General features: G+C 41.4%; 41 protein-coding genes. 25 read left to right on the top strand and 16 right to left on the bottom strand.

The annotated features are described in order from the left end of the window. The first annotated feature begins 228 nt into the window (after positions 1 to 228). Complete coding sequence (locus I8748_RS15440; RefSeq protein WP_198125465.1) at positions 229 to 2,949, top strand: GAF domain-containing sensor histidine kinase; 2,721 nt, start codon at positions 229 to 231, stop codon at positions 2,947 to 2,949. Positions 2,950 to 3,640: 691 nt separating this feature from the next. Next, the gene (locus tag I8748_RS15445; RefSeq protein WP_198125466.1) at positions 3,641 to 4,411 is read left to right on the top strand and encodes a hypothetical protein; all 771 of its coding nucleotides are present in this window, start codon (positions 3,641 to 3,643) and stop codon (positions 4,409 to 4,411) included. 302 nt (positions 4,412 to 4,713) lie between these two features. On the opposite strand, the gene I8748_RS15450 is transcribed toward I8748_RS15445, so the two are convergent. Continuing rightward, on the bottom strand, positions 4,714 to 5,568 hold the full coding sequence (locus I8748_RS15450) for a phosphate/phosphite/phosphonate ABC transporter substrate-binding protein (protein ID WP_198125500.1): 855 nt from the start codon (positions 5,566 to 5,568) through the stop codon (positions 4,714 to 4,716). A 174-nt stretch (positions 5,569 to 5,742) separates the two neighbouring features. On the opposite strand from I8748_RS15450, the gene I8748_RS15455 reads away from it, so the two are divergent. Beyond that, on the top strand, positions 5,743 to 6,645 hold the full coding sequence (locus I8748_RS15455; protein ID WP_198125467.1) for a Tll0287-like domain-containing protein: 903 nt from the start codon (positions 5,743 to 5,745) through the stop codon (positions 6,643 to 6,645). A 32-nt stretch (positions 6,646 to 6,677) separates the two neighbouring features. Continuing rightward, on the top strand, positions 6,678 to 6,899 hold the full coding sequence (locus I8748_RS15460) for a hypothetical protein (RefSeq protein WP_198125468.1): 222 nt from the start codon (positions 6,678 to 6,680) through the stop codon (positions 6,897 to 6,899). Between the two features lie 50 nt (positions 6,900 to 6,949). Here I8748_RS15460 and I8748_RS15465 read toward each other — a convergent pair whose 3' ends face one another. After that, the gene (locus I8748_RS15465; RefSeq protein WP_198125469.1) at positions 6,950 to 8,272 is read right to left on the bottom strand and encodes a serine/threonine-protein kinase; all 1,323 of its coding nucleotides are present in this window, start codon (positions 8,270 to 8,272) and stop codon (positions 6,950 to 6,952) included. Between the two features lie 66 nt (positions 8,273 to 8,338). Further along, positions 8,339 to 8,860 (bottom strand): hypothetical protein, encoded by a 522-nt coding sequence (locus I8748_RS15470; protein WP_198125470.1) that lies wholly within the window; start codon positions 8,858 to 8,860, stop codon positions 8,339 to 8,341. A 625-nt stretch (positions 8,861 to 9,485) separates the two neighbouring features. On the opposite strand from I8748_RS15470, the gene I8748_RS15475 reads away from it, so the two are divergent. Beyond that, complete coding sequence (locus I8748_RS15475) at positions 9,486 to 9,740, top strand: hypothetical protein (protein ID WP_198125471.1); 255 nt, start codon at positions 9,486 to 9,488, stop codon at positions 9,738 to 9,740. Positions 9,741 to 9,743: 3 nt separating this feature from the next. After that, complete coding sequence (mltA, locus tag I8748_RS15480; RefSeq protein ID WP_198125501.1) at positions 9,744 to 10,997, top strand: murein transglycosylase A; 1,254 nt, start codon at positions 9,744 to 9,746, stop codon at positions 10,995 to 10,997. Positions 10,998 to 11,152: 155 nt separating this feature from the next. On the opposite strand, the gene I8748_RS15485 is transcribed toward mltA, so the two are convergent. Beyond that, on the bottom strand, positions 11,153 to 12,022 hold the full coding sequence (locus I8748_RS15485; protein ID WP_198125472.1) for a DUF5895 domain-containing protein: 870 nt from the start codon (positions 12,020 to 12,022) through the stop codon (positions 11,153 to 11,155). 346 nt (positions 12,023 to 12,368) lie between these two features. Here I8748_RS15485 and I8748_RS15490 point away from each other — a divergent pair, with 346 nt between their 5' ends. Continuing rightward, complete coding sequence (locus I8748_RS15490; RefSeq protein ID WP_198125502.1) at positions 12,369 to 12,773, top strand: hypothetical protein; 405 nt, start codon at positions 12,369 to 12,371, stop codon at positions 12,771 to 12,773. A 20-nt stretch (positions 12,774 to 12,793) separates the two neighbouring features. On the opposite strand, the gene I8748_RS15495 is transcribed toward I8748_RS15490, so the two are convergent. Both I8748_RS15495 and I8748_RS15500 read right to left on the bottom strand, forming a co-directional pair. Next, a complete protein-coding gene (locus I8748_RS15495) occupies positions 12,794 to 13,423 on the bottom strand; it encodes a hypothetical protein (protein WP_198125473.1) in 630 nt (209 codons plus the stop codon). Positions 13,424 to 13,697: 274 nt separating this feature from the next. Next, positions 13,698 to 15,491 carry a tyrosinase family protein gene (locus I8748_RS15500; RefSeq protein WP_214662585.1) on the bottom strand — a complete coding sequence of 598 codons (1,794 nt, stop codon included), beginning with the start codon at positions 15,489 to 15,491 and terminating at the stop codon, positions 13,698 to 13,700. Between the two features lie 163 nt (positions 15,492 to 15,654). On the opposite strand from I8748_RS15500, the gene I8748_RS15505 reads away from it, so the two are divergent. Then, positions 15,655 to 15,921 carry a hypothetical protein gene (locus I8748_RS15505; protein ID WP_198125475.1) on the top strand — a complete coding sequence of 89 codons (267 nt, stop codon included), beginning with the start codon at positions 15,655 to 15,657 and terminating at the stop codon, positions 15,919 to 15,921. 183 nt (positions 15,922 to 16,104) lie between these two features. Here the strand turns inward: I8748_RS15505 and I8748_RS15510 are convergent, their stop codons facing one another. Beyond that, positions 16,105 to 18,033: an alpha-amylase family glycosyl hydrolase gene (locus I8748_RS15510; RefSeq protein WP_198125476.1), complete on the bottom strand. Its 1,929-nt coding sequence runs from the start codon at positions 18,031 to 18,033 to the stop codon at positions 16,105 to 16,107. Positions 18,034 to 18,463: 430 nt separating this feature from the next. Between I8748_RS15510 and I8748_RS15515 the strand changes: the two genes are divergently transcribed. Beyond that, positions 18,464 to 19,705, top strand: coding sequence for a hypothetical protein (locus I8748_RS15515; protein ID WP_198125477.1), 1,242 nt, complete (start codon positions 18,464 to 18,466; stop codon positions 19,703 to 19,705). A 152-nt stretch (positions 19,706 to 19,857) separates the two neighbouring features. After that, positions 19,858 to 20,898 (top strand): tellurite resistance TerB family protein, encoded by a 1,041-nt coding sequence (locus I8748_RS15520; RefSeq protein ID WP_198125503.1) that lies wholly within the window; start codon positions 19,858 to 19,860, stop codon positions 20,896 to 20,898. A 201-nt stretch (positions 20,899 to 21,099) separates the two neighbouring features. Here I8748_RS15520 and I8748_RS35705 read toward each other — a convergent pair whose 3' ends face one another. Next, positions 21,100 to 21,234 (bottom strand): hypothetical protein, encoded by a 135-nt coding sequence (locus tag I8748_RS35705; RefSeq protein ID WP_263975743.1) that lies wholly within the window; start codon positions 21,232 to 21,234, stop codon positions 21,100 to 21,102. A gap of 360 nt (positions 21,235 to 21,594) precedes the next feature. Here I8748_RS35705 and I8748_RS15525 point away from each other — a divergent pair, with 360 nt between their 5' ends. Continuing rightward, positions 21,595 to 24,819, top strand: a complete 3,225-nt coding sequence (locus I8748_RS15525) for a glycoside hydrolase family 15 protein (protein ID WP_198125478.1) — start codon at positions 21,595 to 21,597, stop codon at positions 24,817 to 24,819. Positions 24,820 to 25,238: 419 nt separating this feature from the next. Here the strand turns inward: I8748_RS15525 and I8748_RS15530 are convergent, their stop codons facing one another. Beyond that, positions 25,239 to 26,408: a PAS domain S-box protein gene (locus tag I8748_RS15530; protein WP_198125479.1), complete on the bottom strand. Its 1,170-nt coding sequence runs from the start codon at positions 26,406 to 26,408 to the stop codon at positions 25,239 to 25,241. 233 nt (positions 26,409 to 26,641) lie between these two features. Between I8748_RS15530 and I8748_RS35710 the strand changes: the two genes are divergently transcribed. Next, positions 26,642 to 26,770 carry a hypothetical protein gene (locus tag I8748_RS35710; RefSeq protein WP_263975745.1) on the top strand — a complete coding sequence of 43 codons (129 nt, stop codon included), beginning with the start codon at positions 26,642 to 26,644 and terminating at the stop codon, positions 26,768 to 26,770. Positions 26,771 to 26,775: 5 nt separating this feature from the next. Beyond that, a complete protein-coding gene (locus I8748_RS15535) occupies positions 26,776 to 26,985 on the top strand; it encodes a hypothetical protein (RefSeq protein ID WP_198125480.1) in 210 nt (69 codons plus the stop codon). Positions 26,986 to 26,989: 4 nt separating this feature from the next. Here the strand turns inward: I8748_RS15535 and I8748_RS15540 are convergent, their stop codons facing one another. Beyond that, positions 26,990 to 27,304, bottom strand: a complete 315-nt coding sequence (locus tag I8748_RS15540; RefSeq protein ID WP_198125481.1) for a YkvA family protein — start codon at positions 27,302 to 27,304, stop codon at positions 26,990 to 26,992. Between the two features lie 305 nt (positions 27,305 to 27,609). On the opposite strand from I8748_RS15540, the gene I8748_RS15545 reads away from it, so the two are divergent. The 3 genes from I8748_RS15545 (at position 27,610) to I8748_RS15555 (ending at position 30,006) form a co-directional block, all read left to right on the top strand. Further along, the gene (locus I8748_RS15545; protein ID WP_198125482.1) at positions 27,610 to 28,374 is read left to right on the top strand and encodes a MotA/TolQ/ExbB proton channel family protein; all 765 of its coding nucleotides are present in this window, start codon (positions 27,610 to 27,612) and stop codon (positions 28,372 to 28,374) included. 169 nt (positions 28,375 to 28,543) lie between these two features. After that, complete coding sequence (locus I8748_RS15550) at positions 28,544 to 29,239, top strand: ExbD/TolR family protein (protein WP_198125483.1); 696 nt, start codon at positions 28,544 to 28,546, stop codon at positions 29,237 to 29,239. Between the two features lie 401 nt (positions 29,240 to 29,640). Next, a complete protein-coding gene (locus tag I8748_RS15555; protein ID WP_198125484.1) occupies positions 29,641 to 30,006 on the top strand; it encodes a phage holin family protein in 366 nt (121 codons plus the stop codon). A gap of 75 nt (positions 30,007 to 30,081) precedes the next feature. On the opposite strand, the gene psb29 is transcribed toward I8748_RS15555, so the two are convergent. Further along, positions 30,082 to 30,789, bottom strand: coding sequence for a photosystem II biogenesis protein Psp29 (gene psb29 / locus I8748_RS15560; protein WP_198125485.1), 708 nt, complete (start codon positions 30,787 to 30,789; stop codon positions 30,082 to 30,084). 171 nt (positions 30,790 to 30,960) lie between these two features. Between psb29 and I8748_RS15565 the strand changes: the two genes are divergently transcribed. Further along, on the top strand, positions 30,961 to 31,557 hold the full coding sequence (locus I8748_RS15565; protein ID WP_198125486.1) for a chromophore lyase CpcT/CpeT: 597 nt from the start codon (positions 30,961 to 30,963) through the stop codon (positions 31,555 to 31,557). 88 nt (positions 31,558 to 31,645) lie between these two features. Here I8748_RS15565 and I8748_RS15570 read toward each other — a convergent pair whose 3' ends face one another. Continuing rightward, positions 31,646 to 32,014, bottom strand: coding sequence for an STAS domain-containing protein (locus I8748_RS15570; RefSeq protein ID WP_096559774.1), 369 nt, complete (start codon positions 32,012 to 32,014; stop codon positions 31,646 to 31,648). A 407-nt stretch (positions 32,015 to 32,421) separates the two neighbouring features. Beyond that, entirely contained in the window at positions 32,422 to 33,474 is a 1,053-nt protein-coding gene (hemF, locus tag I8748_RS15575; RefSeq protein WP_198125487.1) for an oxygen-dependent coproporphyrinogen oxidase, read from the bottom strand. Positions 33,475 to 34,153: 679 nt separating this feature from the next. Here hemF and I8748_RS15580 point away from each other — a divergent pair. From I8748_RS15580 to I8748_RS15615, 8 genes are all read left to right on the top strand, one after another. After that, on the top strand, positions 34,154 to 34,678 hold the full coding sequence (locus I8748_RS15580; RefSeq protein ID WP_198125488.1) for an SRPBCC family protein: 525 nt from the start codon (positions 34,154 to 34,156) through the stop codon (positions 34,676 to 34,678). Positions 34,679 to 34,996: 318 nt separating this feature from the next. After that, positions 34,997 to 36,067 carry an Mrp/NBP35 family ATP-binding protein gene (locus I8748_RS15585; RefSeq protein WP_198125489.1) on the top strand — a complete coding sequence of 357 codons (1,071 nt, stop codon included), beginning with the start codon at positions 34,997 to 34,999 and terminating at the stop codon, positions 36,065 to 36,067. A gap of 166 nt (positions 36,068 to 36,233) precedes the next feature. Next, entirely contained in the window at positions 36,234 to 37,547 is a 1,314-nt protein-coding gene (gene rodA / locus I8748_RS15590) for a rod shape-determining protein RodA (protein ID WP_198125490.1), read from the top strand. A 277-nt stretch (positions 37,548 to 37,824) separates the two neighbouring features. After that, a complete protein-coding gene (locus I8748_RS15595) occupies positions 37,825 to 38,022 on the top strand; it encodes an NAD(P)H dehydrogenase subunit NdhS (RefSeq protein WP_198125491.1) in 198 nt (65 codons plus the stop codon). A gap of 185 nt (positions 38,023 to 38,207) precedes the next feature. Next, complete coding sequence (locus I8748_RS15600) at positions 38,208 to 38,864, top strand: HAS-barrel domain-containing protein (RefSeq protein ID WP_198125492.1); 657 nt, start codon at positions 38,208 to 38,210, stop codon at positions 38,862 to 38,864. Positions 38,865 to 39,186: 322 nt separating this feature from the next. Beyond that, a complete protein-coding gene (locus I8748_RS15605; RefSeq protein WP_198125493.1) occupies positions 39,187 to 41,322 on the top strand; it encodes a cation:proton antiporter domain-containing protein in 2,136 nt (711 codons plus the stop codon). Positions 41,323 to 41,740: 418 nt separating this feature from the next. Beyond that, complete coding sequence (locus tag I8748_RS15610) at positions 41,741 to 42,691, top strand: UDP-glucuronic acid decarboxylase family protein (protein WP_198125494.1); 951 nt, start codon at positions 41,741 to 41,743, stop codon at positions 42,689 to 42,691. Between the two features lie 155 nt (positions 42,692 to 42,846). Beyond that, positions 42,847 to 44,238, top strand: a complete 1,392-nt coding sequence (locus I8748_RS15615) for a UDP-glucose dehydrogenase family protein (protein ID WP_198125495.1) — start codon at positions 42,847 to 42,849, stop codon at positions 44,236 to 44,238. A 407-nt stretch (positions 44,239 to 44,645) separates the two neighbouring features. Here the strand turns inward: I8748_RS15615 and I8748_RS15620 are convergent, their stop codons facing one another. The 3 genes from I8748_RS15620 to I8748_RS15630 all read right to left on the bottom strand — a co-directional run. Next, entirely contained in the window at positions 44,646 to 45,449 is an 804-nt protein-coding gene (locus tag I8748_RS15620) for a COP23 domain-containing protein (protein WP_198125496.1), read from the bottom strand. 209 nt (positions 45,450 to 45,658) lie between these two features. Next, positions 45,659 to 47,341 carry a M48 family metallopeptidase gene (locus I8748_RS15625; RefSeq protein WP_198125497.1) on the bottom strand — a complete coding sequence of 561 codons (1,683 nt, stop codon included), beginning with the start codon at positions 47,339 to 47,341 and terminating at the stop codon, positions 45,659 to 45,661. Positions 47,342 to 47,444: 103 nt separating this feature from the next. After that, positions 47,445 to 48,171 (bottom strand): RNA-guided endonuclease TnpB family protein (locus I8748_RS15630; RefSeq protein ID WP_198125498.1); only part of this gene is annotated, 727 nt, incomplete at its 5' end.

The raw sequence follows: 48,171 nt of genomic DNA on the forward strand, positions 1-48,171 counted from the left end.
TTCAAAAATTTGTAAAAAAGCATCAGAAATATATAAAAATATTTTGAGTTGTATAATTTGCATAATTTTACCGTATACATTTTTATATTTGAGGATATAAAATTAATTGTTTATTAATAATATTATTAAAATTATTGACTATTAAAAATCTATAGTTACAAGTAGGGTTCGGCATCTAGCAAGGGTTTTGTGTAGAGTTTTATATCTTTATTTTAGGTATACCCGGTAATGGCATATCCAAATAACCCAAGTGGTTCGCCGCAAACCTTCAACCACGAAGGTTTATTGCATCAGATAACAAGCCAAATTAGGCGATCGCTCGAACTACAAGAGATATTAACAGCTACCGTTGCTGAGATTCGCTTATTTTTAGCTACAGACCGAGTGATGATGTATCGGTTTGATGCTGATGGCAGCGGTGAAGTCATTGCCGAATCTATTCATAAACAGTCTCTACCATCACTGTTAGGATTGCATTTCCCAGCAGATGATATTCCTATTGATGTCAGAGAGATGTTTCTGTCGGCGCGACAACGTTCAATAGTGGATGTAGCCAGTGGCAAGATTGGACTATCGCCACTAGAAACAGAAACCAGCAAACCTCTGGCAACAGGAAGTATTCACTATCGGCAGGTAGACCCTTGTCATCTTCAATACTTAACAGCAATGGGCGTACAGTCTTCGCTGGTAGTGCCGATTTTATATGATGACTATACTGGACAATCAGCAAAGCCTCAATTGTGGGGATTATTGGTATCACACCACAGTCAACCGCGCACGATTTTAAAGCGGGAACTGAAAGTAGTGCAACAAGTTGTGGATCAAGTGGCGATCGCGATCGCTCAAAGTAATTTACTCACTGAAGCTCGTGCTAAGCAAGAGCGAGAAGCTACAATTAATCGAGTGAATACACTGTTACATCAACTACCCACAATTCAATTGCAGGAAGGGTTAGAAGAAGTCATTGCTACCTTTGGTGGTATTGGTGGTAGACTTTACGTTGATTACAGTGCAGAAGTTTACACATGGGGCGAACAACCAAAACTGCCCTATGAGTTAGAAAACAGCGTCATCGAACAGCATCCCGTCTGGCAAAAGTGGATAGCTGAATTTAAACCTGGTAATGTTTGGGCAATTACTGACCTCTACAAAGAACCGCGTTTGCGAGTTTTGGCTGGTGCGTTCCAATCTACTCAGATTCGTGGATTGTTGATCATTCCCTTACATTATCATCAAAACTTTATCGGTGTAATCAGTATTTTCCGTGCTGCATTTGACAGCGAAATCTTGTGGGCGGGACACTGTGACCAAAGTCAGCGCCAACAGCTACCCAGGCTTTCCTTTGAGGTATGGCGAGAACAAAGAAAAGGACAAGCACTTGAGTGGAAAAGCGAAGAAATTTCACTAGGAAAAGCTTTTTGCTATCACTTTGCGATCGCAATTCAGCAGCAGCAAATGTACCAACAAGTACAAACGCTGAATGCCAACTTAGAATGTCGGGTACAAGAACAAACCGCTGAATTAGAAAAATCATTACTACTTACCAAGGTACTTAACCAAGTTACCCAGCATATCCGCAGTACATTGGACTTGAAAACCACTTTGCAAACCATCGTCCGGGAAGTCCGTCCCCTGCTAAATTCAGACCGGATGTTGATTTTCCAGGTAACCGGTGAATCTGATGGGGAAGTGATTGTTGAAGAGATTAACGGTGACTGGATGTCGATGTTGGGAATCAAAGCGCCAAAAGATTGTTTTCCCGATGAATATGCTCGTCTATACTTTCGAGGAAGGGTAAGAGCCATTGATGATGTGTCAATGGATTCTTTGAGTGCTTGTCATCGAGAGTTTTTGCAAAGTCTGCAAGTGCAAGCTAATTTAATCGTTCCCATCAACATCAATACGCAACTTTGGGGCTTACTCATTGCCCATCAGTGTGACGCACCTAGAAATTGGCAAGATGCAGAAATTAATTTATTGCAACAACTAGCAGATCAAGCTGCGATCGCTATTCAACAAGCACAACTCTACGAACAAAGCTGTGTTGCCGAAACACAAGCAAAAGCCAAAGCTGCACAATTAGAGCATACCTTACATCAACTCCAAGAAACACAAGCAAAATTAATTCAGTCAGAAAAAATGTCTGGCTTAGGACAGTTAGTAGCGGGTATTGCACATGAAATCAACAATCCCGTTAACTTTATCTACGGCAATCTGTACCACGCGAGCAATTATACAGAACAACTTCTAGAACTGGTGAATCTTTACCAGCTGCACTATCCATACCCGAAAAACGAAATTCGCTCAGCAATCGAAGCGATCGATTTAGACTTTTTGGAAGAAGATTTACCAAAAATCATGTCCTCTATGCAAGTCGGGGCCGATCGCATCCGTTCTATAGTCTTGTCATTACGCAATTTTTCTCGCCTAGATGAAGCTGACAACAAACCCGTTGACCTCCATGAAGGCATAGAAAACACCTTATTAATTTTGCACCATCACCTCAAAGCAAATGCTGATTTGGCTGCCATTGAAGTCATTAAAGACTATGGCAACCTACCACGGGTAGAATGCTACGCTGGACAGATGAATCAAGTATTTATGAATGTTATTAGCAATGCCATTGATGCCCTAGAAAAGCAAAGAACAGTAACAGCAACAAATTCTCTGACTCCACCTCAGATTTGGATTTCTACTAGAGTCTCAACAGACAAATCACGCTTGCTAATTCGCATTGCTGATAATGGTTCGGGAATGACTGAAGAAGTCAGAAAACGAGTTTTCGATCCGTTTTTCACTACCAAGATGGTAGGTAAAGGTACTGGACTAGGATTGGCAATCAGCTACCAGATTGTTGTAGAAAACCACGGTGGAATGATGGAATGTATTTCAGAACCAGGCAAAGGTACAGAATTCTGGATTGAGATTCCTATTAAATTGCAAAGATAGGGAATTGGGAATGGGGAATGGGGAATGGGGAACTCGGGGCCCCCTGTGGGGATAAGGGGCAATGGGGAATAGTAAAGACACTTTTCAAAAGTTAATAATTTTTGAGTTTTTGCTTAATAAAACATCATATATTTGACGCAATTTTTGCCATTGGGCTAAATGTAGGGTGGGCATTGTAATGACTACCTTACTAATAGAATTCAAAGTAAAGTTTAATTGCAAAAATATCCACGTTAATCTATTGGTGCTAATCTAATAATTGAAGCTAATAAAGCTTCCCTGGCAGATGCAACAGCTGAATTTGTAATAAAGAAAGAGGTAAAAGACGCTGTTTGATTTATGTCTGTCTCGCCAAAACACAACAACACCCAACGCGAACGCCGATATTTCCTCAGGTTATGGAAAATCAGGGGGCGCTGTAACTGATTTTCATTACTTGTTTATAGTGATGAAAGGTAAGTACATCCCTGGCTAGTATAAACAAGGAGAGGAAATGTTGAGAGCTAGTAGAAGTTTGGGTGTTGTTGTATTGTAATGGTTGTCATTAGTTCTTTTTCCTTTATCCTTTGTCAAGACGAATGACAAAGGACGATCCGATACTGACTCCTAATCCAAAATCTCAAATCTAAAATCCAAAATAGTATAAGCTTGTAAAAAGTCGAATAGCAACAGAAATTTGAAATAGCGCCTTATGTCAATTATTGCGCTCAGAGCATGGTATCTTCAGGATTATGAACCGATCGCAGAACTGGAAAAACGCCCACCAGACATCCGCCTCAGTAAAAAAAGTCTACTGAGATCGGGATTAAGAGCGGATTTTTTAGAAGACAGCGACGAAGTTAAGCAATCAACTTGGTTTGGGCGCTATCTGGAAGGGGAAAATATAGAATTTTATATTGAAGGTAGTGGTGGCTATTGTGTAGCCAACATTGACTTAATCAGTCATGAAATTTATTTCACTAAGCAAGCGTTGTTGGCTCAGTTAGAACCTATCATTTTTTTATGCTATCAAATTGAGTATGCCCCAGCCAGGGATGCCTTAAAAGAGGGACTAGAAAAAACTTTGGCAGCTTTGAATTTGCGATCGCGCCTACCCTTAACATTAGTAGAATCTTATCGTCCTAGTGATGCTCCTCTACGGCTAAATCGTACGATGATGCGAAAAATTCGTAAGAGTTTGTTGTTTATTGCAGACACTACACCTATTGCTAGTATTACAGGTAAAGAAACTACTCAATTAATTCCGAGCCCAAATGTCTGTGTAGAAATTGGCTATGCGATTCAAAGTAAGCGTTCAGAACAAATTTTGTTAGCGCAGATGCAACGCCCAGACATCGAAGGACAATTTCCTTTTGATTTACCTACACAACAAATTCTGCAATTCAAAGATAGCAAAGAACTAAACAAAATCCTCAAACCAGCCATTGAAAATCAGCTAGCAAGATTCAAATTGTTTTTTTGAAACTCTAGTATTTGGTAATTGGTAATTGGATTCTACTATTACCCATTACCCATTATATTATGTCCGCTTAATTACTTATTAAACCGTAAGAACCCCACCCCACCAAAGCTACGCTTTGTTTCCCCTCCCCGTTCACGGGGAGGGGTTAGGGGTGGGGTGCAATGACTGTGGGAATCATAACTAATTAACCGGACTTGATATTACCCATTACCCATTACCTATTACCAGGTAAACCAACTATATCGTAAGTCATTAGCCGAACTTGATATCAAACACTTTGCTCCTTTCATATTTTTCCATACTCAAAATAAACGAACAGGCTTATTTTGTAACTGGGAAGAAATTAATTTTACCCGCTCAACGACATCAATCATATATTTATAATCTGGTACTTTTCCATTAGGAACATAGCCTACTTCTTGAGCCAAAACCGCAGGAACTTCACTCAAAACTTTGCGGATATATTCTTGACGGTTGCGTTCTACAGTAGATCCAATCAAAACTACACCAGGGGGAACATAGTGAGGATCTGTGTAGAGGATGCGAAACTCTGTTTGGCGTAACTGGGGACTGTAGAGATCCAATTCTGCTTTCGAGATAGCCCCAGCGTCAGCTTTGCCTTCAGCCACTAATTCTAAAATGTTTTTGGGTGTAGGTGCAGATAATATCTCAGCCAGTGTCAACCCATAAAGATTGTAAAGCGGTAAATAATATCCTGTTGCTGAACCTGGTTGACCTAAAGCTACTGTTTTACCTTGTAGCTGTTTTAAGTCTTGAATTGGACTGTCTTTGCGAACGACTAATACTGAGCGCAAATTACTCACACCCACTAAAGGTAATACAGGTATATACTGATAACGAGCGATCGCCACAGCGGCTAATCCTGGCGGTGCAAATACCAATGACCAAGCTTGAGATGATAGGCGTTCAATAGCTTTATTTTCATTGAAAGCAGGCTCTAGCCGAGTGCGTGCTTTTGTTTTTTGCGCCAGAATGTTACTAAATTTAGCAAATTTGTCAATTATTTCTCCACCTCCATCATAATTGATCACACCAATGGTTAACACGCCCTCAGACTTTGGTGTTGATTTGCATCCAGTAACCGTACAACATAGCAGCTGTAAAATAAACAAACGACGTGAAAATTTCCCAGACATCATTAATTATGGTTCAGAAAATTATTTGAATCTCAAAGTTTAACTAGATAGTTATTTGCTGACAAAAATTAACATTTATTGATTTTTTGAGTGGTATTTTTATAGTAGTTATCAGCGACATTTAGATTAATTCAAATCTTAGTTTCCTTTGTATAGTTTGATGAATTCAATAATATGTTAAAAAACTTAAAAATTGGTACTAAATTTAACTTAATTTTGATGCTGGTTTTTCTAGTCAGCATTTTTGTAACTGGTCTAGCCTTATCCAGAGTACTGGAGCAGAGAGCGCAAAATGAAGTGACTTCTCAAGCGCTGATTTTGATCAAAACGATGAACTCTGTTAGAAGTTATACACAAAATCGGATAAATGGTCTGCTAGCACCTAGGTTAGCTACGGAGCCAGCCTTTATTCCAGAAACAGTACCCGCGTTTTCAGCTACAGAAGTATTTGAGTATCTACGTAAAAACCCTGAATACGAAAATTTTCTTTATAAAGAAGCAACTCTTAATCCCACCAATTTGCGGGATAAAGCAGATAATTTTGAAGCTAAACTGGTTGAGCAGTTCCGCCAAAACCCCAAGACTCCAGAAATTTCTGGCTTCCGTGACTTTCCCGACGGTCAGGTATTTTATATTGCCCGACCATTAGCTGTTACACAACAAAGCTGCTTGCAATGCCATTCTACACCTGACCAAGCTCCTAAAAGTCTATTGGCAACTTATGGCACAGAAAATGGTTTTGGTTGGAAACTCAACGATATTATTGCTGCTCAAATAATTTCTGTCCCCTCTGAAGATGTTTTTGCCAATGCCAACCGCACTTGGAAATTGATTATGGGACTTTTAGTGGCGATTTTTGCGATCGTAGTTCTGTTAATTAATTATTTAATCAAGAAAACTGTAATTCAGCGGATTCGGAAAATTGAAAAAATCGCTCAACAAGTCAGCACTGGTGATATGAGCGCTGATTTTGCAGAACAGTCTCACGATGAAATTGGTGGTTTAGCAGCAGCTTTTAATCGGATGAAAGCTAGTTTAGAAATAGCTATGAACCTGCTGAATCAACAAAATCACTAATTTGTCATTTGTCATTTGTTATTCGTAAACTGATGTCATACTTAACTTCATGGCAACCATTGCCATCTAAAATTATCTGCAATGATTGTGCTTTCCATGCCTTAGTAGAAGGAATGATAGAGTGCATTCACCCTGATGAAATTGGGGTTAATTGTTCTACGGTCATTTTCTGCAATTCATTTGAGCCAACACTCAAAATTGATAGTCCTTGTGTAACTTTTGGTAATGATGAAACTGAGACAAATGAGGAATGACGAATGACAAGAGCGCTATCACTAGTTAAAATACTGAATCAACTTGTAAATTAAGCAAGTAAGCGTTGCTGAAATTGCTGAGCTTTTTGGGGATCGGTAATGTGTACTGCTAAAGTTTGCACAAGTTCAGTGCGAGAAATCTGAGGAGAAGTTTTTATAGCTTTTTGCACAAGAAAAGCAGCAATGGGGCCAATTAATTCAGCCAAATCTCTCTCGCATTGACGGATAAAACTGTCATTGATGATTTGGGATGATGATGTAGCCGGTAAATTCACTGGCTGGCTGGCTGGGTTGACTTGAGTTTCTTCTATAAGGAATGTTGTGCGCTTCTTCAACTCAATTTGTTGATGTCCTGGTAGATGATGCGCCAAATTATCTATTATTGTTTGGCTATTGGGCGCTGATGCCGTAACTTTTCTTAATAATGTCCGGGCTACGGGGCCAACAATTTCCAAGAGTATATTTTCTAGGCGGTTGTACTGTTCCTGAGAAAGGATTGTGTTTTGTGAAGGCTGCGTTAGATGTGGTGCTTGAATTACAGGGTTAATAGCAGTATTGATTTGCCGAAGCGCTTCTAGAACATCTGTTGCAGACTGATAGCGTTCTCTAAAGTGATGTAGCACCATTTTAGATAGCACAGTTGCCATCCCAGGACTGACATTTGTCAGATGTTGCCAAACAATTTCTCCTGTTTCTAAATCTTCCTCAAGTTGCCGAGGATGCATCCCCGTGAGTGCTTGGATACAAATAATACCTAGAGAATAAATATCACTGTTGGGACGGGGTTTGCCTCGACCCTGTTCTGTAGACATATATCCTGGCGTACCGATCGCAATTGTAGTAGCCATGTGTCCTAAAGCTGTCAACAGTTGAGATTGGATTTGCTTAACCGCGCCAAAGTCAATTAACACCAGCTTGCTATCTACTTGCCGTCTAATGATATTTTCCGGCTTGATATCTCGATGGATGACATTCTGACTGTGAATAAACTTGAGAACTTCCAAGACCTGGTGCAGAAGTTGCATAACTTGGTCTTCTGTCCACCTTTGACCTGGTAAAAGTTCTGCTGCAAGAGAACGCCCATCAATAAACTCTTGTACCAAGAAAAATTCTTGTTGTTCTTCAAAGTAGGCTAAAAGCCGAGGAATTTGGTCATGATGCCCCAGTTGTTCTAGTATTTCTGCCTCACTGGTAAATAGCCGTCTGGCAGTTTCCAGAAATTCAGGGTTGTGGGTGACAGGCTTCAGGTGCTTAACAACACACTTGGGTGAACCTGGTCGGTGGGTGTCGCGGGCTATATAGGTTTGACCAAATCCTCCTCCACCTAAGACTTGAAGGACTTGGTAACGCCCGTCTAGTAAATTTCCTAACATTGTATGATTTGTGCCTAAGTCCTTATTTTACTAGGTCTTTTCTTATGCTAAAACTTCTCAATTGACTTATTCTGTAGACTTCCAACGCACGTATGGACGAGAAGCAACTAGCTCCTTGTACGTAATTCCAATATACGGTGTCCCATTGACTGACTCATTGACAATAGCTGGGAGATCGACACGAAAATAAACCTTTCCATTTCGCAACTGGAAATTGTAAAAACGAAATTCTTGCAAGCTAGCACTACCGATACAAGATGCGTAAGATTCACGTAGTATTGCTTCATATTCCACAAATCTCTCACCAGATGCTACCAATCTTGCAGAATTTGCAATCGGTCGAGTGTCGGCAACAACAGTGTATTCCCCACCACCTTCAGAGATAAGTGAAATAATCCAAAGCCCAACTGTCTTAGGGCATGTTCCCGCTTGAGATTTGATATCAAGCATGACATTTGGTTTAGATGGTGATAACTCGCTAGTCGTTGTAGTTTCCCTTTGACTTTGAATACAGGCAGTTAATATCCCTAAACTGATGATTGGAAAAACTACGGATAAGGTCAGAAGTTTTAGACTTTTATTGGACATTTTTATAGTTATCTTTAGTATGATAAAATAAACACATTTGGTCTAGCACAGGCAAGAATCCGTCGCTACTGCCATTAACTCTACGACGTAAAGTGATGCTAGCAGCAAAGGCGCGAACAACCTTTTCAAAACCATGAACTCGACAGAGTAGCGAAACCAGTAAATTAATTTAATTGTGTAAATTAGTACCTAAAGACATACGGAATTAACGCTTGGGAAGATACATCCCACTGAGGCTAGTTGCCATACCTAGACAACACCACCAATAGGTAGGATTGTTCGGTGAGGGATCGATTTGGCAAGACTGAACCTCTCTAGTTTTACTGAGTGTCGTTGAACCAAGAATCCCCCAGGATTTATCCGTTGGGAGAACGTCAAATAAGCAAAAGTATTGGCAGAATCAATTGATCAAGAATATACAGATTGATCCAGTTTGGGATTTACTGGGAACCGTCTTTGAGTAAGCAACCGTCATCATATGCGAATCAACAGTTAGGAGCGATCGCTATGAGTTAATAATTTACAACTTTCCCCAAATGCTTTTCTTGCTCCCGTATGCTTACCCTTTTCATTCTGAGGTGACGTGGTTAACATGGGTTGAACCTGTTTCAAATGATTCAATTTTATGCCTAGAACACCGAATGAATACGCTGTATACCTCCTTCTGGAAAGTGGACACCGCGAAGAAGTACGTTTTCCTAATATTCAGGAATTTCAAAAGTGGTATAGCGGCGAACTCGTACCCAAGTCTGCTTCCAATGACTTTATTAGCGTACCGATCAAGAATATACAAGGGGAGTATATGGTTGTACGCCCATCTCGGATTGTGTCAATCCGGGTAGAACCCGTTTTTAGCTCTAGTGTTGAAAGATTCAACTAAATGATGAGAAAAACCCTTGCTTTGGCTTCTTTAAGTCTCGGAATTGCCCTTGTAAACACAATCTGGTCAGCTGTGGCTCAGGTTCCTGTAACAATACCAGTGCCGACCAATTCTGAAATCCCGCCGTCTGTCAAGCCAAGCACTCCTGAAATACAACCGCCGCTTGTACCTGTTAACCTCGGCACTGATTGCGCCTCGCAGTACAGTTGCTTAGGATGGGATGAGCAAATTTGGGGTCAAAGCGGTAAAGTTGGCGATCGCCAGGCGTTATTGGCATCCATTGACAATAGTCTGCGTTACCTCGCAGGAAATAAGGCGGCTGAAGTGTATCAAAACTATCCAGTTCCAGGAATTACACTTGACCGCGTACGTCGCAGCTTAGTACGTTTCCGTCAACTGGTAGTCAGTGCCAAATCTCCGGCACAACTGCAAGCTGCTGTGCGGCGAGAGTTTGTTTTTTACAAATCTGTGGGCAATGATGGCAAGGGTACAGTAAAATTCACTGCATACTACGAGCCTGTTTATACTGCAAGTAGAGTAAAAACTTCAGTATACAAATATCCCCTTTATCGTTTACCGTCAGATTTCGATCAATGGGCGAAACCCCACCCTAAACGAATTGAATTGGAAGGTAAAGATGGTTTGCTAGGCAATAAAAGCCGATTGCATGGTTTAGAAATGCTTTGGTTCCGCGATCGCCTGGATGCATACATGATACACATCCAAGGTTCTGCCCAAATTCAGTTAACTAATGGCAAAAGAACCTCTGTTAGCTACGCAGGTGGAACAGATTACCCCTGGACTAGTATCGGCAAAGAACTGGCGAAAGATGGCAAACTGCCATTAGATGGATTGACAATGCCACGTTTAATTAGTTATTTTCACCAACACCCGCAGGAGTTGAGTAATTATCTACCGCGTTGGGAAAGGTTTGTGTTTTTCAGTGAAAATGGCGCTGGACAAGCTACAGGTAGCCTGAATGTGCCAGTTACACCAGAGCGTTCCATTGCTACAGATAAGTCTCTCATGCCACCGGGAGCATTAGCGCTAATTTATAATTCATTTCCCTATCCTGCTGGTTCCGGTAGATTAGAATCTCGTACTGTTAGCCGCTATGTACTCGATCAAGATACAGGTAGCGCCATCAAAGGGCCAGGACGAGTAGACTATTTCATGGGATCTGGTAAATTAGCAGGCGATCGCGCCGGTATCACAGGCGGCAATGGTTCACTATATTATTTGCTGCTGAAAGAATAAAAAATTGGGAATTGGGAATTGGGAATTGGGAATTGGGAATTGGGAATTGGGAATTGGGAATTGGGAAAAAGAGAATTGGATTCTACTATTAGTCATCACATCTCACCCATTACCCATTACCCATTACCCATTACCCATTACCCAGTCCCCAGTCCCTAGTATGGTGGATAACCAAAATCATCTTCATCAGCGTAAATGTAGGAACTGGAAACGCCAGCCATTGCCATTTTGGATGATTCTACTTTTACGGGTTCCTTACCAAATTCTTTGTATTCTTCAAAAGCCTTGCAGATAATTGCAGATTCTGGGGAATCCGAGGCAATCAGATATTGTGTCAACGTTCCCACTGTGGGATGTTTGAAATCCACAGTTGAAGCTACCAAAGCAATATTCGGTTCAATCCCTCTTTCTTCACACTCAATTATCGGGCAAAAAATCCCGTGCGCGTGGAATAGTGGGCCTTTTGGTGTTAAGGGTTGTTTGCGATATATGGCATAAGCTTTTTCTAGTTCCGCAACAAACCCACTCACAACTTTCCCTTGTTGGTACTCACAGTAACTTTTGCTGAAACTTGCTCCTGCTGCACCATTGAGAGTTAATTGCAGTGGGGATTCATGTAAAAACTTTTTATTTGCTCCTACTAAAAAAATTAGATAGCGAGTAAAGGTTTTAAATTTAAGTTTGTCTGCTAAAAAAGCATCATAATTATCTTTGAGTGTACCCAGTTTCAGACCAGTTTCTCTGTCTTTGACAGACAAAGGGCCTCGACGTACTATGACTAACTGGGGAGTAGTGGTCATAAAAACAGTTTCCACGCCAGAGCTAAATTCATGCTCTACCTGCTGCCAGTTATCATCTGGTTGAAAACCAACAGCTTGGGCATTATCCAGCTTAATCGCCAACCCGTGGGGCTGGATGCCATCTGTGCCATACCGAGGATTAATCATCTGACACCAGGGGATGACTTGAGAAGGCGGTGCATTAAATTTTTCATCCTCAAAGTCGAACTTAGCAGATGCTTTCATCGTTTTAGGCTATCAAAGGTTTTGCTAAACAAGTTTATCAGTATGGGGAAAAAGTGGCACTTCAGTATCAAGAGATGCTTTTCTAGAATAATACTTTTGTACCATCTAATTGGCAGATAACGCACGTTCAGCAAGCAGATTTTAACAATAGCTTAAAAATTATCCAATAGCCATCTTGAGCAGAAAAGCAGGAGTGAATGAATTTGTATCAGTGATTGTGTGAAATGGTATGAGCTGAATTTTTCAGCAGATTTACACAATTTTTAGGTGTAGAGAGTGCGATCGCTCGCTTCAAACCAACTTTTTCGGGATAATAGCTGTATCAAAATCCCGGATGTCAGGCAAAATGGGGCAACTCGAACGACTACTGAAAATGGCAGAAGATGAGCTAACTGAATACAGCACTGATGCCCGCAAAATTGAAAAGCTGCGTCGTAAAATCGGTTTATCTCTATCGGCAGCAGAACAAAAGCAGGTAAAACAAGAATTATTAGCTACTATGCAGTATAGTACAATTACCCAAATTGTTGAAGAGCAAAGACAAGCAGTAGCCTTACCATTTTGGGGAATTGCTGGATTGGGTTTGTTATTCGGAATTTCGTTAAATCAACCCATCGGCTTATTAGCAGCCATTGGTGGGACTGTAGCAGCTTTTAGAATTCAAAAATTGGGATGGCAATTGCAGGCAAAACGTTTATTGCTGCAAACATTAGAAGATATTGAAGCACGAATTTCCCAACCCAATAAGTAATATCGTGATGCAATTTGATATTACAGTTCCCGAAGTGAAAGCCGATCAACAAAAACCTCTGGGCCACCACCTTCATCAGGAAGGAAAGTTAAAGTGAGGTTTGAGATTTTTGTTGGTTGTTCGCCTTTTTTGACCTGCTGAATTAATTCTTCGGTGAGATCAAACTGAAAAGTTTTGCTTTTATCTTTTGGATTTAGCGGCTCAAAGAAATTGAGAGGCCCTATATAGTAAGTATCAACATCAGAGGCCGCCTTGAGATTGGGCAAATTTAGATATACGCTATAGTTGCCAACTGGTCTACCAGTGGAAGAAACTTGAACTTCCAGCACATAACGTTTCTTAGCATTAGTTAAACCAGGAGAATTAGCCCAATCAAGTTGAATAGGAGTAGATAAGGATAAATTTACTTGTGTTGGTGTTGATGGATTATTTATTAACTGTGTTTTCTGTTCTTGAGAAGCAAGAACAGTTGCTAGTAGCTGATTTTGTCTAGGAAGGCCAGATGATGGTTGGGTGTCCACTGGAGCCTCATGAGCGTAATTGATTTGACGGATATTATTCTGGGGTAACTGAGCGTCAACATTACTCGACAGCACTATCCCAAACGTAGTAAATGTTAGCAACACCAGAGCGAAAAGAAGCTTTTTCATAACCGTCCCAAACCTGTGGAAAATTAAGGATTGCTATCTCTTCAATTTTACTTCAGGCAAAATGAGACGGGTATATTAAAGATAAGAGTAGGGGCGTACAGCTGTACACCCCTACAAGATATCTGTTGCATTCTTTTTTCAAATTGGGTATAAGTCGTTTTTTCACCGAATTAAATAGGAATTTTATAGCAATAAGAAAAAAGCGATCGCTCCCTCCTAGAGTTAGACTCAACTAAGAGCGATCGCTTTTTTCATGTAGAGTCAGCTAAACAGCTTACGCTAGTTTGCGTAGTGTCACGCTTTCAACTTTGATATCGTTGGTTTGAGAAGGATTGTCTGAGATAAAATACACATCAAAATCTTCGACTGTACCCTTTTCAATTTCAGACCACTGTGCATTGAGTTCATTAGTAACATCAAAAACAAAGGTTTTGGTTCCTCCATCTGTAGAGTGTGCATCAAAGAAATTGGCAGCACCGATATAGTAATTATCGATGTCACCGATTATTTCAGTGACGGTCTTGGCACGAGGTAAGTTCAAATAAACACTATAGTTACCAATTGGGCGTTTAGTAAAAGATACTGTCACATCCAATACATATTTCCCTTCAGCTAAAGGAGCTTTTGCAGAGATATTTGGTTGATTCGGTTCACTATTAGACCTTAAAGAAGTACCTGGAAGCGCTTGAGTAGCTTCTAGTGGCTTAGTTAATGGCACAGTGATTTTTGTCAATTCATCCAAGTTGTTACCATTCTTTTTAGCACCTACAACAGTCACAGTTGGAGAGGTTCTAATGCCTGTTACCGTTCTCAGTGGTTGCTTAATTAGTGTTTGGCTATCCGGGTCAAGTTTATCGTATTTGTAATCCACATTGTAGACTGCATTAATAATTTCCTGGGAACTGTTGAATTTAACCAGATTCCCATTTTCATCAACAAAAGTATACAGTGGTGCTAGTTCTTGAGGTAGGGGTAAATCCTGGGGTGTAGCTTTGATTTTTGTTGCTTGTGTCCAAGATTCCCAGTAACGGTCGATAGTAGAGTGATGTACCCAAAAGATTGGATCGAAACCAGCAGTGAAAACATCTCTCATCAATCCGCTACCTTCAGGAGAAGGGCCTTGCCAAATAGGATTATATGCTTGACCAACATCACCACCAATGTAAACGTGCATAGCACCGTGAGGCGAACGATCAATTAAATTAGTAAAATCTAAGTCGCCCTCGCCAGAGGGATTATTAAATGTCGTAGATTTATATGCGTTTTTTTTGTCTTTTTCTATCCTTCGTTGTTGTATGCTGTCCACTTTTCCACCTGGACGATTCAGGGAACTCCTTCTCAAATCTGTATAAAGAGAACTATCTGGTGTGACGAAATCTGTCGCTATTGTAGTCTGCTTCGGATTAGTGTATTCCCAATACGGAATTGCAAACTGATCATCTTTAGAGAGTGTGCGAACAATTTTTTCCAAGTAACCAATGTACAGTCGATGCCAAGGTAAGAAGTGCAGGTCATATTCAGCAGTTAGTGGCGAATGGGGAGGCGGATTTTCTTCACCCCCAAAATGGGTGCAGTGTTGCCATGCAGCTATCAGCTTTTCTACCTCAGCTTTCTGCTGTGGATCATTGAATGCAGCTTGTGTATATTTCTGACAGACGGTGTTTTGGTTTTTAAAATTACTAAAATTTGGAACCCAATGGATAGCTCCTTGATAGTACCAACTAGCAGGTTGTTCACATCCATTATCTCGCAGGATTTTGAAGGCTGCTTCCAGTGACTTTAGAGCCTTCTGTCCTTCAGGAGTATTGATACTATACCGAGTATAGAGTGCTTTTGAGGTCTGAGGTTTTGGAGATCGCTTTTTTAAAGCAGTGGATGGGGTTGAAGGAGTTGGTTGAGTTACCTGAGAGGATTGAGCGTAAGCAATGCTTGGCAGTAGCAATGTCCCCATAGTTGTGAAGATTGCTAACATCAAAGCGATCAAAAACTTTTTCATAACTATCCCAAACATTTGATTTGCATGGTAAGTAACAGAGACTACTTCAGATGTCGCTGAAAATGCGCCCATTTAAGGGCTTCTCTGTTTGATTGAAAGTTAAGGCGTTACAAACTTAACAGTTGAAATACATTTTCTCCAAAAAGAAAATGTATTAAGTTAATCAGTAGCATATGGAGAATTTACGCACAGCCACTGAAAATTGACATTTTTCTTAATTAACGACTGAACTGTATTGCGTTATGGATACGCCGAAATAGCAAATGCGAACGCCGAAATAGCAAATGAGTTCGCCGAAATAGCAAATGCGAACGCCGAAATAGCAAATGAGTTCGCCGAAATAGCAAATGCGAACGCCGAAATAGCAAATGAGTTCGCCGAAATAGCAAATGCGAACGCCGAAATAACAAATGCGAACGCCGAAATAGCAAATGCGAACGCCGAAATAGCAAATGCGAACGCCGAAATAGTAAATGCGATCGCCATGATTGCAACAATTTAGCTTGGTCACGCCAGCAAAAAAACCACGCGCCACTTGTGAGCATGGTTTTTTAGTATGGGGAATGGAAAATAGTTATACGAGTTGCATTCAGAGGTAGTGAGGAGAATGAGAGAGATGAGGATGATGAAGGGGATTTTTCTCCCTCATCTCCCCCTACTTCCTCATCTCCCATATCTATTTTTTCTATGACTCTCGTCCCGATGCCCAAGTATCACGCCATTTGACAGTGCCTTCTTTAGCAATCACCCAACGACGAGGTACAGTATTTTCTCGCAGAGGCGATCGCCCTTCGCGCCACATTGCATATTTGTAACTGATTAGCTTCCCTGCACTTTCATTAAAGGGAATCTCTGCAAACCAAGTATTGGTGTTGATGTACTCTAGGGGATAGGCTTTGGTAATATCCCAGTTGCCCAACTCTGGACAATCTCCTGTCACCACAATGATTTCACCAGGTTGAGTCTGCACTCCGTTGAGTTGCGCGCGCACAATCGTTTGCCCTTTAATTCGTTCTCCAACGTGGCTGAAAACAATCACACCCCGCTCTGGAAGTACCAAGTCGTAAATATTGCCGTCTTTGACTTCATACTTATTGCGAGTCACCACACAGGTATGCTCACCATCAGGGAGTTCTGTATGTACTTCTGGGAGAGTCACTTCGCCACCACGATTAAGTGCAACGAAACACAAAGAGTCACGATAGCGGCGCACGTAACAGTAAACGTCGGGTGTTAAGTATTTTTGCCAATGACTACCCATTGAAACAGCGGGATTCAATCGCCGTAACCCAGACAGTAACCTGATGTAACGATAAATTTCTGTATCTGTATCCCACTTGTCCATCATGGGGCGGTTGTATGGATCATTACCGCCGTTGGTGTCGTCATGGAGATATTGTTCAGTTCCGTAATAAATGCAAGGAATCCCGCGACAGGTCATAATTAAAGCGATCGCCACTTTCAACATTGCTGGATCGGGGTTCAGCGATTGGAAGCGGGCCATATCGTGGTTATCGATGAAGGTAATTAACTCTGTTGCGCCGCTGTAGCGATAATCTTCATCAAAAATGTATTGAATTGTGTGGAATCCGTTTTCTGAACCTTGTGCGAGTGCGGCTCTAATTGCTACACATAACCCAAAGTCTAGCAGTGTCATACCCGAATTGTTAGCAAATTCTACCGAGCGATCGTCCCCAGGATGACTATAAATCCATTCCCCAAAAATAAATACATCTGGTTTGTGATTGGTGATATCGCCGGTGAATTCTTGCCAAAACCAAATCGGCATATGCTTAACAGTATCCACCCGCAGTGCATCTACACCCCGGTCTAACCATTGTTTAATTGCTGATTTAATATACTCGCGATATTCACTATTGTTTTCATTGAAGGTTGCAAGACCGGCTAGTTCACAGTTCTGTACTTGCCATTCGTCTTCCCAATTTTGCACTTCACCATAATGGTGATACCAGTGATTGACATCATTATTAAAGTCCGCAATTTTCACGCCATCATCATACAATTCACCTTTACTACCGCTGGTATCAGGAGTGCTATGGTTACAGACAATATCCAGCACTAGCTTCATATTGCGCTTGTGCAATTCTGCAATTAACCGATCAAAAGTTGTATTTTTTGCTTCTTGAGTATTGTTTAAAGAAGGGTCTTCTCCCTGAGCTATAAAGCGAGGATTTATACGTTTAAAATCTTTTGTCCAATAGCCATGTATGGCTGCATTACCAACAAATAACTCTTCAACCTGCTCAAATAAAGGAGTCAACCAAATGGCAGTCACTCCCATGTTTTTGAGATAGTCTAATTTATCGATGATACCTTGCAAGTCGCCACCCCAATACTTACCCCAGTCTTGTCCGGTGGGATCGTACAGTTCTGAGTTAGTACCTTCACTATTATCTGGGTCGCCGTCATAAAAGCGATCGACGACGATGAAATAAATTGTTTCCTGGCGAAATTCAATATCTCTGGTGTAAAGGAACTCTAGATCAATTTCAGTATCTAGCTGTGGTTCTTGTATAAGAGCTTCTACATTTTCCTTTGCAGGATCTACTTTGTATTGATCTGGTGAGAACTGGGATGGAGGAGTTTTTACCATATAAGATGCAAAATTTTATGTAATTTTAGTTTGCACAGCCATGAGTACAGTATGTTGAATTTAGTATGTGTCATGGCATACAACGGCATTGTGCCATCCTTCCCCTGGCAGAACAATCTATCGTTAGCTAGTTTATAGTTCCATCCATAGATATAATTCATTTGCTAGAGGCTAAAAATTAGCAGTTGTATCAGTTGTGATTTGCTATGGCTTTCTATGAGCAACTGTTGAAATATCAACCACGTCTCTATGAACTTGGCACTTGATAAGTCAAATTTTTATGACATTTAGTAATTTATCTTTAAACTAGTGTAATTAGGAGTTGATCTGTAATTGTGTCCAAACTATTTAAAAACAGGTATTGGTGGCAGATAAAGCATTATAACCAAATATTCCAACCAAATTTTTTTGTATGTAACTGGTTATCAGTATGAGCAATCAAGGTATTAATGTCAGATTTCCCACAGGTCACACAGCATTTTTTCTCATTCACGGTGTTGGCGAACAAAAACCTTTTGAAACTATGGACTATTTCGCCCGCAACTTAATCAAATACTTTGATAATCAGAGTTTACCTTTTAAGCTAGAACACTTAATTGCTAGGCGTCAGCTATCATCTGGCTCTATTTGGACAGAAAGCTTTGTGAGAGTTAGTTCTAAAAACACCGAACAAGATTGGTTAATTGATATTCATGAGTACTACTGGGCACCTAATACAGAAAATAAAATTAGCGTACCAGAGCTATTGCAATGGGCAGAGCAAACAATTGATGGAACAAGTAAATTTTACAATCGTAAGGGAAATGAACAGTTATTAAATAGACTTGTAGCTGATAACAAAAGAAAAAGCTTATTTAAATACCGCCTGCGCGAGGTTTCCATCTTGCTGCGTCTATTTAACTTTGTATATCCAGCTTTGCGACTCGCAAGTTGGCTAATTCTATTGTTAATTGGGCCGTTTCTCAAAGGTCGTTTTCTCCAATCAGCCTGGACATTGAGTAAACAAATTATTACTCCGCCTTTGGTTAATTACCTTGGTGATGTTGCAATTTACAGTATTACCGACCCCAAATCACCTTATCAAAAAATTCGCCAGGAAATACTTGCAGAATGCCAAACATTACTGGAAGCAATTATTCAGGATGAGCAAGCAAACTATGACCAAGTAATACTGGCTGGACATTCTCTTGGTAGCTGTATTGCTTATGATACATTGAATCTTCTGTGCATTGAGTCTAGCCTTGCTCAAGATCAGAATAAAAGTTTATTGCTGGATAAGATTAAAGGACTAATTTCCTTTGGTTCACCATTGGACAAAATTGCTTTTTTCTTGCGGGAGACTGCAAACGAGGATCAGTATATTCGACAGCGAATGTTAGAACATCTGAACTCATTCCGTGTCAAACCACAATTTACGTTGCAAAGTCCATACTTGAACCAAAACCCAGTTATATGTAAACTTGAGCAAATTCGTTGGGTTAATTACTACCACTTGAAAGACCCCATTAGCGGACATCTGGATTACTATGAAAACTTAGAGAACATTGAAATGAAATACCAAACATCCTGGGGACTAAAAGGACACCTGGGTTACTGGACTGAACCAAGTTTTTACGAAAGCATCGCCGATCGCTTCTTATATGTCTCAGATTTTGTAACAAAACTATATTAAAGTCAATCAGAGTTAATGCGGTGAACATAAAAAAGGATATTAAATTAGTCGTGTGTTAGCAAACCTTTTGTATGGTAAGTTCACTGCATTGCTCAACTGAACCATTGTTACTGTCAATGTATTATGACTATCCAGCAAAAGAGGTAGCATTTATGACCAATTATGACAAGATTTTTAACTCATCAGAGATTTCACAAGAACCCCTTAGTCCAGAAGAAGCAGTAGCAGCGATCGCAGTTGTCACCGCTATTGCTGATTCTAGCGTTGAAGAGGCCGATCCAGAAATTTTAGCTAGTATCCTTTGGGAATTTGAAATCTTTGAAGAATATTCAGAAGATGAACTCACAGAAATAGTTGATAGACTCATCGGTATTGCAGAAGACGAAGGACTTGGTGCTTTATTTAATGCTGCAAGTAAAGCCTTATCTGAAGATCTGGTGCTGGACGGTTTTGCCGCCGGGATTATCGTGTTAATAGATGAAGAAGAACTAGTTATCCCTAAACAGAAACAGCCTTATATCAAAAAGTTACAACAAGCTTTGGAACTTGAGGATGAAGAAGCCCATGAAATCATACAGGAGGTAATTGCTGCCTTTCAAGAAGCAGAAGACTTTGAAGACGATGACACACTAGGAGTAGAAGACTATAGCGAAGGCGTGTATGAGTCACCTTTAGGAAATTTCACCGTCCCGATTCCAGTTGATCCTCAGCAGGGGGGTAAAGTTCAAAGTCAAGAAGGGGTAGTTGGCTTTTCTGATGACTTCGGCACTTTGCTGAGAATCGATTATTACGCTATACCTCCAGAACAGTTGGAAGAATTGGAATCTATCGAACTGGAAGAATACTTTCATTCAATTTTAGTAGACAAATATGTACCACAGGCAATTTTAGCCAACGTGCCAAATGCTGAAGTTAAATATACTGAATATTTACAAGATACGCTGGGAGGGGCTTACTTTGTGTTAGTTGATATGCCTAAGGGGTCAACAATTTCCCAGCAAGAAAATAACGGAACTTCTAATAGATTGGATGCCTACCGAGGGCTTCTCGGTTTTATCAATGCAGAGTTTTTGTATATAGTTAGTAGCCAGCGTAGCTTTTTCAAAGACGAACCACCAGGTTCTCTGGAAGAAGAAGTAGAAGAAATCAAAGAAAGAATTTTAGAGTTTGTTGATACTATAGAATTTACTTAGTCTCAACATTGCTTTTCTAGCTAAACAGGGACTAAAAGCAAAAAAGATCATCAAGATGAAATACTTTACTAGCACCTGTATTCGTGCTGGTTTTTTTATGCCAAAATTATCACGTTGACCACTAATACAAACTCCAGCAATTCTTGGCTTGATTGGCACTGCTGACTGTTTCAGGTTGACAGTCAGCAATTCAAGTTTCAACTATCCAACAGAACGTCTTAGGGAACCATCAGCATATAACTCTAATGGTATTAACTCCACTTTACCGTTAACTCTAACTTGGGAGTAAACTACTTTTACCAATGGAGCATGATTTTCGTTATGGCGCAGAGACATAATCAATCCCCTTTCATACTAGTGATTTTTTTGTAACAACGCTTTAATACCTACAATGTAGTCAATTTGTTTTGAGCGATCGCTGCATCTTTTGAATGATTGTTGATCATTCTCTAGAATTAACAGAAATCCTTTAAAGGATGTATAAAATTAACTACGTGTAGATGAAGATTTAAAAAAATCTTGATTCTCGGTTATTCTTCGTTAACAATTAAGTAACCAATTACGCTTACACGAGATAATAAGAAATTCCTACTACCCTCAGCTGTAATACCATCGCCCATTACAAAACTTGTTTTGGCTTGGCTTACATAATTCACTCCACAGCCACAGGGTCAAATTCCATATGCCCTTAAGATTATGAAAACAGCCACCGAATTGCAAGCTCGACTAGAATATTACTACCAGCAAATTAAAACTATTATCCTGGCTCGTCAGAATCCCATCACTGGTTTACTACCTGCAAGTACAGCCATAACTGCCCACGGCGATTATACAGATGCTTGGGTGAGAGACAATGTTTACAGCATTTTGGCAGTTTGGGGTTTAGCACTTGCATATCGCAAGATTGATGAAGATAAAGGACGCACCTATGAATTAGAACATAGTGTTACTAAGCTGATGCGGGGATTGCTCTTTGCTATGATGCGACAAGCGCATAAAGTAGAGCGATTTAAACATACTCAGTCACCCCTAGATGGGTTACACGCCAAATACAATACCTCTACAGGCGACATCGTGGTTGGCGATAACGAATGGGGACATTTGCAACTTGATGCCACATCTATATTTTTACTGATGTTGGCAGAAATGACCGCTTCGGGATTGCAAATAATTTATACGATTGATGAAGTAAATTTTGTACAAAATTTAGTTTATTACATTGGACGAGCTTATCGCACACCAGACTATGGTATTTGGGAACGAGGTAACAAAATTAATCATGGGAATGCTGAGTTAAACGCCAGTTCTGTAGGTATGGCAAAAGCCGCCTTAGAAGCTATCAACGGATTAGATTTATTTGGTGTGCGTGGTAGTCAAGCATCAGTAATTCATGTGTTGCCAGATGAAGTTGCCCGCGCCAGGATTACATTAGAATCGCTATTACCTAGAGAATCTGGATCTAAAGAAATTGATGCGGCACTGTTGAGTATTATTAGTTACCCTGCCTTTGCAGTGGAAGATGTGCAATTGTGGGAACGAACGTTTAATGACATTATCAATAAACTCCAAGGCAGATACGGCTGTAAACGTTTCTTACGCGATGGACATCAAACTGTTTTAGAAGACAGTCATCGCTTGCACTACGAACCTTGGGAACTCAAACAATTTGAACATATTGAATGCGAATGGCCTTTATTTTTCACTTATTTAGTTCTCGATGGATTGTTTCGTGACGATAAAAAGCAAGTCCAAAAATACCAAGAACTTTTAGAAACATTACTCGTGAAGCGTGATAATTTGGCATTATTACCAGAACTTTATTATGTACCAGCGGAAAATATAGAAGCTGAAAAATTATCACCCCAAAGTCAAGTCCGCTTACCTAACGAAAATATTCCTTTAGTGTGGGCGCAGAGTTTATATTTTCTCAGTCAAATGTTAAGTGAAGGGTTAATAGCTGTTGGCGATATTGACCCTTTGGGAAGATATTTGTGTATAGGCAAAAACCGAGATTCAATGGTACAAATTGCCTTACTAGCTGAAGATGAAGATTTGCAGACAAAACTAGAAATTCATGGCATCGAAACCCAAACACCCAAACAAGTAGAACCGATTCAAGTCAGAAAAGCTGGGGAACTTTCAGCTATTTTTACTCAAATTGGACGTAATGACAAACTCGGTTTAACTGGTCGTCCAGTGCGGCGACTGCGGAGTTTGACAACATCGAGAATTTTTCGCATTCACGGCGAGACAATTGTATTTTTACCTTCGTTTGTAGACTCCCAACAGTTTTATTTAACTCTCGATTACCATTTTTTAGTAGATCAATTTAGAAGTGAACTCGCTTATATTCAAAAGTATTGGAGTGATTTAGGTCGTCCTACTTTGACTTTCATGTTAACGCACACCATGTTAGAAATTGGTTCTGAAGCATTATTAGAATTAATGCAAGAACTCAAAGATGGAGTTTGTAACAATGTGCAAGTAAAATTAGGGCGTTTAAATCAGTTGATGCTGACAGCAGGGATACAAAGAATTGATTTTCTGCAAGAAGGAGATTTTTCTCAATCTTCGGTGAAAGATGCTGCCCCACATTGCTATTATCTCGGTTATCATCCTGAAAAAAACTGGCGTTTAGGACATACTCAAGAATTCCAAATGGAGTGTGAAACTAACTTGAGTTTGTTGCTTTCTTCTTTACGTGCATCAGAAAATCTTTATGAACAAATTGAGTTATTGCAGACTTTGACGCGTTTGCAAGGACTAGAATTTAATACAGGGTTTGGCGGGCCACAATATCGTGTCACTGTAGCCGATTTACTCGATGAAGTATACACCAAAGCCGGAGATTTAGGTCTTTGGGCTGTTGTACGTCGGGCTGCGGGTTTGCGACAAATGGTTGATATCGGTTTGTCGGATGCTGTGACGAGTATTTTGGTACAGGGTAAGCAAATTTCTGTGGGTAAAGCTTATAGTGAAGCCTCGCTGATAACTGTACCCATGTCTCACAACGAAATCGCCGAGAAAATTAATCATTTTTGTCGTGAAGATATACGCGATCGCGTCCTCACTCAAGAGATACTAATTTATCTGGGTGTCCTCATCAGATCCCAAAGCGAACTGTTTCGCGGACTACTAACATTGAGAGTCGGCTATCTCATCCTGTTAATAACCAGCGAATTAGCACAGGAATTGCATGTCACTCAAGATGAAGCATACGAATACTTGATGGAACTTTCGCCGTTTGAGGTAAAAATGCGCTTGCGTCAGGTATTAACTGGTTACACAGGTATGAGTAACTTGTTACGCCAGCAAGAATCATTGCACGTCAAGCAAAAAGAAAGTGATATTGATTGGGTAGTGCTACCCACAACTACCGAGGAAATTACAGTTCCACCAGGCGGTTGGCGACGCTATCGCCAAGGCGAGGGGGCGTTAAACCGTGTCCCCAAAGACTTTTTTCAACGAGTTTGGCTATTGCTAAAACATTGCAAAGGATTGGTGATTGGTGATAAATTAGAACGCCGCAATCGTTTAGATAGCGATTTGATGTTATCGGAAATGACAGCCGGTGAAAAGAATTTTGCTTTGCGAGTTGAACATTTGTTAAATAAAATTGAGGCTCCAGAATATCGTCAAGTTAATATTGAAGCATTAATGGAATTAAGTGCGATCGCAGCAAAAAATCCCAATCTGCAAATCGAAGAATATATTGTCTTGGATGTGTTAATTGGTCATGCTGTAAGATTAGCATGGTTAGAACATCATCCCGAACGAGGCGATCGCTATGATGAAGATAAGGCGAGTGCATGGCGATCGTTCTACAACACCTCTCCTAAAGATTGTGGCAGTTATATCCTGAAGGCGTTCAGGTTCTTAACAAAATTTGCAGAAGCTAGCACAGCACAATTTCATCGGTGAACGCAATCAAAAGTGATGTGAAGGGATGCGATCGCTAAAAAAAACCCATCATATTTATATATGATGGGGTTTTGAGGTTGGTATTAATGTTAAATCAGGTACTGATGGACTGAACTTAATAGATTGATTAAAAAATATCTTTTTTCATCTAAACTTTGCTTCTACCTTTAGGGAAATTCTAGATTAATTTTATAAGTGTTTATAGATACAAATAGATGAGAACAGTAATAATATCATGTCCGTGCTTATTACTTATTCAAACCTCCCAAGCCCAACCCGCTAAAGCTGTCACGCACCCCCCTTTTATCTTCCCTTACTGAGACAGGGCTGTTTCATTCGCTGCTGTTTAAAATTTGTTGATAATTATAAAATAATTTAATAAATCTGAAAATAAATATTTAATTAATTTTAAATAAATATCATGAAAAGTCTTTCAATATAAGAAAATTTTTGGAATCAAAACTGATAAAGCCTTGTTTTTCTAATTTACCCATCAATCGTGTAACGGTTACTCTAGTAGTGCAGCAAGCACTAGCAATATCTTCATGAGTAAAGCGAACACTCAAGCGAGTTCCATTTGACATGCTTTCACCAACTTCCTGTTTCAAAAATTGCAATAGATGGTGCAAGCGGTCTTTTACTCGTCGTCTTCCACAAATAACTAAAAAAGCTTCTGTCTGCTGTAAACGCTGCTTGATTTTTGGTAAAAAAGTATAGCTTAGTGTTAAAGAAGCTGCTATTTCTCCTACGTGAATTGACACTAACTCGACATCACATAGGGCTGTCGCTTGGTAGTTGTTTAGAAAAGTTAAACTTGAGCCAAAAACCATTCCTCCTTTTGCCAAACCTACAAGCACTTCTTCGCCCGTTTCACAGAAGCTACTTAGTTTAACTAAACCCCGACAGACATATAAAATTTCTAGCGGGTTGAGGGAAATATTTTCTCCTTTAGTATATTTATATATATAGCGATTTTGAGTGAAGTCGCTGTCATGGTTGACTAATGATAATTCTGCTTGCTTCGCTTCAACAATTTTACGCATTATCCAGCGTAGAGATATTGCATCACCCTGCTGATTGCGGACAATTGCTACTGCCAAGTTTGCATTGAATGACTCACCATCACGTTGCTGGAAGCGTACTATTAATTCTCTATCTTTGTCAGATTCAGATAGCTGATTCAGGAAGCTGCGAAGATGCTGACGTTCTTCTAAAGGCACAAAGTTAATTAATGCTTTGCCTACCATATACTGCTTTGAAAGATTGAGTAACCTAGCTGCGGCAAGATTAGCTTCAAAGATTATCCCTTTAGCATTAGTTACTAAATATGCCTCTGGTGCCGACTCGAATAAATCCCGATAGTGTTGGCGTTCTGATGCTAACAAAGATTGTATTTCTATTAGTTGCTCATTTTGCTGATACAGTTCATCCACTGCTAAGTGTAAATTTCTTAAGTTCGTCTGAACTTCCTGAAAAGCTTGTGGCAGAAGTTCTGGCGGAATCCAAGGCAAGATATTAGCAGTTTGGGATAAATCTGCTAAACGCTTGTTCAATATTTCTGTACGTCGCAAAAACTTTTCTATGTTCATTTGAAATCTTCGTCTTCATGCGTTAGGAACTCTCAAAGATAACAAAATCGGTTAATGTTGACCTCCAAAAATTACCTTTTTACTCCAAATAGTCTTCCATTTTTACTCTAAATAGTCTTCCATCTACTGAAAATCTAAAGATAGACAAAAATGATGAAATGTTAAGTTTGCTAGTAACAAGGGATACAAATTTTCAGTACTAGGATTACACCATCATTGATGTAGCCGCAAGTTTGCTCAAAACAGATGCAGGCAAACAACTACTATCAGAAAATAATGGTACTGTAGCAATCACTGAGGATTTAATCAAGCTTGACCCTAACGCTTTTTATACAGAAACATTTGGAAATGAATCTTTATAACTGATGTGACTGGTATTCTCAACGACCTTTTGAATATCGGTAATTTGGTAAAAGCGATCGCTACCCTTGGTTTAAAGCATACAACAAATCTGCAACTATCTTTAGATAGAGATATTGACAGCCATCAGTCAAAAAATATCCCCTGCATTGAAAGCGAATCTATAAGCAGACAGCAAAGCAGGGGTTTTATTGATATTAAATTTTATTTGATTTGAAAAACTATTTAACAGAAACAGCATCAACATCAATGGTGCTTGCTGTGGAGGTAGATCCCTTTGAGTCATTGGTGGCTTGGCTGTCTACAGTACCTTTACGAGCCTTCCAACCCTCGATGACTAGTCCAGACACCTCAGAAACTAGTAATGTCAAAAGGAAAACATCATCAATTTGTCCCACAACAGGTATAAAGTCTGGGGCGATATCAATTGGGCTAGCCAAATAGACCAGTGTTCCTAGAATAACCCACCAACGATACTTGGGATTACGAAGCAAATTGCGATACCAGGTATAAAGCGATTGGACTGAAAATTTCATACTTTAGCCCTCCAGTTACCTTTAATTTTGACAAATTCTGCTATTAACTTCCGGTGGGAATAACCGTCCTGGTTAGTCTGGAAGACGCTACTACAGTTGGGAATGGGGAATGGGGAATGGGGCATAGGGTATGGGGCATGGGGCATTAGTCACTAGTCAGTTGTATCCCCCTATCTCCCCTGCTCAAAAGCTGCTCATCAAATACCTACCGATTCTGCACAAGAGTATGGTAATTGTGCATTAGTCTCTAGAATTAAAATGCTTTAAGATATTTGCTCTTGGAATCGAGGGAGGAGACTTAAAAAGTGGATATTCAAAAGTTGTTTTTCGATGGTGGGCCAGTAATGTACCCCTTGCTGGCTCTGTCAATTTTGTGTGGAAGCGTAATTTTAGAGCGTTTGTGGTTCTGGTTGCGAATATTAACCCAGGAAAAGCAAATAGTCGATCGCGTCCTGGATGCTGCTCAAGATAATTGGGAAGTAGCTGCAGATATTGCTAAACAAGCAACGGATCAGCCTGTAGGGCGGTTTCTTTATGCCCCCCTAGGTTTGCGAAAAAGCGATGTAGAAACCTTTCGATTAGCCCTAGAAGCCACAGCAGAAGATGAATTGGCTGGGATGCGGCGTGGTGAGAAACTTTTAGAAGCTGTTATTGCCCTAGCACCACTGTTAGGATTGTTGGGTACAGTTTCGGGTTTACAACAGTCTTTGGGCAATCTTCAGATTGGAGATTTCGGCACAGCAGCTACAGCCGATGTGCCTGCTGGTATTGGCAAAGCTTTAATCACTACCGCAACAGGACTAACGATCGCTATTGTTAGTTTGGTATTTTACCGTTTATTTCAAGGTTTGGTAGTTAACCAAGTCAAAGTTTTTCGCAAGGCAGGAAATGAGTTGGAATTACTTTACCGTCAATTTCCACCTGACTTTAGCAATAGTACATCAATTGCCCAGGAAACACCACGGCAAAGCTTTAATCCACCCCGCAAGCGAGGTAAAAACCAGTTTCCCAACCCACCTGCTCCTCCAAATGTATCTGATTCATTAGATCCTGATACTGATTCTCCATGAAGATGCATATAATTTGCCTGCGAAGGCAGGCTTTGTTTTTGTAGCTACAGCATTTTATGTTGAGGGTATTAATATGCAGCTTCACAGAGAATAGGTGTAAGTAATAAGTAGGTAGGTGTAAATAAATTAGTCAATAATTTAACCCTAAACCAGGCGTAAGAGTGAAACGATGAAAGTTAATTTACATACCCCAATTGAAGAAGTTCAAGTTCAACTCATTCCCTTCATTGATGTTATTTTTTGCATTCTGACATTTTTCATTTTGGGAGCTTTACAATTTACGCGGCAACAGGCAATTAATGTTGATTTACCCAAAGGCAGTACAGGTACAGGAGCTGGTGCAAATCCCATTGTATATGTTGACCCTCAGGGAAAAACTTACATTGAACAACAGCCTGTGGAACGGGAAGAATTAGCACAGAGGTTAAAGCTGTATTTTCAACAAAATCCCAATAACATTGTGGTGCTGAATGCCTCACAAACAGCAAGTTACAACGATGTAATTCAAATATTGGATTTGCTGCGGCAAGTGGGAGGTAATCGCGTGTCTTTAGGAATTAAACCAGGGCCATCTTCATCACCCACAAACTTACCTAACCAGCCTACAGTTCCCTATTTTCCTAATAATCCCGCAGGTGTACCTACACCATATACTCCACCTATTCCAGGAATTAATCCACAAGGCGAGTTTAACCCCAACTTGCCTTCAACTCCCAATCAATTTCCTTTACCTACAACACCCAATCAACCAACTGGTCAAGGTATTAGTCCTATCAATCCTGGCATTAATCCTGTAGTTCCTAACCAACAAGCGCCTCAAGTACCTCAAGCACCTGGAAAAACTAATACTAATCCTAAAAGGTGAGGCTGGGGAGCAGGGGAACTCGGGGCCCCCACGACCGAAAGGGAGGAGCCACTGCGTTGGACGGGTTCCCCGGCAGCCGCGCAAGTGGCGTTGGGGATTAGGGGCAAAGGGGAGCAGGGGAGCAGGGGAACTCGGGGCCCCCACGACTGGAGGGAGTGGGAATTAGGGGCAACAGGGGAGCAGGGGAGAAATAAATAATAACCATGCCCCATTCCCAATTCCCCATTCCCAATTCCCCATGCCCCATTCCCTAAACCTAAAGATATACGGAATAAATTATGGTCAGAGAAAAAAATCTGCTAATTTACAAATAATTGGTTGAGCTGCAAAGATTTTTCTATCGATAGACTGAGTAATTTATTTACCGCCAATCGCCATTTGCGTTTCAGGGGTTATGGCTAATGAATGAAATTCTAACGCTTTTAATTGTTTGGATAGTAACGTCTATCAGCTTGTTAATTATTAGCAAGCTGCCTTTGGGAGTTGAAGTTGACAGTCCTCAAAAAGCATTTTTATCTGCGGCAGTTCTTGGTATTGTTACGGCAATAGTAAGACCCATTTTACGCCTTGTATTTGCCGTACCAAATTTACTCACGTTTGATTTATTAGCCGGCATTTTCACATTTATGATTGCCGTTGTTTGCTTCAGTATTGCTGCTTGGTTGGTAGAAGGCTTTCGCTTGCGCTTCGGTATTTGGAGTGCTGTGCTAGGCGCGTTTGCACTCACTATCATCAACAGCTTAATCTACAAATTATTGGGTGTTTAAAGTTAAGAGTGATGAGATATGAGTTATGAGTTCTTAATAACTCCTAACTCTTAACTCCTAACTCCTAACTTTGCACTATTCGTTGGCAGTTGGAGGAGCAACTGGCGTACTTGATTGTTGTTTGCGCTGTTCGCGTTTTTTGCGATCTGCTGAAACCATATCTGCCATTACTATCAGTGCTTGTGCCATCTTGTCTATATTAGAAAGGTATAACTCTAAATCTTTGTTGAGTTTTTCCTCAGATAGCTTTAAGCCAGCAGCGATAGTTTTCAAAGCCTCAGTACGTTGCTTTTCGTCTTTAACTAATTCTGGATCTGCCAACTCCAACAACGAGAATAAACCAATTGCAAACAAGCGACTGTATTTAAAGTTAGGATTATTAGCGATCGCTTGCAGTTGTGCTTGCAAGTCAGCATCCCCAACTGAATGATTAGTTTGGCTCAGCCACGCAATTAAATCCCTAGCTGGTAAACTCTTAGCCAAGTTTTGTAGCCTTTGAGCTTCCTGTCGATAACGTTGCGGATCTTGCTCTACAGCCTGAGATAAAGCGTTAAAAATCGATTCTTTATCTCGTTCTGGTTGGTAGCCTTGCATGAAGCGGTCAAAAGATGTGACGACGCCCAAGGCATAAATTGGATTGTAGCTAAAATCGACATTTACTGACAGCAGATGCATTTCCACCATCAATTCTTCCACTACCCGACGATAAATTGTGTTAATCGGTCGGGTGTGAAGGGAATAAAAAGTTCGCTTTGTATCAGAGACGGTACGGACGTTATTCACAAAGAAAATGTTAAGGGCGACGTTATTTTATTCTCTCCCTTATGGGCTACTTTGCCAAGTTCAGGTTTCCGAACAGAAGCTTTACTTAAACTAGCAGAATGAGGGGTATGACCCCTCTTTGCTGATGAGCTAAGCAAAAATTAATATATTCCGTGATTATGCATCACATTTATGAGCTTATCGCCAGATTTAATAGCCCTAGGAAAATACCTGGCTGGTGAATTTGATAATCAAGAACAAGCCTTGGCAGAACCTGTGTGGTATGTCCACCTAAGGATGTGGGTTAGACCAATTGATTTATTTTCACAAGACAGTATCACGTTGTTCGCTGAACAAGCCAATATTATTAATCTAGACCGTCCATACCGCCAAAGAATTATGCGGTTAATGCCTGGTTCTGACTCGCTTTCACCCATACAAGTGCAGTACTATATGCTTAAAGACCCAAGTGCCTTAAGTGGCGCAGGTCAAAATCCTGCTTTACTTAAGACACTGGCAATTGAGCAATTAGATTTACTACCAGGTTGCATCCTCACAGTCACCCAAGAAATATTAGCCCCCAATAGCTATAAGTTTACCGCTACTCCAGTTCCAGACACTCGTTGCAGCTTTACTTATCTTGGCAACAGCATACAAGTGTCCTTGGGATTTGAAGCCACGGCAACGGCATTTAACAGCTACGATAAAGGAATTGACCCAGAGACAGGAAAAGCCACTTGGGGAGCAATTATGGGGCCTTATCGCTACACTAAGCGAGAACAATACTAAGTAAAGTTAGGAGTTATCAGTTAGGAGTTATCAGTTATGAGTTATGAATTAATTCATCACTTTTAACTATCAACTCCCAACTGTTTGTTTAGCTGGCGATGCTACGAGGTACACCTTCTAAAGCTTCCTCCTCTGTTTCAAAGATTTCAAATACCGTATCCATCATCGTTACTTCAAACACAAGTTTGGCTTCTGGATGTACATTGCAGATGCGGAAACTGCCTTTGACTTTATCAGCATCGCGCATACCAGCAACTAAAGATGTCAAACCAGAACTATCAATAAAATTTACCTGGCCGAGATTTACAACTACATGGTGACTGAGTTTGGAAATACACTCTTGTAATTTCAAGCGAAATTGCCAAGCAGTGGTGATATCCAGGCGGCCTGCTGGTGTCAAAACAATAACGGTATTACCGTCTTGGGTTGTATAAGTTGTTTGTTCTATCTGAATCACTAAGCCTCCCCGTGGCACTCGTCTCCAAATTAACTGCTGCTGATTTAATTTGTGATTGGTGAGCCAAAAGTATTGCTTAAAAGCAATATTTGCCTACTTTACCTAGAATGACTTCCAGAGAGTTAGTTGACTCACCAGCCACAAAATTTATTCAGTGCTAACACTTGAGGTTAACAAGCTTCAGCTAAATTTGTCACCTTTTTTTGCTAGGTGCTTACTTTTAGTAGTTTAACTCAGCAAAATAGTGGTGAGTAGTATTAAAAGTAATGAGTGGGGGAGGGGGATGGGGAGCAGGGGAGCAGGGCGAGCAGGGGAGCAGGGGGAGATGAGGGAGAAATAACTAATGTACAGACGATTCGGCGAATCGTCTCTACTGACCCTAACTCCTAACTCCTAACTCCTAACTCTTAACTTTGCGCCTCAGCACTGTTGAAGTTTATCCAATCTTGAGGTTTGAGGAAGGTTTCGTACAACTCGGCTTCTTTGGAATTGGGTTCTGGCTGATAACCGTATTCCCAGCGCACCAAGGGTGGTAAGGACATCAAAATAGATTCTGTGCGTCCGTTGGTTTGCAGACCAAAAATTGTGCCTCGGTCATAAACCAAGTTAAATTCTACATACCTGCCTCGGCGATAGAGTTGAAAATTCCGTTCGCGATCGCCATATTCCAACCCATGCCGCCGTTGTACAATTGGCACGTAAGCTGGCAAAAACGCCCCACCACAGTCTTGCACAAAAGCAAATAAATCTTCCCAATTGCGTGGTGCTGGCGCTCCCACTTTATTACTGTAAGTGGCTGCTTCTCCATTGGGGTCGGGGCCGCGGTATAAATTACCTTGACCATCTTGATAATCCAAGAACAAACCACCAACACCGCGTGTCTCACCGCGATGTTTGAGGTAGAAATATTCATCACACCAACGCTTAAACACTGGGTAATACTCTGGGTGGTGTTGGTCACAAGCCTGCTTCAGCGTTTGATGAAAATGGGCAGCATCTTCGGCAAAGGGGTAGTAAGGTGTTAAATCAGCACCACCACCAAACCACCATACTGGCCCCGCTTCAAAGTAGCGGTAATTCAAGTGAACTGTAGGCACATAAGGATTACGTGGGTGTAGGACTAGTGAAGTACCTGTAGCATAAAAACCGTGTCCAGCGGCTTCTGGGCGTTGAGCTAAAATTGATGCTGGCAGATGAGAACCCCAAACTTCAGAAAAGTTTACACCTGCTTGTTCAAATATTGCACCATCACGCAGCACACGCGATCGCCCACCACCCCCTTCTGGGCGTTCCCAACTATCCTCATGAAACTTACCCGCACCATCCAGTTCTGCTAAAGCTTGGCTAATTTCATCTTGCAACTGTTTCATGAATCGACTGACCCTAGCTTGAGCATCAGTTCCTGGTAAAGACTTGGATGGTACTGCTTTTACAGTGGGGGTTTGCGAGTTGGTCAACATAGGATTCCCGAATCTAAATTACAATTTCCACAAAGCCACAAATTTTTAGTTTAAAAATTTGCGGGCAAGATGAGCCAAGACTAAAGCTCAATTTGCCCAATCTTCTTTTTTCTTAATGGTCAAGGCTGAAAGATGTAGACGCCTTCTGGGCAGCTTCCCGTACTCCACAGGAGAACCCGAAGGTAGGATGAAGTATTAAATGCCCCACCCATCAAGCGTCGAGACATGAATATCGAAAAAAAAACAGATTTTTTCGCTCACAGGGGCGAGGCGTATACTGGTAAGCTTTTGCTTCATCGTTCATCCTTTCAACTTCAGACTTCTTGAGTTTGATGGGCGTGACTAGAGTTATTTTCCCTCAAAGCGTATAGGCTTGTATATTGACTGAGTTTTTTTTGAACTTAATTGATGGGAAAATTCTGGTGTCAACGCCAGACTCTGGTGAATGAATCTACAAGCACACTCTACTTTAAGGCATCAAGGTACAAACTGAACTGTTAAACAATTCTTAACTATATTGATTCTGGGGTTCTCTGAGTTGGGATTTAAACTCAAAGCGCGATCGCGTTATTCTCCATACTGCCCAATTGGGGCTTGCTATGCTAAGGGCAAATTTGAGAAAGTGTGATCCAACCATGCCAGAGTTACCAGCAAGTGTGTAGCGAGGAGGATTAGGCAAATGCGAGGTTGGTTATCCAAATTCATCCACCGCAAACGTCGTCGGTTTTGCGCTTCTCTGGTACGAACGTATCGAGAAATTAGTTCTGCTTCCGTAGATGAACTGTGGTTGAAGGTGGCTGACTTAACAGACGTTTCCTGGCATCCACTGCTCAAAAGTACCAATGTCCCTCACGGATTGGTACCTAAACCAGGATTGATTTTTCAAGCTGTGACGCGCTTTTCACCAATTCCCATCCAAATTTTTGTGGAACGCGTTAATCCCAGAGAAATGCTGAGTATTCGAGTACTGGCGATTCCTGGTGTTGAGGAACGAGTAACTTACCAAGTAGAGTCCACAGTCTGTGGCACTTGCTTGTCTTATTCTGTAACCCTTCGTGGTTGGTTATCTCCACTGATTTGGTCATTGTCTCGTCCTTATGTAGATCGTGTAGCACGCTCCCTAGTCGAGGCAGTAGAAAAGACCGCATTACAAGCAGTGTCAGGAAAGAAAAAATCCCTTGACGATAGTTGTTTTGATTTTTAGGGAATTGGGAATTGGGAATTGGGAATTGGGGATTGGTAATTGGGGATTGGATTTTACTATTACCCATTACCCATTACCCATTCCTCATCTCCCTCATCCCCCCTACTCCCCTGCTCCTTTCCCAATACCTAATCCCCATTTGCTAAAGAAAGTTAAGATTTTATTAGGTGATAATGAAAATTTCTTAAATTTCATTACAGCGGTGACAGTAAAAACACAGCTAATTTGCATCTGGTCAATAGCCAAGAGGCACACCACGATGTGTTCGACAACCCCTTGGGGGAACGCATTTCTTCATTTTTAATTTTGAATTGTTTTATGTACGATGTCCTCGATTCCCGCTCTGTCTTAGAAGTGTTGCGACCAGTGCAAGACCCAGAACTCCGTAAGAGTCTGGTAGAACTGAATATGATTCGCAATGTCAAAATTGACGGGGGTAAAGTGAGTTTCACCTTAGTGTTGACCACACCCGCCTGTCCCTTACGTGAATTTATTGTCGAAGATTGTGAAAAGGCTGTTAAAAAACTACCAGGCGTTACAGAAGTGAGTGTAGATGTAACAGCAGAAACACCCCAACAGAAAAGCTTACCCGATCGCAATGGCGTTCCTGGTGTGAAAAATATTCTGGCGGTTTCCAGTGGTAAAGGTGGTGTTGGTAAAAGTACGGTGGCGGTCAACGTAGCTGTGGCTTTAGCGCAAACAGGGGCCAAAGTCGGTTTACTGGATGCCGATATTTACGGCCCCAACGACCCCACCATGCTAGGACTAGCTGATGCTGAAATTGTTGTGCGTTCCACAGAAAAAGGTGAAGTCCTAGAACCTGCTTTTAATCACGGTGTCAAATTAGTCTCGATGGGCTTTTTGATTGACCGAGATCAGCCAGTGATTTGGCGCGGCCCCATGCTGAATGGCGTGATTCGCCAGTTTCTCTATCAAGTGGAATGGGGAGAACTGGACTATTTAATTGTAGATATGCCACCCGGAACTGGAGATGCTCAGTTAACTTTAACGCAATCAGTACCGATGTCAGGGGCAGTAATTGTCACTACACCCCAAACCGTAGCGCTGTTGGATTCTCGCAAGGGTTTGCGGATGTTCCAGCAAATGAACGTTCCAGTTTTAGGTATAGTAGAGAACATGAGCTATTTTATACCGCCAGACCAACCAGATAAGCAGTATGACATCTTTGGTTCTGGTGGTGGCTCCAAAACAGCAGCAGAGTTAGAAGTACCTTTGTTGGGGTGCATACCCCTAGAGATTTCTACCAGGGTTGGGGGTGACAATGGTGTCCCCATAGTCGTTGCTGATCCTGATTCAGCTTCGGCGAAAGCATTAAAAGCGATCGCTCTGGCCATCGCTGGTAGAGTATCAGTTGCAGCCTTAACATGATTAATTTTTAATTTTTGTCTGGTTCCTAGGCAATAACCTAGGAATACAGATTATTAATAGTCAAGATTAATGCTGAAGTGTGAAGTAAAAAATTTTCATTCTTTACACTTGATGCTTGTTAAGTCAATACAATTAAATTCTCAAAGCTAAAGTCTAAAATCACACAATGTTGTTAAAACGTTCGCTCCCCAAAATTCGTTGGAAGTATTGGGTTCAGCCCTGGCAGCAAGTAGATTGGCTGTTATTTTGTTTGCCTGTTATTGTCAGTATTTTCGGCGGCATCATGATCCTAAGTACGGAACTCAAGCAGCCGATAACTGACTGGTGGTGGCACTGGCTAGTAGCTGGTATCGGCGTTTTGATAGCGTTATTTTTAGCTCGCTGCCGTTACGAAAATCTGATGCAGTGGCATTGGATAACATATGCACTTACAAACCTCAGCTTGATTATTGTGATGGTGGCTGGTACTAGTGCCAAAGGGGCGCAGCGCTGGATTAGCATTGCTGGCTTTAATGTACAACCGTCGGAATTTGCCAAAATAGGGCTAATTATCACCTTAGCTGCTTTACTGCATAAACGTACCGCTGCAACTTTACCTAACTTTTTCCGTGCTTTGGCATTTACTGCTTTGCCTTGGTTATTGGTGTTTGTTCAACCTGATTTGGCAACATCGCTGGTGTTTGGGGCCATAGTCTTGGGTATGTTGTATTGGGCAAATGCTAACCCCGGTTGGTTGATACTATTGATTTCTCCCATAGTAGCCGCCATTTTATTTGGTATATCCTGGCCTTTATCAGAACCACTAGTGGTATTTAAAGAAATAGCCTTGGGGCCATTAGGGTTGATTTGGGCATTAGCTATGGGGATTTTAGGTTGGCAGACTCTGCCTTGGCGGCGGTTTGGCATTAGCGGTATCAGTACATGGGTACTTAACATGCTGGGTGGCGAATTAGGAGTCTTTGCTTGGAATCATGTTTTAAAAGACTATCAAAAAGACCGTCTCACAGTATTTCTTCGCCCCGGACATGACATTTTAGGGGCTGGCTATCACCAAAATCAATCTCGCATTGCCATCGGTGCTGGTGAAATTTGGGGATGGGGTCTGTTCAAGGGGCCAATGACACAACTGAATTTCGTGCCTGAACAGCATACAGACTTCATTTTCTCCGCAGTTGGTGAAGAATTCGGTTTTGTTGGTTGTTTATTATTATTGTTTGTCTTCTGCTTGATTTGCTTGCGTTTGTTGCATATCGCTCAAACCGCCAAAGACAACTTTGGTTCACTGTTGGCTATTGGTGTTTTGTCGATGATTGTGTTTCAGCTAATTGTCAACGTGGGTATGACAGTTGGTCTAGCGCCTGTGGCAGGAATTCCCCTACCCTGGATGAGTTACGGACGTTCTGCCATGCTTACCAACTTCATCGCTTTAGGAATAGTAGAATCGGTAGCAAATTTTCGACAGCGACAGAAGTATTATTAATGAGTCCTTTGTCATTGGTCAGTGGTCAGTTGTCAGTGGTGAACCAGTGTGGTCTTGGGGGTCTTCCCCCAATCCCCACTTCCTTCGGTCGTGGGGGCCCCGAGTCCCCCATAAACAACTGGTGTTAGCGCAGCGTTAGCGAGCTTGCGAGCGTCACCCGTAAGGGTTAGTAGAAAAATAACCGAAAACTAGCAACTGACAACCAACAAGTGACAAATGACAACTGACAATTGACACGTATTAAGCTATTAACAGTAAACAAGCTAGGGTAAAAATCATGATTCTGCCTGGAGCAACTGTTCGTATCAAAAATCCCGCTGATACCTATTACCGCTATGAAGGACTCGTCCAACGAATTAGTGATGGCAAGGTAGCCGTATTGTTTGAAGGTGGAAATTGGGATAAATTAATTACCTTTCGCCTGTCAGAACTAGAACTCGTAGAAACCACAGCAGGACGGAAAAAAGCGAAATAAACCTAGTTAGGAGTTAAGAGTGACTAGTTAAAAGTTAAAAGTTAATATCTTATAACTCCTAAACGGCAGTTGCTTCAAGTCGGCAAAGCCGACGACACTTGCTTCAACGCTCTTAACCCGCGCAACGCAGTGTCTCCCCAACGCACTGCCTCCTCCTAACTCCTAACTCCTAACTCTTAACTTCCATGCGCCTACCTTTACCACAGTTTACAAAAAGCGATCGCCACCCTAACCACATTGCGGAGGTGATTGAAACTACGACTACAGAGTTTTTGGCACAGTGTTTGGAACCGGAAGATTTGAGCTTCCCTCCGATGCCGCCTTTTGGTAGTTGGGTCTGTGCTGTGGATGAAGAGTCAGGCAATCAAGTTTATGCTGTGGTGTATTATGCCACGACTATGCCCGTAGATTCCGTACATCGGGCTGTGGCTCTGGGGTTGTCATTGCAAGATTTGCGCGAAGAGCAACCCCAGATATTTGCAATGCTGAAGACTGAATTTCGGGCGGCGATCGTTGGCTTTGAGCAGCCATCATCGACTCTTGGCGCTAACCAAAGAGTGTATCAGTATCTACCACCACGACCACCGCAAATTCATCAAGCTGTTTATCGCTGCGAATCAGAGGCGATAATTAAATTCACTGAAGAACTAAATTTTTTGCGGACGTTGCTTTCTGTAAATAGTGCGCCAGTAGAATCCTTAACAGCAGCAGCTATTCGGGAAATTTACCACTTACGCAAAGCTGACCGAGAATGGCTGATCAAGGCAGGACGTACTCTGAGCGTGCTTTTGAAAGATGACTACGATCGCCTACGGTTTATTTTAAGTCAAATCCACCCATAGGTAGTTAGTTATTAGATGATTGCCTAGGTAGTGTAAGTCAAGATTTTTTTTACTGTTTGTCAGGGTGGTTTTTACATTTATTTATATTATTCAAACGATTACCCCTGGGTAATCGCAGTTTCACCAAGAAAGCGGAGGGAAAGGGGAAAAGGAACAAAAAACTATATCAGTATTATCACTTTTCCCTTTACCCTGCTTCAGATACCCCTAAGTGGGCAAAATAATCCTGATGCTGCATGTTGGTTGAAACCTCATCATGAGGGGGCGGCCATTATTATCCCTTTTCCCCTCTTCTTCACCGTCACTGCTTTAAATCCTACCTATGGAACAAATATCACAAGTTCTTGCTCTGGAACAAACTGCCCAAGTTCTCGGCAAGGAACCAATTGTTCCCTTTGCTATTTTGTTGGTGGTCATCTTAGTTATACCTATCCTGTTTGAACGGCTGAGATTACCAGGATTGGTGGGTTTGGTGTTCTCCGGCATAGTACTTGGGCCGTCAGGCTGGAATCTATTTCATACACAATCGCCGATGATTAGCCTGCTATCAGACATTGGTTTAATTTACTTGATGTTTGTCGCAGGGTTAGAAGTTGATCTAGAACGGTTCCAGCAAAGAAAAAAACGCTCTTTGGGGTTTGCAAGTTTCACTTTTATTGTCCCCTTAACCACAGGAATCTTGGTAGGGCGATTTTTTGGTTTCGGTTGGAATACTTCTATCTTAATTGGCTCTTTGCTCGGTTCCTATACTCTTTTGGCATATCCCATTATTAATCGTCTGGGAGTTGTCAATAATGAAGCTGTCACTATTACAATTGGAGCCACACTTTTTACTGATATTGGCGCACTTTTAATATTAGCCGTTTGTGTGGCAGCAAGTCATATTGGGGCATTCAGCTTAGTGAAGTTAATCACTTTGTTGAGTTGGTTAACTCTCTATTCTATTGTGATTTTAGTTGGCTTTGATTGGGCGGGTAAAGAATTTTTTCGGCGGTCAGGGGACGACGAGGGAAACAAGTTTTTATTTGTATTACTGGCAGTATTTCTTGCGGCTTTGGGCGCTCAATTTATTGGGATAGAAAAAATTGTTGGAGCTTTTTTAGCAGGTTTGGCAGTTAATGAAGCGGTAGGTGAAGGCCCAGTCAAAGAAAAGGTAGTATTTATTGGCAGTGTCTTATTTATTCCTATTTTCTTTGTTGACCTAGGCTTACTAATAGATGTACCTACTTTTGTTCAAAGTATTGGCGTCCTCAAGTTAACGCTGTTCATTGTAGTCGGTTTGCTTGCCAGCAAGTTGATCGCAGCTTTATTAGCAAAACTAATTTATCGATATAACTGGCAGGAAATGCTCACAATGTGGTCGTTATCGATACCCCAGGTAGGTACGACATTAGCAGCAACTTTAGTAGGATATCGGGCTGAGTTACTGCCATTAGAAGTCTTCAATAGCATTATTGTCTTAATGCTCGTAACATCAACTTTGGGCCCATTGATAACCAGTCAAATAGCCGTTGCTTTGCCCACTTCTGTGGTTGCACAAACAGCATCCTTAACCTTAAGCGAGCAAAAATTGAAGACAACACCGAGTGATTTTAGCATAGTCGTATCTGTTAACAATCCTCAGACTCAGCAGTATTTGGTTGAAATGGCAGCATTATTGGCACGTCAGGCAAATGGCAGGATTATACCGTTAGCGATCGCTACTGCTGTTGCTCATATGGATGCACCACAGTTAGAAGTTTCTATGCAAAGGAGTGAACGCTTATTGGCAAAAGCCACGGTACTAAGTCGAAAATTAGGAATACAAGCAGAACCATTACTACGAATTGATGATGCTTTTGCACCAGGAATTAGCAGGGCAGCTCGTGAACAAAAAGCAAGTTTAATTGTCATGGGTTGGGGTAAACGTACTGGTTTGAGAGCGCGTTTATTTGGCAATGTCATTGATAGTGTGCTTTGGGCCTCCCATTGTCCGGTGGCGGTGACACGTTTAGTAGAGTCACCAAAAAAAATTCAGCGCATTTTAGTACCAGTGGAAAACTTAACAACATCGACATTGCAGCCGGTGCAATTGGCTCAGATGCTAGCAGAGGCCAATCAAGCCCAAGTGACTGTGTTGAATGTGTGCGATCGCCGCACTAGTTCCAGTAAAATCGCTGCCAAGCGATCGCAACTTGCTCTACTTGTGTCTAAATTAGCTTTGCCAAATCCACCGGAAATTCAAATCATTGCTCATGAAAATGTTGCCCAAGCAATTTTACAGGCAGCACGATTATACGATTTAGTCGTGTTTCCTTTTACACGTCATCGCACAAGTTCTGGTGGTTTAGCCATTAATGATGTCACAACTCAGTTAGCCAGCCAACTCACTTGTTCCATCATCATGCTCGCAGAACCACAACGCACTCAAACACCAACTTTACTAACGGGAGTTCCCAACTCCACAGCTGCTGTATAAAAAGAGATAGTGGTCAGTGGTCAGTGGTCAGTTGTTATTCTCCTTGAAACATAATTATATTACAAAATGTAAATATACCTAAACTCCAGTTACTACTGACGACTGACAACTGACAACTGACGACCCTCACTAGTTAACTTGATTCGCGGCGACCTGCTTAAAAAACTTTATTTTCTTAAAGATTTGATGAATTATTAGCTAAAGAATTCCAATAATGAGAGGATGTTTGTTAATTTGCTAGATAAATTGTTAAGCAATTGAGTTAAAATTTAACAAAATTGCATACGTAGAAAAATTGCGAAACTAAAAAATACTTTTGTTAAGTATCCCTGTTCGTTCTATACTTTTTTATTTAGGCTGGGTACTCTAAAAACAAGCTAACGAGCCACTAGCAATATCTGTAAATCACTGAGAAACTATGAGAATTTTGGTAACAGGCGGTGCTGGGTTTATTGGTTCCCATTTGATTGACAGACTAATACCTGAAGGGCATGAAGTAATTTGCTTAGATAATTTTTATACAGGTGATAAGCGTAATATCCTCAAATGGATGAATCATCCTCGGTTTGAACTCATCCGTCACGATATTACCGAACCAATTAGGTTAGAAGTAGACCAAATTTATCATTTAGCTTGTCCTGCTTCCCCAGTACATTACCAGTTCAACCCAGTCAAAACCGTTAAAACTAACGTGATGGGGACGCTGAATATGCTGGGTTTAGCTAAGCGTGTGAAAGCTAGATTTTTCTTGGCTTCAACCAGTGAAGTATACGGCGATCCCGAAGTTCATCCCCAAACTGAAGATTACAGGGGTAACGTTAATCCTATAGGGCTGCGTTCATGCTACGACGAAGGCAAACGAATTGCTGAGACTCTGGCATTTGATTATTACAGGCAAAATAAAGTTGATATTCGGGTTGTCAGGATATTCAACACCTACGGGCCTCGAATGTTAGAAAACGATGGTCGGGTGGTGAGCAACTTTATAGTTCAAGCCTTACGGGGTCATCCTTTAACTGTGTACGGTGATGGTTCGCAAACACGTAGCTTCTGTTACGTTTCTGACCTGGTAGAAGGATTTATCCGGCTGATGAATAGTGACTACACAGGGCCTGTGAATCTGGGAAATCCCGGTGAATATACGATATTACAATTAGCACAAACAGTGCAAAACTTGATCAACCCAGACGCGCAGATTAAGTTTGAGCCATTACCAGCTGATGATCCACGTCGTCGCCGTCCCGACATCACAAGGGCGAAGACTTGGTTAAATTGGGAACCTACCATTCCTCTGCAAGAGGGGTTAAAACTAACAATAGAAGATTTCCGCGAGCGCATCAAAAGCGACATCAAGGATTTAGTCTCGTGAGTAGCGCATTTGCGCTGTTCTGAGGTTTGGTGCAGGCTAACCTTAACCGTAGCCCGTACTTTTAGTAGCTGGATTTACCAGCGCCGTATAAGTGTCATATCGACATCTTGTTTTAAAGAACTAACCCAACAACAATTGTGAGGAGTTAAATTAACATGCGTGTTTGCGTCATTGGTACTGGTTACGTTGGTTTGGTTACAGGCGCTTGCTTGGCTCACATTGGCCACGATGTCATTTGCGTAGACAACAACGAAGAAAAAGTCAAGTTAATGAAATCTGGGCAGTCACCAATATTTGAGCCAGGACTCTCAGAAATCATGCAGGCTGCTATTCAAGCAGGGACAATCCAGTTTACAACTGATTTAGCTGCTGGGGTCGCTCACGGACAAATTCTGTTTATTGCTGTAGGCACACCACCCTTACCCACTGGTGAAAGTGATACCCGTTATGTGGAAGCTGTTGCGCGGGGAATTGGTGCAAATCTTAACGGTGGTTACAAGGTGATTGTCAACAAATCCACAGTACCCATTGGTTCAGGTGATTGGGTACGGATGATTGTACTAGATGGCATCGCTGAACGCCAAAAAACACTTGTGCCTGCTGGTGGCGTAGCAGTTGAAGAAAAATCGGCTGAACTTGTAGCTCAGTTTGATGTGGTCAGCAACCCAGAGTTTTTGCGTGAAGGTTCAGCGGTGTATGACACCTTTAACCCCGATCGCATTGTACTGGGTGGTAATAGTCCCAGAGCGATCGCCTTAATGCAAGAATTGTATACCCCAATTGTTGAGCGCAAGTTCGCGGAAGATCAATCTTTACCAAAAGTCCCAGTGCTAGTGACAGACCTCAGTTCAGCTGAGATGATTAAATATGCTGCTAATGCGTTTTTGGCTACTAAGATTAGTTTTATTAACGAAGTTGCTAACATTTGCGATCGCGTCGGTGCTGATGTCACCCAAGTAGCAAAAGGTATTGGTTTAGACTCTCGGATTGGTAATAAGTTTTTACAAGCAGGTATCGGTTGGGGTGGTTCTTGCTTCCCCAAAGATGTGTCTGCTCTGATTCACACTGCGGATGACTATGGCTATGAAGCTCAATTAATGAAATCTGCTGTCAGTGTCAACGAACGCCAGCGCTTGATTGCTTTAGAAAAACTACAACAAGTTCTGAAGATCCTCAAGGGTAAAACTGTTGGTTTGCTAGGTCTGACCTTCAAGCCTGATACCGATGATATGCGTGATGCGCCAGCACTCAACTTGATTGAGCAACTCAACAGACTGGGAGCCAAAGTCAAAGCCTACGACCCCATTGTTTCCCAAACAGGTATGCGTCATGGTCTTACTGGTGTGTTAGTGGAAACCGATGCTGAACGCCTAGCTGATGGCTGTGATGCTTTGGTACTCGTAACTGAATGGCAGCAGTTCAGCACTTTGGACTATGCTAAGATGGCAAAACTGATGAGCAACCCCGTGATTATCGACGGTCGTAACTTCCTTGACCCAGAAACCCTAGTGAGAGCCGGGTTCCAATATGTAGGTATTGGTAGATAGAAGATTAAGAATTAAAGATTAAAAAAGTGAGTGCATCCTTTTTTAATTTTTAATTTCAATACGGAATCAAAGTACCGTCTAGATTCTTCTAGGCGGTATTTTATTGGTCTTGAAGCCGTTCAGCTTACTCTGACTTTCTGTCTAGAGGTACAAAATAAAGACTCTCAGCAATACTTTTATCAACCCTATGTGTTGGAATTTCCCAATATTTATAGCTTAACCAGCTAATAAGGAAAATTGGAATAAATACAACTATCGCTCTGCAATACTTCAAAAAGATGAATTAATACTAAAATTTGATAAATTTCTAGGAAGATTCATTGAGAAATAAATCATAAAACTAATTTAGTTTCACGCAAAAAAAAGCAGGTTAAACACCTGCCCCAGAGGAAAATATTGCCAATTAATCAGCGGAAGTTGCCAGGATTTAGGCGAGTAGGGACTTGAGAAGGTTGAGACTGACGACGAAGTGCTACTCCGTTTTGCAACTTTTTGGCAGTCCCGCCATCTTTAGGGTCGAGAAAAGGTTTGAGATTGATGCCACCTCTAGATGAAGCTACTCGATTATTGCCACTGCCTAGAAGTGTGCGACCTAAATTGTATATATCGTTGACCGCTGTGCTACCACGGTTGGTATAAGTGTTAACGCCTATAGTTTCCTGACCGCTGTCGGCTGCAAGTAAGTTTTGAAAAACGTTGTTGCGTACAGTATAAACGTCTTTCCCAGGCGGTACTGTTAGCACAATGCGACAAGAGGGGTTTGCTTCAGTTGTCACGCAGACAATGTTTTGGTTATTTAAAAAACCTGTTTGTAGTTCTTGTAAGCCATCTGGGCGGTAGGATTCTAAGCGGCTGGCAATTGCTACACAACGACTTTCTTCGTCCCAACCACCGCCCAAACGTCCAGGAGTCGCCCAAGGAAAGTATCGACCTGGTTGACTTTGTGGCTGATACATCACAGTGTACTGACCATTATAAGGCTGGCAAAAAAACCGAGTGCCGCTGACTACCGTGGGTGAAGTCGATGTACCTGGTGATGTGTTGATTGGTATTGATGTGCCTGTTGATGTTGATGAACCTGATGGTATTGTTGGTACAACAACACCATCGGATGTAGAGTTATCATATTGGGCAAATGCCACAGAGTTACCCAACAGTAAAGATAAGCCCAGACTGCTTAAAAAGATCAACTTAAACGGTTGTGATGTCATCAATCTTCTCCAGTGAAAATATCTTCAGAAATTTATACTCTTATTGACGAATAATTTTGTTTTTTGATTCATTGGAAGCGGCGGGGAACTTAATTTATTTGTGGGGTGGAGAGGAATAGCTACCCCGCCGCTTGGGGCATAGGGCATTGGTAACTACTTCGCCACTCTCCATGCCCAAAAACTCTATCTTGCAAGTGGCGTGGAATATATCATCGTGAATGCCGCTTTTTTTCTTCTCGTTCTTTTTTCTCTTTTAACAACTGTTTCACCCTGGCTTTAATATCTGCATGTCGTGCTACTCCTTCATAGGCGTAGCGGTTGTATTTATTGCGTGAAATCAATTCTTCTAATGACTTAACTCGTTCGCGTCCGCCTGGGTGAGAAGACAACCAAGTGGGAGGAGCATTTTTTTGTTGTTTTTCTAGAGTCACCATTAAGTTACGCAAGCCGTCAGCAGCATAGCCAGTGGCAACAATTAGGCGTGTACCTAAAGTATCAGCCTGACGTTCCATATCGCGGCTATAACTCAGTGAAAAGAGTTGACCAACAGTACCGCCTAGTGGTAAATACTGAGTCACGTTAGAGATGAGGTTGCCTTGGGTGACTAATTGAAAACCGTGGGATAGGACTACGTGAGATAATTCATGACCGATTAATCCAGCTAATTCGGCTTCTGAGTTGGTTTTAGCGATCGCACCCGCATTAATAAAAACTTTACCTCCAGGCAGGGCAAAGGCGTTAAGGTCTGGGTCTGGAATCACAAAGAATTCATATTTAAATTCTTTGCGTCCGGCTACATTGGCTAGTTTTTGTCCGATTTCATTGACATATGCTAAAACTGTTTCGTCTTTAATCAAATCCAACTGTTTTTTTGCCTGCTTTGCTGCCGACTCACCTACAGACTCTTCACCTTTTAGCAGCATGATGGTAGAATCAAGGGCAGAAAATGGCCCCAAAAGACTGCCAGTCACGGCATAACCTAATGTACCTGTGATGATGTTGGCAAGAGCATTGCCTCTAATTTCTCTTCTGATATAGGATTTATAGCGTTTGAGATTTTGTTCTGCTAAGTTGGTAAATTCACCTGCTTGTGGATGTTGAGGGTTGAGAATGGCAAATTGGCGAGCTGCTAAAGACGCCTCCATCCATTTTTTCGCTTCAGCAAGTGCTGTAACTCTTGCTTTAATTAACTCTGGTTCATTAGGATAGAGCGAAGATGCGCGTTCTAGTACATCTAAAGCTTCTTTGGAGCGATCATATTGTTTGAGAACTTCGGCATACTTAATGTCCCCAGGAATAAATTCTGGATACTGCTCAACTAATAGTTTCAGTGGTACCAAAGTTCTAGTTTGCAGCTTCGCTGCTATCCCTGCCTCTGCTTCCCGCCAATAGACTTTACCTGCTGGGGATAGTTGCGCTGGGTCATATATAGCACTTTTGCGGTCTTGAGGTGTAGTTGTTTCTGCAAATGGTTCTTTTGCTTGTCGATACAGTTTTTCGGCTTCTGGAATTTGACCTGCTAAATAAAGCTTATCCGCTTCTATCAATTTTAGCTGACGGGCGATTTCTTCAGGACTGGGTGGAGGTTCCTCCGCCAAATCTGGCTTTTTTGGATCTGTGGCTTCTGGGGTGGGTGTAGGTTGTGGTGTCTCTTTTGGCTGATTTACATCGGTTGCTTCCGGACTGGAGGTTGGTTGTGGAGTTGATTGTTGGCTTTGTACTTGAGGCGTTTGTTTGTTGGCTGTGCTTGTAGTTTCAATAGTGCTAGAAGCAGCAGGTTCTTGTGCTGGAACAGGTGCTGTTGGTTGCGTCAAGATAATCAAAATCGTTGTACCAACACTAAGCAATACCCAACTCAAGGCTAGCAGCAGAGACTTCCTGGTTCGTTTCATGCTCAGATCCAATTATGCAACAGGCTCTTTGTTTAAATGTTTTGACACTCTCCTGACTGAATAAATAACGCGAGCGCTCATTTATTCGGAAAGTCAGGGGATTTTAAGAAGTTGTTCCGAATGGAGCTAAAGCCACCATTCTCCACTTCTCCAATTTAAGAAGATTAATCCTTCTTGGGGCGGTCAAAGACCCTCTAGACACTCCGGTAAAACCATTGTGCTTACTTTTTCTTCTGATATTCAGCGAACCATTTAGATCCGCGTTAACCAAATGTCCATCTTTTGTCCTGTACAATCCGCGTTTAATTCGTTTACCAGAAAATTGGTATTCTTTGGGATTGTCGGCATTATAGACAGGTATTTCATCACCATCAATCGCGCTTGCTTTACTGGTGTAAGATTCTTCCTGTTCAGTATAATTCAACCCGTATCTTTCACACATTGCTTTCAACTTATAGCGCAAACTGTGAAAAGGTATTTGGACAAAGTTTTGGTTGTTGCGTCCACCAATATTAATTTCCTGCTTGATGCCAGGATTGTACCCAACAATCAAGTTAGCAATCTTGTTGTTGATGCAGTGGTTAATAATAAATCTTGCTGTTTTGTTCAGGTAATCTCTAACTTGATTATTGCGTTTTGCTGTCAGCTTCACTTGTTGATTAGTGATACTCTTAATTCCTTGCTTGTCCTTAATGGATTGCAGGTAAGCATTACGCTTGTTGAACCACTGGTTAATAGATTTAATTGGTTTACCATCCACTAAGTAGGATGCCCCATTGGTATCAACACAAGCTGCGAGATTATCGACTCCCAAATCAATACTAATAGAG

Origin of the sequence: Amazonocrinis nigriterrae CENA67, from assembly GCF_016056305.1 — a bacterium.
In the GTDB taxonomy this organism is placed as follows: domain Bacteria; phylum Cyanobacteriota; class Cyanobacteriia; order Cyanobacteriales; family Nostocaceae; genus Amazonocrinis; species Amazonocrinis nigriterrae.

Coding starts and splice junctions, on each gene's coding strand:
- I8748_RS15475 (WP_198125471.1), top strand. CDS start 9,486: ATGCCTAGAACACCGAATGAATACGCTGTATACCTCCTTCTGGAAAGT.
- I8748_RS15515 (WP_198125477.1), top strand. CDS start 18,464: ATGAGCAATCAAGGTATTAATGTCAGATTTCCCACAGGTCACACAGCA.
- I8748_RS15580 (WP_198125488.1), top strand. CDS start 34,154: ATGCGAGGTTGGTTATCCAAATTCATCCACCGCAAACGTCGTCGGTTT.
- I8748_RS15445 (WP_198125466.1), top strand. CDS start 3,641: ATGTCAATTATTGCGCTCAGAGCATGGTATCTTCAGGATTATGAACCG.
- rodA (WP_198125490.1), top strand. CDS start 36,234: ATGTTGTTAAAACGTTCGCTCCCCAAAATTCGTTGGAAGTATTGGGTT.
- I8748_RS15495 (WP_198125473.1), bottom strand. CDS start 13,423: ATGAAAAAGCTTCTTTTCGCTCTGGTGTTGCTAACATTTACTACGTTT.
- I8748_RS15455 (WP_198125467.1), top strand. CDS start 5,743: ATGTTAAAAAACTTAAAAATTGGTACTAAATTTAACTTAATTTTGATG.
- I8748_RS15525 (WP_198125478.1), top strand. CDS start 21,595: ATGAAAACAGCCACCGAATTGCAAGCTCGACTAGAATATTACTACCAG.
- I8748_RS15600 (WP_198125492.1), top strand. CDS start 38,208: ATGCGCCTACCTTTACCACAGTTTACAAAAAGCGATCGCCACCCTAAC.
- I8748_RS15605 (WP_198125493.1), top strand. CDS start 39,187: ATGGAACAAATATCACAAGTTCTTGCTCTGGAACAAACTGCCCAAGTT.
- I8748_RS15540 (WP_198125481.1), bottom strand. CDS start 27,304: ATGAAATTTTCAGTCCAATCGCTTTATACCTGGTATCGCAATTTGCTT.
- I8748_RS15500 (WP_214662585.1), bottom strand. CDS start 15,491: ATGGGCGCATTTTCAGCGACATCTGAAGTAGTCTCTGTTACTTACCAT.
- I8748_RS15460 (WP_198125468.1), top strand. CDS start 6,678: ATGTCATACTTAACTTCATGGCAACCATTGCCATCTAAAATTATCTGC.
- hemF (WP_198125487.1), bottom strand. CDS start 33,474: ATGTTGACCAACTCGCAAACCCCCACTGTAAAAGCAGTACCATCCAAG.
- I8748_RS15555 (WP_198125484.1), top strand. CDS start 29,641: ATGAATGAAATTCTAACGCTTTTAATTGTTTGGATAGTAACGTCTATC.
- I8748_RS15620 (WP_198125496.1), bottom strand. CDS start 45,449: ATGACATCACAACCGTTTAAGTTGATCTTTTTAAGCAGTCTGGGCTTA.
- I8748_RS15485 (WP_198125472.1), bottom strand. CDS start 12,022: ATGAAAGCATCTGCTAAGTTCGACTTTGAGGATGAAAAATTTAATGCA.
- I8748_RS15440 (WP_198125465.1), top strand. CDS start 229: ATGGCATATCCAAATAACCCAAGTGGTTCGCCGCAAACCTTCAACCAC.
- I8748_RS15595 (WP_198125491.1), top strand. CDS start 37,825: ATGATTCTGCCTGGAGCAACTGTTCGTATCAAAAATCCCGCTGATACC.
- I8748_RS15490 (WP_198125502.1), top strand. CDS start 12,369: ATGGGGCAACTCGAACGACTACTGAAAATGGCAGAAGATGAGCTAACT.
- I8748_RS15550 (WP_198125483.1), top strand. CDS start 28,544: ATGAAAGTTAATTTACATACCCCAATTGAAGAAGTTCAAGTTCAACTC.
- I8748_RS15520 (WP_198125503.1), top strand. CDS start 19,858: ATGACCAATTATGACAAGATTTTTAACTCATCAGAGATTTCACAAGAA.
- mltA (WP_198125501.1), top strand. CDS start 9,744: ATGAGAAAAACCCTTGCTTTGGCTTCTTTAAGTCTCGGAATTGCCCTT.
- I8748_RS15470 (WP_198125470.1), bottom strand. CDS start 8,860: ATGTCCAATAAAAGTCTAAAACTTCTGACCTTATCCGTAGTTTTTCCA.
- I8748_RS15610 (WP_198125494.1), top strand. CDS start 41,741: ATGAGAATTTTGGTAACAGGCGGTGCTGGGTTTATTGGTTCCCATTTG.
- I8748_RS15565 (WP_198125486.1), top strand. CDS start 30,961: ATGAGCTTATCGCCAGATTTAATAGCCCTAGGAAAATACCTGGCTGGT.
- I8748_RS35705 (WP_263975743.1), bottom strand. CDS start 21,234: ATGTCTCTGCGCCATAACGAAAATCATGCTCCATTGGTAAAAGTAGTT.
- I8748_RS15585 (WP_198125489.1), top strand. CDS start 34,997: ATGTACGATGTCCTCGATTCCCGCTCTGTCTTAGAAGTGTTGCGACCA.
- I8748_RS15510 (WP_198125476.1), bottom strand. CDS start 18,033: ATGGTAAAAACTCCTCCATCCCAGTTCTCACCAGATCAATACAAAGTA.
- I8748_RS15450 (WP_198125500.1), bottom strand. CDS start 5,568: ATGTCTGGGAAATTTTCACGTCGTTTGTTTATTTTACAGCTGCTATGT.
- I8748_RS15530 (WP_198125479.1), bottom strand. CDS start 26,408: ATGAACATAGAAAAGTTTTTGCGACGTACAGAAATATTGAACAAGCGT.
- I8748_RS15625 (WP_198125497.1), bottom strand. CDS start 47,341: ATGAAACGAACCAGGAAGTCTCTGCTGCTAGCCTTGAGTTGGGTATTG.
- I8748_RS15615 (WP_198125495.1), top strand. CDS start 42,847: ATGCGTGTTTGCGTCATTGGTACTGGTTACGTTGGTTTGGTTACAGGC.
- I8748_RS15465 (WP_198125469.1), bottom strand. CDS start 8,272: ATGTTAGGAAATTTACTAGACGGGCGTTACCAAGTCCTTCAAGTCTTA.